General features: G+C 46.6%; 63 protein-coding genes (1 of these 63 only partly in view). 17 read left to right on the forward strand and 46 right to left on the reverse strand.

Annotated features, from left to right (window positions below; all coding sequences use genetic code 11):
* Window positions 1-4: 4 nt before the first annotated feature.
* Window positions 5-109, forward strand: a complete 105-nt coding sequence (locus H8J70_RS12790) for an IS3 family transposase (RefSeq protein ID WP_425489114.1) — start codon at window positions 5-7, stop codon at window positions 107-109.
* Between the two features lie 314 nt (window positions 110-423).
* Here the strand turns inward: H8J70_RS12790 and H8J70_RS00010 are convergent, their stop codons facing one another.
* Complete coding sequence (locus H8J70_RS00010; protein ID WP_186501713.1) at window positions 424-1176, reverse strand: NADPH-dependent oxidoreductase; 753 nt, start codon at window positions 1174-1176, stop codon at window positions 424-426.
* A gap of 252 nt (window positions 1177-1428) precedes the next feature.
* Here H8J70_RS00010 and H8J70_RS00015 point away from each other — a divergent pair, with 252 nt between their 5' ends.
* The 3 genes from H8J70_RS00015 to H8J70_RS00025 all read left to right on the forward strand — a co-directional run bounded on the left by H8J70_RS00015 (window position 1429) and on the right by H8J70_RS00025 (window position 4407).
* Complete coding sequence (locus H8J70_RS00015) at window positions 1429-2163, forward strand: BUD32 family EKC/KEOPS complex subunit (protein WP_186501714.1); 735 nt, start codon at window positions 1429-1431, stop codon at window positions 2161-2163.
* 26 nt (window positions 2164-2189) lie between these two features.
* Complete coding sequence (rarD, locus tag H8J70_RS00020) at window positions 2190-3104, forward strand: EamA family transporter RarD (RefSeq protein ID WP_186501715.1); 915 nt, start codon at window positions 2190-2192, stop codon at window positions 3102-3104.
* Window positions 3105-3240: 136 nt separating this feature from the next.
* Complete coding sequence (locus H8J70_RS00025; protein WP_246415205.1) at window positions 3241-4407, forward strand: iron-containing alcohol dehydrogenase; 1167 nt, start codon at window positions 3241-3243, stop codon at window positions 4405-4407.
* Window positions 4408-4511: 104 nt separating this feature from the next.
* On the opposite strand, the gene H8J70_RS00030 is transcribed toward H8J70_RS00025, so the two are convergent.
* Both H8J70_RS00030 and H8J70_RS00035 read right to left on the reverse strand, forming a co-directional pair.
* Complete coding sequence (locus H8J70_RS00030; protein WP_186501716.1) at window positions 4512-5330, reverse strand: polysaccharide deacetylase family protein; 819 nt, start codon at window positions 5328-5330, stop codon at window positions 4512-4514.
* Between the two features lie 108 nt (window positions 5331-5438).
* Window positions 5439-5852 (reverse strand): hypothetical protein, encoded by a 414-nt coding sequence (locus H8J70_RS00035; RefSeq protein WP_186501717.1) that lies wholly within the window; start codon window positions 5850-5852, stop codon window positions 5439-5441.
* Window positions 5853-6071: 219 nt separating this feature from the next.
* Here H8J70_RS00035 and H8J70_RS00040 point away from each other — a divergent pair, with 219 nt between their 5' ends.
* The gene (locus H8J70_RS00040; RefSeq protein WP_186501718.1) at window positions 6072-7592 is read left to right on the forward strand and encodes a pyruvate kinase; all 1521 of its coding nucleotides are present in this window, start codon (window positions 6072-6074) and stop codon (window positions 7590-7592) included.
* Window positions 7593-7690: 98 nt separating this feature from the next.
* Complete coding sequence (locus tag H8J70_RS00045) at window positions 7691-8083, forward strand: NifB/NifX family molybdenum-iron cluster-binding protein (RefSeq protein ID WP_186501719.1); 393 nt, start codon at window positions 7691-7693, stop codon at window positions 8081-8083.
* 171 nt (window positions 8084-8254) lie between these two features.
* On the opposite strand, the gene H8J70_RS00050 is transcribed toward H8J70_RS00045, so the two are convergent.
* Both H8J70_RS00050 and mutY read right to left on the reverse strand, forming a co-directional pair.
* The gene (locus tag H8J70_RS00050; protein WP_246415206.1) at window positions 8255-9490 is read right to left on the reverse strand and encodes a metallophosphoesterase; all 1236 of its coding nucleotides are present in this window, start codon (window positions 9488-9490) and stop codon (window positions 8255-8257) included.
* An 11-nt stretch (window positions 9491-9501) separates the two neighbouring features.
* Window positions 9502-10572, reverse strand: coding sequence for an A/G-specific adenine glycosylase (mutY, locus tag H8J70_RS00055; RefSeq protein WP_186501721.1), 1071 nt, complete (start codon window positions 10570-10572; stop codon window positions 9502-9504).
* Window positions 10573-10696: 124 nt separating this feature from the next.
* On the opposite strand from mutY, the gene H8J70_RS00060 reads away from it, so the two are divergent.
* The 3 genes from H8J70_RS00060 to H8J70_RS00070 are packed head-to-tail and all read left to right on the forward strand — an operon-like array spanning window position 10697 to window position 12477.
* Window positions 10697-11506, forward strand: coding sequence for a DUF4931 domain-containing protein (locus H8J70_RS00060; RefSeq protein ID WP_186501722.1), 810 nt, complete (start codon window positions 10697-10699; stop codon window positions 11504-11506).
* Between the two features lie 6 nt (window positions 11507-11512).
* Window positions 11513-12250 (forward strand): metallophosphoesterase, encoded by a 738-nt coding sequence (locus H8J70_RS00065; RefSeq protein ID WP_186501723.1) that lies wholly within the window; start codon window positions 11513-11515, stop codon window positions 12248-12250.
* Entirely contained in the window at window positions 12247-12477 is a 231-nt protein-coding gene (locus tag H8J70_RS00070; protein ID WP_186501724.1) for a hypothetical protein, read from the forward strand. The genes H8J70_RS00065 and H8J70_RS00070 overlap by 4 nt, the downstream gene beginning before the upstream one ends.
* A gap of 131 nt (window positions 12478-12608) precedes the next feature.
* On the opposite strand, the gene H8J70_RS00075 is transcribed toward H8J70_RS00070, so the two are convergent.
* Genes H8J70_RS00075 through H8J70_RS00110 form a run of 8 tightly spaced genes read right to left on the reverse strand, consistent with a single transcriptional unit; the run spans window position 12609 to window position 18110 of the window.
* A complete protein-coding gene (locus tag H8J70_RS00075; protein WP_186501725.1) occupies window positions 12609-14156 on the reverse strand; it encodes a HAMP domain-containing sensor histidine kinase in 1548 nt (515 codons plus the stop codon).
* Window positions 14153-14821, reverse strand: coding sequence for a response regulator transcription factor (locus H8J70_RS00080; protein WP_186501726.1), 669 nt, complete (start codon window positions 14819-14821; stop codon window positions 14153-14155). The genes H8J70_RS00075 and H8J70_RS00080 overlap by 4 nt, the downstream gene beginning before the upstream one ends.
* Window positions 14806-15309 carry a 2-amino-4-hydroxy-6-hydroxymethyldihydropteridine diphosphokinase gene (gene folK / locus H8J70_RS00085; protein ID WP_186501727.1) on the reverse strand — a complete coding sequence of 168 codons (504 nt, stop codon included), beginning with the start codon at window positions 15307-15309 and terminating at the stop codon, window positions 14806-14808. Before folK ends, H8J70_RS00080 begins: the two co-directional genes overlap by 16 nt.
* Window positions 15306-15668, reverse strand: coding sequence for a dihydroneopterin aldolase (gene folB, locus H8J70_RS00090; RefSeq protein WP_186501728.1), 363 nt, complete (start codon window positions 15666-15668; stop codon window positions 15306-15308). Before folB ends, folK begins: the two co-directional genes overlap by 4 nt.
* Before the next feature lie 26 nt (window positions 15669-15694).
* Window positions 15695-16534 (reverse strand): dihydropteroate synthase, encoded by an 840-nt coding sequence (folP, locus tag H8J70_RS00095; protein ID WP_186501729.1) that lies wholly within the window; start codon window positions 16532-16534, stop codon window positions 15695-15697.
* Complete coding sequence (folE, locus tag H8J70_RS00100; RefSeq protein ID WP_186501730.1) at window positions 16527-17138, reverse strand: GTP cyclohydrolase I; 612 nt, start codon at window positions 17136-17138, stop codon at window positions 16527-16529. The genes folP and folE overlap by 8 nt, the downstream gene beginning before the upstream one ends.
* A gap of 42 nt (window positions 17139-17180) precedes the next feature.
* Entirely contained in the window at window positions 17181-17579 is a 399-nt protein-coding gene (locus tag H8J70_RS00105) for a DUF3592 domain-containing protein (RefSeq protein WP_186501731.1), read from the reverse strand.
* 12 nt (window positions 17580-17591) lie between these two features.
* Window positions 17592-18110: a hypothetical protein gene (locus H8J70_RS00110; RefSeq protein ID WP_186501732.1), complete on the reverse strand. Its 519-nt coding sequence runs from the start codon at window positions 18108-18110 to the stop codon at window positions 17592-17594.
* Window positions 18111-18199: 89 nt separating this feature from the next.
* Between H8J70_RS00110 and H8J70_RS00115 the strand changes: the two genes are divergently transcribed.
* Entirely contained in the window at window positions 18200-19306 is a 1107-nt protein-coding gene (locus H8J70_RS00115; RefSeq protein ID WP_186501733.1) for an acyltransferase, read from the forward strand.
* 78 nt (window positions 19307-19384) lie between these two features.
* Here H8J70_RS00115 and H8J70_RS00120 read toward each other — a convergent pair whose 3' ends face one another.
* The 13 genes from H8J70_RS00120 to H8J70_RS00180 all read right to left on the reverse strand — a co-directional run bounded on the left by H8J70_RS00120 (window position 19385) and on the right by H8J70_RS00180 (window position 27308).
* Entirely contained in the window at window positions 19385-19723 is a 339-nt protein-coding gene (locus tag H8J70_RS00120; RefSeq protein ID WP_222433515.1) for a helix-turn-helix domain-containing protein, read from the reverse strand.
* Window positions 19689-20228 carry a cyclophilin-like fold protein gene (locus H8J70_RS00125; protein ID WP_186501735.1) on the reverse strand — a complete coding sequence of 180 codons (540 nt, stop codon included), beginning with the start codon at window positions 20226-20228 and terminating at the stop codon, window positions 19689-19691. Before H8J70_RS00125 ends, H8J70_RS00120 begins: the two co-directional genes overlap by 35 nt.
* Before the next feature lie 12 nt (window positions 20229-20240).
* Entirely contained in the window at window positions 20241-20897 is a 657-nt protein-coding gene (locus H8J70_RS00130) for a flavodoxin family protein (protein WP_186501736.1), read from the reverse strand.
* 26 nt (window positions 20898-20923) lie between these two features.
* Complete coding sequence (locus H8J70_RS00135; protein ID WP_186501737.1) at window positions 20924-22150, reverse strand: aldo/keto reductase; 1227 nt, start codon at window positions 22148-22150, stop codon at window positions 20924-20926.
* A complete protein-coding gene (locus tag H8J70_RS00140; protein ID WP_186501738.1) occupies window positions 22143-22358 on the reverse strand; it encodes a hypothetical protein in 216 nt (71 codons plus the stop codon). Before H8J70_RS00140 ends, H8J70_RS00135 begins: the two co-directional genes overlap by 8 nt.
* Window positions 22355-23197 carry a 4Fe-4S binding protein gene (locus tag H8J70_RS00145; protein WP_186501739.1) on the reverse strand — a complete coding sequence of 281 codons (843 nt, stop codon included), beginning with the start codon at window positions 23195-23197 and terminating at the stop codon, window positions 22355-22357. The genes H8J70_RS00140 and H8J70_RS00145 overlap by 4 nt, the downstream gene beginning before the upstream one ends.
* Entirely contained in the window at window positions 23190-23387 is a 198-nt protein-coding gene (locus H8J70_RS00150; protein WP_186501740.1) for a Sec-independent protein translocase subunit TatA/TatB, read from the reverse strand. Before H8J70_RS00150 ends, H8J70_RS00145 begins: the two co-directional genes overlap by 8 nt.
* 368 nt (window positions 23388-23755) lie before the next feature.
* Window positions 23756-24151, reverse strand: a complete 396-nt coding sequence (locus H8J70_RS00155; protein ID WP_288200884.1) for a hypothetical protein — start codon at window positions 24149-24151, stop codon at window positions 23756-23758.
* A gap of 62 nt (window positions 24152-24213) precedes the next feature.
* A complete protein-coding gene (locus tag H8J70_RS00160) occupies window positions 24214-25128 on the reverse strand; it encodes a LysR family transcriptional regulator (protein WP_186501742.1) in 915 nt (304 codons plus the stop codon).
* Window positions 25129-25185: 57 nt separating this feature from the next.
* Window positions 25186-25581, reverse strand: coding sequence for a hypothetical protein (locus H8J70_RS00165; RefSeq protein ID WP_288200883.1), 396 nt, complete (start codon window positions 25579-25581; stop codon window positions 25186-25188).
* Window positions 25582-25658: 77 nt separating this feature from the next.
* Window positions 25659-26156 (reverse strand): preQ(1) synthase, encoded by a 498-nt coding sequence (gene queF, locus H8J70_RS00170; protein WP_186501744.1) that lies wholly within the window; start codon window positions 26154-26156, stop codon window positions 25659-25661.
* 65 nt (window positions 26157-26221) lie between these two features.
* Window positions 26222-26770, reverse strand: a complete 549-nt coding sequence (gene lepB / locus H8J70_RS00175; RefSeq protein WP_186501853.1) for a signal peptidase I — start codon at window positions 26768-26770, stop codon at window positions 26222-26224.
* Window positions 26771-26846: 76 nt separating this feature from the next.
* Window positions 26847-27308: a 2-thiouracil desulfurase family protein gene (locus H8J70_RS00180; RefSeq protein WP_186501745.1), complete on the reverse strand. Its 462-nt coding sequence runs from the start codon at window positions 27306-27308 to the stop codon at window positions 26847-26849.
* Between the two features lie 304 nt (window positions 27309-27612).
* Between H8J70_RS00180 and H8J70_RS00185 the strand changes: the two genes are divergently transcribed.
* Entirely contained in the window at window positions 27613-29271 is a 1659-nt protein-coding gene (locus H8J70_RS00185) for an acetolactate synthase large subunit (RefSeq protein WP_186501746.1), read from the forward strand.
* Between the two features lie 31 nt (window positions 29272-29302).
* On the opposite strand, the gene H8J70_RS00190 is transcribed toward H8J70_RS00185, so the two are convergent.
* Genes H8J70_RS00190 through glf form a run of 3 tightly spaced genes read right to left on the reverse strand, consistent with a single transcriptional unit; the run spans window position 29303 to window position 31650 of the window.
* Complete coding sequence (locus H8J70_RS00190; protein WP_186501747.1) at window positions 29303-29980, reverse strand: hypothetical protein; 678 nt, start codon at window positions 29978-29980, stop codon at window positions 29303-29305.
* 30 nt (window positions 29981-30010) lie between these two features.
* Window positions 30011-30559: a ferredoxin domain-containing protein gene (locus H8J70_RS00195; RefSeq protein ID WP_186501748.1), complete on the reverse strand. Its 549-nt coding sequence runs from the start codon at window positions 30557-30559 to the stop codon at window positions 30011-30013.
* Window positions 30556-31650: a UDP-galactopyranose mutase gene (gene glf, locus H8J70_RS00200; protein WP_186501749.1), complete on the reverse strand. Its 1095-nt coding sequence runs from the start codon at window positions 31648-31650 to the stop codon at window positions 30556-30558. Before glf ends, H8J70_RS00195 begins: the two co-directional genes overlap by 4 nt.
* A 235-nt stretch (window positions 31651-31885) precedes the next feature.
* Here glf and H8J70_RS00205 point away from each other — a divergent pair, with 235 nt between their 5' ends.
* Both H8J70_RS00205 and H8J70_RS00210 read left to right on the forward strand, forming a co-directional pair.
* Window positions 31886-32584, forward strand: a complete 699-nt coding sequence (locus tag H8J70_RS00205) for a DUF542 domain-containing protein (RefSeq protein WP_186501750.1) — start codon at window positions 31886-31888, stop codon at window positions 32582-32584.
* Window positions 32585-32734: 150 nt separating this feature from the next.
* The gene (locus tag H8J70_RS00210; protein WP_186501751.1) at window positions 32735-33742 is read left to right on the forward strand and encodes an alpha/beta hydrolase; all 1008 of its coding nucleotides are present in this window, start codon (window positions 32735-32737) and stop codon (window positions 33740-33742) included.
* Window positions 33743-33847: 105 nt separating this feature from the next.
* Here H8J70_RS00210 and H8J70_RS00215 read toward each other — a convergent pair whose 3' ends face one another.
* Both H8J70_RS00215 and H8J70_RS00220 read right to left on the reverse strand, forming a co-directional pair.
* Window positions 33848-34393, reverse strand: coding sequence for an RNA 2'-phosphotransferase (locus tag H8J70_RS00215; RefSeq protein ID WP_186501854.1), 546 nt, complete (start codon window positions 34391-34393; stop codon window positions 33848-33850).
* 61 nt (window positions 34394-34454) lie between these two features.
* Window positions 34455-35321: an aldo/keto reductase gene (locus tag H8J70_RS00220; protein ID WP_186501752.1), complete on the reverse strand. Its 867-nt coding sequence runs from the start codon at window positions 35319-35321 to the stop codon at window positions 34455-34457.
* A 194-nt stretch (window positions 35322-35515) separates the two neighbouring features.
* Here H8J70_RS00220 and H8J70_RS00225 point away from each other — a divergent pair, with 194 nt between their 5' ends.
* On the forward strand, window positions 35516-36403 hold the full coding sequence (locus H8J70_RS00225) for a LysR family transcriptional regulator (RefSeq protein ID WP_186501753.1): 888 nt from the start codon (window positions 35516-35518) through the stop codon (window positions 36401-36403).
* A 142-nt stretch (window positions 36404-36545) separates the two neighbouring features.
* On the opposite strand, the gene H8J70_RS00230 is transcribed toward H8J70_RS00225, so the two are convergent.
* The 10 genes from H8J70_RS00230 to H8J70_RS00280 form a co-directional block, all read right to left on the reverse strand.
* On the reverse strand, window positions 36546-37721 hold the full coding sequence (locus tag H8J70_RS00230; protein WP_186501754.1) for an iron-containing alcohol dehydrogenase: 1176 nt from the start codon (window positions 37719-37721) through the stop codon (window positions 36546-36548).
* Window positions 37722-37829: 108 nt separating this feature from the next.
* The gene (locus H8J70_RS00235; RefSeq protein WP_186501755.1) at window positions 37830-38735 is read right to left on the reverse strand and encodes a LysR family transcriptional regulator; all 906 of its coding nucleotides are present in this window, start codon (window positions 38733-38735) and stop codon (window positions 37830-37832) included.
* A 304-nt stretch (window positions 38736-39039) separates the two neighbouring features.
* Window positions 39040-39579: a methylated-DNA--[protein]-cysteine S-methyltransferase gene (locus H8J70_RS00240; protein ID WP_186501756.1), complete on the reverse strand. Its 540-nt coding sequence runs from the start codon at window positions 39577-39579 to the stop codon at window positions 39040-39042.
* A 205-nt stretch (window positions 39580-39784) separates the two neighbouring features.
* Entirely contained in the window at window positions 39785-40333 is a 549-nt protein-coding gene (locus tag H8J70_RS00250; protein ID WP_186501758.1) for a bifunctional transcriptional activator/DNA repair enzyme AdaA, read from the reverse strand.
* Entirely contained in the window at window positions 40330-40905 is a 576-nt protein-coding gene (locus H8J70_RS00255) for a DNA-3-methyladenine glycosylase family protein (protein WP_222433516.1), read from the reverse strand. Before H8J70_RS00255 ends, H8J70_RS00250 begins: the two co-directional genes overlap by 4 nt.
* 349 nt (window positions 40906-41254) lie before the next feature.
* Entirely contained in the window at window positions 41255-41584 is a 330-nt protein-coding gene (locus tag H8J70_RS00260) for a cupin domain-containing protein (RefSeq protein ID WP_186501760.1), read from the reverse strand.
* A 373-nt stretch (window positions 41585-41957) separates the two neighbouring features.
* Complete coding sequence (locus H8J70_RS00265) at window positions 41958-42800, reverse strand: DUF4357 domain-containing protein (protein WP_186501761.1); 843 nt, start codon at window positions 42798-42800, stop codon at window positions 41958-41960.
* A gap of 181 nt (window positions 42801-42981) precedes the next feature.
* Window positions 42982-43542: a hypothetical protein gene (locus tag H8J70_RS00270; protein ID WP_186501762.1), complete on the reverse strand. Its 561-nt coding sequence runs from the start codon at window positions 43540-43542 to the stop codon at window positions 42982-42984.
* Between the two features lie 13 nt (window positions 43543-43555).
* Window positions 43556-46633, reverse strand: coding sequence for a type I restriction endonuclease subunit R (locus H8J70_RS00275; RefSeq protein ID WP_186501763.1), 3078 nt, complete (start codon window positions 46631-46633; stop codon window positions 43556-43558).
* Window positions 46634-46707: 74 nt separating this feature from the next.
* Window positions 46708-47379 (reverse strand): restriction endonuclease subunit S, encoded by a 672-nt coding sequence (locus tag H8J70_RS00280; protein ID WP_186501764.1) that lies wholly within the window; start codon window positions 47377-47379, stop codon window positions 46708-46710.
* Window positions 47380-47452: 73 nt separating this feature from the next.
* On the opposite strand from H8J70_RS00280, the gene xerA reads away from it, so the two are divergent.
* Window positions 47453-48433, forward strand: coding sequence for a site-specific tyrosine recombinase/integron integrase (gene xerA / locus H8J70_RS00285; RefSeq protein WP_186501765.1), 981 nt, complete (start codon window positions 47453-47455; stop codon window positions 48431-48433).
* Window positions 48434-48441: 8 nt separating this feature from the next.
* The gene (locus H8J70_RS00290) at window positions 48442-49635 is read left to right on the forward strand and encodes a restriction endonuclease subunit S (protein ID WP_186501766.1); all 1194 of its coding nucleotides are present in this window, start codon (window positions 48442-48444) and stop codon (window positions 49633-49635) included.
* Here H8J70_RS00290 and H8J70_RS00295 read toward each other — a convergent pair.
* Genes H8J70_RS00295 through H8J70_RS00305 form a run of 3 tightly spaced genes read right to left on the reverse strand, consistent with a single transcriptional unit; the run spans window position 49632 to window position 52347 of the window.
* Window positions 49632-50168: a restriction endonuclease subunit S gene (locus H8J70_RS00295; protein ID WP_186501767.1), complete on the reverse strand. Its 537-nt coding sequence runs from the start codon at window positions 50166-50168 to the stop codon at window positions 49632-49634. The genes H8J70_RS00290 and H8J70_RS00295 overlap by 4 nt on opposite strands.
* Entirely contained in the window at window positions 50158-51681 is a 1524-nt protein-coding gene (locus H8J70_RS00300; RefSeq protein ID WP_186501768.1) for a type I restriction-modification system subunit M, read from the reverse strand. Before H8J70_RS00300 ends, H8J70_RS00295 begins: the two co-directional genes overlap by 11 nt.
* Before the next feature lie 12 nt (window positions 51682-51693).
* A complete protein-coding gene (locus H8J70_RS00305; RefSeq protein WP_186501769.1) occupies window positions 51694-52347 on the reverse strand; it encodes a helix-turn-helix domain-containing protein in 654 nt (217 codons plus the stop codon).
* Window positions 52348-52903: 556 nt separating this feature from the next.
* Between H8J70_RS00305 and H8J70_RS00310 the strand changes: the two genes are divergently transcribed.
* On the forward strand, window positions 52904-53422 hold the full coding sequence (locus H8J70_RS00310) for a bacterio-opsin activator (protein ID WP_186501770.1): 519 nt from the start codon (window positions 52904-52906) through the stop codon (window positions 53420-53422).
* A 73-nt stretch (window positions 53423-53495) separates the two neighbouring features.
* Here H8J70_RS00310 and H8J70_RS00315 read toward each other — a convergent pair whose 3' ends face one another.
* Together H8J70_RS00315 and H8J70_RS00320 are read right to left on the reverse strand one after the other, a co-directional pair.
* Window positions 53496-54098: a hypothetical protein gene (locus tag H8J70_RS00315; protein WP_186501771.1), complete on the reverse strand. Its 603-nt coding sequence runs from the start codon at window positions 54096-54098 to the stop codon at window positions 53496-53498.
* A gap of 308 nt (window positions 54099-54406) precedes the next feature.
* On the reverse strand, window positions 54407-54531 hold the end of the coding sequence (locus tag H8J70_RS00320; protein ID WP_246415207.1) for a hypothetical protein. Its footprint extends 145 nt past the window's final position; only the last 125 of its 270 coding nucleotides appear in the window; its start codon lies off the right edge, out of view; the stop codon is at window positions 54407-54409.

Raw genomic sequence — 54531 nt, forward strand, 5'->3', positions numbered from 1 at the left:
TGCAATGATTGAAGATTACATTGGCTATTACAATACTAAGCGTTTACAGAGAAAACTGGGTGTAGTAACCCCGATGGAAAAGCACAATAACTATTACGTGGCAGCATAAAAACTGCCACCGGATATCGGTGGCAGTAATAAGTAGGTGGCAGTAATAAGTACATGTTTTATTTTTTGCTCTGTCTACTTGACGGGGAGCGGTTCACCCTGTATAGCAGGGCTTCTTGTTTTTTCCCGCTGCTGCCCCGGCATAGAAAGTACCGGTGCCTCGTCCACCAGGCCGGCTGCAGAAACGACAGCCCTAGTGCCCAGGCATTAGGAAATAATTCCCTAGTCAGAAAAAGAAGAGCTGCGTAATCGTCAGCTCTTCTTCGTTTTATGGGGCTATATTCCCCGGTTTATTGCCAGCCAAATTTGTATTTCTTACGTTTTAGGATTGAAATGGAAGCCCTGGGCTTCGGCCTGCTGGATCAGGTGCTGCCGGTTCGGCAGGACGCCTTGCAGTTTCTTCACAACCTGGAGGGTGAAGCAATCTACGCGGCGGTTGGCATCACGCAGGTCGTAGTACTGGGCCATTTCGGCGTCATAGTCTTTCATGAGAGCCATGTAATCGTCAAAGACGGTATAGGAATTATCGAAAATATTGGCTTCCTTCGGCATACGCGGTTTGAGCTGCGGTGCCTGGTCGGCAATCCCCAAACCGACGCCGACAACGGGGAAGGTCAGTTCCGGCAGGTGCAGGAGTTCGATCATTTTCGGAGCGTCGTTCCAAATACTGCCCAGGAATACCGTGCCAAAGCCGCTGATTTCTGCAGCATCGACCATATTTTGTGCAGCCAGGCAGGCGTCAGTCCAGCCCTGGAAGAAACGGTCGCTATCGCGGGCTGCTTCATTATCCAGGCCCTGTGCCTGGGCAATGCGGTAATTGCGATACGCATCGGCGATGAAAATGAAGAGCTCCGGCATGCGGGCTACGTATTTCTGCTTACACACTTCAGAAATTTGTTCCTTCAATTCCGGGGACGTAATGTGGATAATGCTAAAGGTCTGCATCCCCGTGCTGGTCGCCGTCCGTTTCGCTACGCTCAGGAGCTTTTCCAGCTGCTGCGGCGGTACCGGCGTCTGTTTAAATTCACGGATTGTACGGTGATTTAATAAGGTATCAATAGGGTCCATATATATTCCTCCCATCTAGTGTGTGTAATTATTATTAAGTAATAATCTTCTTGTGTTTTATTTTACCATACCTATTTCAGATGTGCCAGTCTATTTTGCCTATTTTACGGTCTTTTCACAAACGCTAAAAAAGGTATTTTTTTCTTTACAGGTTTTCTGCGATGGTCTACAATTGAATACATCTATACAGGTGCTATGGCATCTGTAGGAGATACACAGAGAAAGTATATTCAGCTTGAGGTGAGAAGTTTCATGATTAACACACAAATAGAAACGGCAGCGCGCCTGGCCATCCGGGATAATCCGAAAAAGCGGGTCCTGCCTCTTTCTGTAGAGGGGAAAACGTATTACATTAAGCGGCTTATTTCAAACGGCCGCAACAAGCTCGTCAAGCAGGGTGCCCACGCAGCGTACCTGACCGAGGTCTACAAAATTATGGAGGTCAATGAACGCCTGCCTCTGGCGCCGCATATTGTCCTTCTGACAGATGATTTTTTCGTCATGGAAGCCTGCGGCAAGCCTTTGCAGCGCATCGTCAAGGAACACGATTCCACAGCGGAGGAAGCGTATTATCAGGCAGGGGTTGCCTTGTCGTCCCTGCACCAGCTGGGCCTGCATCACGGCCGGCCGGCTTTGCGCGATATTTCCTGGGATGCAGAAAAGCACCGGATTACCTTTTTGGACTGGGAAAGTGAAAAAACATTTTTCCACGTCGATGCGCGCACACTCGACCTCTTCCTCTTTATTCACAGTTATTTCCGCGAAGGGTGGGATACGACAGTCTATCTGGATCAGGCCATGGCCGGCTACCAGACTGTCGCCGGATCGGACGAACGATTGGCCGATGTACTCCATTTCATCGACCAGCATACGCTTATTTTCCATATCTGCCGTTCTGCCTCGTCTTTCGGCTGGATTGACGTGGTTTCCGTAAGCAAGGCAGAAGATTATTTGCGCACACTCATCAAAAATAACAGTGCCTCCTAAGGGGCCGCTAAAAAGGAGTTGGCTGCATGCGTCATATCAATATTTATTATATTTATTTTCTCCTCAGCCAGGTCATCTGGGGGATTTTACCGGCTTTCTGGATTTTATTGCGTGACTTATCTCCGTTTTACACGCTGGCTTCCCGAATTTTCTGGGCTGCCATCTTCTGCTTCCTGCTCATTTTGAAGCAGCATCTCCTGCCCCATCTCCTGGATTTGCGCAACCAACGGGCCCAATGGCCTTACATTGCCGGAGCCTGTATCCTCGTTACCTTAAACTGGGGCGCCTTCATTTACGCTACGACGCGGGGCTACATTCTCCAGGCCAGCCTGGCTTATTTTATCAATCCTATCGTCGTCATTTTCTTCGGTGGCCTGATCTTTCGCGAACGCATTAGCCGCTTACAGAAATTATCCATTACCCTGGCAGCTGCCGGTTTACTCATCGCCTTTGCCCTCTACGGCCAGGTACCGTACCTTTCCTTTATTATCTGCCTGACCTGGGCCTCGTACAGTATCCTCAAAAAGAAGATCGTCATGGACAGCCAGGTTTCCGTCTTCATTGAATCCTTTTCCATGGTGCCCCTGGCCTTGGCATTTATGTTATTCAGTGAATATGAAGGGGTCGGAGCCATCGGTGTCTTCCATGGTCTTCAATGGCTGCTCCTGCCGGCTACAGGCGTCGTCACGGCTATTCCGATGATGCTCTTTACAGCAGGCGTCAAAAGCGTGCCCGTTACCGTTTCTGGGATTCTCATGTATTGCTCGCCCAGCCTGACCTTGGTCATCGGCCTTTTGACAGGTGAAACGATCACCCAGCCCATGCTGATCACCTTCATCTTTGCCTGGATTGCCGTAGCCCTTTATATTACCGGCTTGTACCGCACGATGCGCGAAATAAAAAGCCATACCGGCCTGGTAGAGGTACGAAAGAGACAGTAATTTTACACGCTAAAACCACGCTGGTTTCTATACTGGCGTGGTTTTTATGTTATAATATGTCTGAGAACTTCCTTTTGTAGAATGTCCTTGGAGAGGGACTAAAAAAACTACTACACTATGACACGAAGGTGATATTATGTTTAATCTGCACGTACCAACACGCGTTCTTTTTGGCTGTGGTCAGCTGAACCAGTTGCATGCTCAGGCTATGCCTGGCAAAAAAGCCATGATTATCGTCTCTAACGGTAAATCCGTAAAAGCCAACGGCTATCTGGCCCGCACGGAAGAACAACTGCATCAGGCCGGTGTAGAAACGTTCCTTTTTGATAAAATTGAAGCCAATCCTCTGCGCGCTACAGTCACAGCCGGTGGTCATGCTGCCAGCGAAGGCGGCGCAGACTTCCTCGTTGCCTTAGGCGGCGGTTCTGTCCTCGATGCCTCTAAAGGTATTGCTGTCGTAGCTGCCAATGGTGGTGACGTTTGGGATTACATTACCAACGGTACGGGCAAAGGCCTGCCCATTGCCAAAGAACCGTTGCCGATCATCGCCATTACGACGACTGCCGGCACAGGCTCGGAAACGGATATGGGTGGCGTTATTACCAACCCGGAAACGAAAGAAAAGACACCGATCAAGGCACCGCAGCTCTTCCCGCGCCTGGCAATTGTCGACCCGGAACTGATGGTCAGCGTACCGCCACACTTCACGGCGCTGCAAGGCTTTGATGCTCTCTTCCACAATATTGAAGGCTACATTGCCAACAAGGCCAGCCTCATGAGCGAAATGATTTCCCTCACGGCTATTGAAGCCATTGCCCGTTACCTGCCCATAGCGGTAAAAGATGGCAAGAACCTCAAGGCCCGTGAAAAAGTAGCCTTCGCCAGCTACCTCGGCGGCATTGAAATGGTCGTCTGCTCGACTGTAAGTGAACATTCCATGGAACACTCGCTGAGCTCCTTCCATCAGGAATTGCCTCACGGCGCCGGGCTGATTATGCTCAGTGAAGCATACTTCACCTATTTCATCGAACACCATGTCTGTGACGGCCGCTTCGTCCGCCTGGCCCAGGCTTTGGGCATGACTGACGCCACGGAACCGATGGACTTCATTACAGCCCTCAAACACCTGCAGAACGAATGCGGTGTAGGCGACCTGAAGATGTCCGACTACGGCATTACACCGGATGAATTCCCACAAATGGCTCACATTGCCAAAACGGCTATGGCCTTCCTCTTCACGAGCGACCGCATCGACCTTTCTGAAGAAGACGTCGTAGAAATTTACCAGAAAGCTTATAAATAATACATATTATATTGTTATATAAATAACAGTCTGGAAGCAGCAAAACAGCCTTTCCTATACACCAACAAGGCGTATGGGAAAGGCTGTTTTTCGTGTTCTTGATATTAAGGCTGGGGAATGTGTTTCGCCAGGACTTTTGTCATTTCAATATTTTCCAAATATTTATGTGTCTTCCAAAGGAAGGCGCTGAAGGCGCTGAAGGTCAAGCGGAAACGGAAGTGTTCAAAGCTAATAGGCCCTTCAAACATAGCTACGCGATCGAGGTCGTAATGATCGTCCCAAGGGAAATCACGGCCCGTTTCTACGGTAAAGGCGTATTTATAGCCTGCAGCCTTCGTTTCTTCCATGACCTGATCGTTAAACTTCCCTTCCGGGAAAGCAATAAAGGTACACGGTTTGCCTGTCTTTTTTTCGATGTAGGTCTTAGAATCACGCAATTCATGACGCAGGCCGGCTTCATCAAAGCTGGTAAGCGGCTTGTGGCTCAGCGTATGGGAACCAAATTCCATACCGTCGTCACTCATTTTCTTTACCATGTCCCACGTCAGATAGCCTGGTTTATTCATGAGGTTCATGATCAGGAAAATCGTGCCGCGGTAGCCGTATTTTTTCATTATCGGATAGGCATGTTCATAATTATCGACATAGCCATCGTCAAAGGTAATCATGACCGGCCGGTCCGGTAAATCCCCTTCGCCACTCATATAAGCATTGAATTCAGCCTGTGTAATAGAATGGTAGTCATGGTCATGCAAATATTTCATTTGCGCGTCAAAATTTTTTGGTGTCATCGTGAGTACAGTCTTGAACTTATCATTAACCTGATGATAATTCAAGACGGGCACACCGGTCAGACGATAGTTGGTTGAGCATAAAAACCAGAAGGCAAACATGCCGACAACCAGTACGCACAAGGTAAACATGAATCCTACTAACCATAAACAGATCTTTTTCACTGTAAGACTCCCTTATGTCAGCTCTCTAGTAACATATCTTACATAGAATACCATATTCACAGGTACTTAACAAGACTATTCTTCTGACTTATCGTCCAATTCGCCCTTCAGTGTCTTAACGAAGCCATGCGCCGCAAACCAGTCCCGGTCTTCATCTTTGAGCGCTTTTTCTACTTCTTTCAGGCAGTAATACTCTGTTTCTGCCGTCGAGCGGATATCCGTCAGGTACTGTGCATCTTCAAAAATATAGTCGTCTACCTCTTTTAAGTTTACCTTATCTTTCATGGCATAGCGCATATCTTCCGATGCCTGGATTGTCGCCAAGACATCCTGCCAATAGGCATATTCTTTTTCCGAGAGAATGAACTCGCCTAAAGGACCTGTTTCCAGCCGGTCCTGAGCACAGACAACATTCTTTGCATAATCCTGGCCGGTAAATCTGTCATATACGTGTAGCTCCCGTAATTCATCGTTAATATATACGTCCATGGAAAATCCTCCTCGTAATCATGTACGCCTATTATAGCACAGGTCACCGCCGGCCGTGTAGAGACAAGAGGTAATCCGGCAAATCTCTTCTCCACCATATGTAAAATCTATGTAATATACTCTTTTCAATGCTTCCATTGTGATATACTATAGCTGATTGTCTATGCTTTTTCTCTGTAAACATGTACGTAATTTCATACTACTGGAGGCTTTACTCATATGAAAACAATTTCGCCAGCAGAAATCAACGAATTATACACGACCTTGTACGACCTGCGGCAAGACGTACTAGATAAGGGAAACAAAATGTACGCATCTATCGCCCCGCAAATCGAGCGGCCGTCCTTTCGTTTTAGTGCGTTAAATCTGGCCTACTACTTGGCCATCCGCTGCCACGACTTGCGCCCTCTTCAGGAAAAGCTCTTACCCTTAGGACTTTCCTCCCTGGGCCGTAGCGAAGCCCGCACGATGGCCAATCTCGACGCAGTTATCGCCTCCTTAGGCCGTATTTGCCAGAAGCCCCAGGAAGAGCTCATTGCCTATCCTTCACGGCGCTGGTTTTTCCACGGCAACCGCCTGCTCTCACACAATGCTAACCTGATTTTTGGTAATCATGCTAACATAGATTTTACCAATATCATGGTCACTATGCCTACCGAAGCGGCTACAGATTATAAGCTCGTACGCAGCCTCGTCCGGGCCGGAATGGATATGGCCCGCATCAACTGCGCCCACGACGACCAGGATGTATGGAAAAGCATGCTGAAGAATATTCATAAGGCCGAAAAGGAAACAGGCCGCCGCTGCAAGATTTACATGGACCTGGCCGGCCCGAAGGTACGCATCGAACAGGTTCTTGTCCCTGGTGATACAGACCGTGTCCTGACAGATGAAACCTTCTTTCTGGCACGTAACAAAATCTCCGACTATCCTGAGGATTATACGGGAAATATCGTCATTACCTGCAGCATCCCTCAGGTCTTCAACAACCTTCAAGTAGGTGATCCTGTCGTCATTGACGATGGCAAGCTAAACTGCACGGTTACAGAGATAACGCCGCAAGGCGCGTACTTGCGCGTTATCTCCACAAAGGTCAAGGGCTTCCGCCTGAAAAACAAGAAGAGCCTCAACTTCCCGCAAACACCGCTGGATGTAGCCCCTCTTACAAAAAAAGACCTGAAGGATCTGGACTTCATCATCCCCAATGCCAATGCCATTGGCTACTCCTTCGTCCGCAACAAGGACGACATCATTCTCCTCCAGGAAGAATTGAAAAAACGCCTGGGTGACAAAGCGCGCCGCATGGCCATCATTGCCAAAATCGAAACACGCGACAGTGTCAGCAACCTGCCGGAAATCATCGTCCAGGCAGCGTCACACAACCCCTTTGGCGTCATGATTGCCCGGGGCGATCTGGCCGTCGAAGCGGGCTACCACCGCCTGGCAGAGCTGCAGGAAGAAATCCTTTGGATTTGCGAAGCTGCCCACGTCCCCGTCATTTGGGCCACGCAGGTCTTGGAAAATCTGGTCAAAACCGGCATCCCGTCGCGGGCTGAAATTACAGACGCCGCCATGAGTGAACGGGCTGAATGCGTCATGCTCAATAAAGGGCCTTATATTGTCAAAGCTGTCGTCAGCCTGGCCGACATTGTCCAGCGCATGGAACAGCATCAGCACAAAAAGGCACCGCAGCTGCGTATTTTGCACATTGCTGAAGACACGCTGAAACAGTTTGAATAATTGCCTTCCCATCTTTTTCAACATATGTCTAAAATAGTAATTGACATATGTCGTTTTAAGGCGTATACTAAGGCCATCAGATAAAGGAGGCAACAATCATGAAAATCGCAGTAACCTATGATCAGGAACAGGTTTTCCAGCACTTCGGCCGTTCGGAAAACTTCAAGCTCTATACCATTGCTGATGGCGCCGTCACGGCAAGCGAAGTCGTCAACACCAATGGTGTAGGCCACGAACCGCTGGCCCAGTGGCTCAAAGACCGCGATGTCGACACGGTCATTTGCGGCAACATCGGTCCTGGTGCCCGTCAGGCCTTGATGTCTGCAGGCATCCGTTTCTTTAATGGCGTTCAGGGCAATGTAGATCAGGCTGTACAGGAATTCCTCGCCGGTACGCTGGTTACCAACCCCGACGCAGGCTGTCAGGGCCATCACCACGGTGAAGGCCACGGCCATGGTCACGGCGGCGAAGGCTGTGGCCATCATCACTAATACGCAGCACATCTAAACCAATCTCTTATCCAAACCTCTTCCAAACACCTATCATCTCTGCAACAATTAGGTAACCAAGATAACCACCCTTCCATACACGAGCCCCTGGCGTTGTCCTATATGTCCAATGCCAGGGGCTCCGTTTTGTGTGCATATATTTTTTACTGGCCTTCAGGTCCGGGTCAATTCGTACACCGTCACCTCGCGGGAACAAAGGACACGGAAAGGCAGCCAATGGCCTGTACCTCTGTTGACGTAGCCATAGGAATTGCCCTGCTGATACAGACCGCGCAGGTATTTAAAGCCTACGGCCTGCACGATGGGACCAATCGGTGCAAACTGGGCACCGTGTGTATGGCCGCTCATGGTCAAGGGCAGGTGGCGCGCAAAGGCTTCATCAAAAAAGTCCGGATGATGGGCCAAAAGAATTGTAAAAGCGCCGTCCGGAATTCCTGCCAGCGTCGCTTCCATGTAGCGTTTCCGTTCTGCATCATATAACGGTCCTACAGGGGCGAAGCTAAAATCCGCACCGGCAATATAAAACGGCGTCTGATCATTCCCGCTACAGCCGGCTAAGCCTTTGCCGCCGCCAGGACTGGCACAAAAATGACTGTTCCTGAGAATGCGTACAGGCGTTTCTTCCAGCATAGCTGTAATCGCCGCCAGACCGCGATAATATTCGTGGTTGCCATAACAAAAATCGATGCCGTCCGGAAAAAGGGACGCTGTCCGGTTGAGAACGTCGCGGCACTCGGGCAAACGGCTGATTTCGTCAATGAGGTCCCCCGTAATTTCCAGGCGGTTTACCTTTTCTGCTGCCACGCGGCGAATCGAAGTTTCTAGATCCTCTGTACTGAAGAAGTGGCCAATGTGCGTATCCGAAAGCTGGCCTATGCGATAGCCTTCAAGATAATCAGGTAAATTCGGAAAAGACAGCTTCTCCTTTGTCAAAGAAAGGTATTCTTCGCCTACGACATTGCCCAGAGCACTCGTTGCAATACCGGCAGCAGGGATGACAAACATAGCGTCTTTAAGAAAATCGCGGCGCGACATGCCTGACGCAGCCGGTGCCGGTGCCTGCCCTGTCGGATTGCTCCGTTTCCACCACGTAATCAGACGGTATACCGTAACGGGCAGGGCCACGGCAAGGAGCACGGGAAACACGAGCATAAATAAGAGAAACCAGCTCACTGAACCGAGGGCTCCGGCGTGCAACAACGGAATCAGGGAGCTGCCACCGCTATAGGCCTGGCTGTATGCCGATAAAATAGCAGCACCGGCGGCGGAAAGGACGACCGTGCCTAAAATCCAGCGGCCCATATGCCTCCCCCGGCGCAGGTAGTTCCATAAAATGACGGACAGCACAGACACGACCGTCAGGATGATCATAAAATTGATGAAAAACATTCCCCTCATATTTATACCATGGCAGTGATCTTACCATGCGGCCCGGCCCAGGGCACATCGGTGTAGCAAGACCGGTCCAGCCACTGCCAATCCTCCTTTGTCTCTAATGTACCACCTGTACATTCGGCCGTATAGATGGTCATTTGCCAAATCTTATGAGAAAAGACGTGCCGCAAGGTACCAATAGGCTGGTCGTCTATCGCCACAGAAAGGCCCAGATCCTGTACGAGGCGCTGTACGGCCTCAAGGCCTGCTTCGCCGGCACCTACGGCATTGGGGAATTCCCACATGGACGCCAATAAGCCTTTAGACGGGCGCCGGTGCAAAAGCCAGCGCTGGCCGCCGGCAACGGCGACGACGGTAATCTCTTCTACAGGCACGTGCTTGCGTGTAAGCCGCACAGGCAGTTCCGTTTCCTTGCCCAGTGCCCGGGCACCGCAGCGTTTCTGTAAGGGGCAGGCGTCACAGCGCGGATGCTTGGGAATACAGACGGTTGCACCCAAATCCATGAGAGCTTCATTGAAATCTCCCGGCGCATCGGGCGGCACCTGTTCAGCTGCCAAGGCCGTAACGGATTTTTTCACCTTAGCCGATAAAATATTGTCTTCTATTACGTAAAGGCGGGCAAAAATACGCAAGACATTGCCATCTACAGCCGGTACGGGTTTCTTATAGGCAATGCTCAGGACGGCCCCGGCCGTATAGTCGCCGACGCCCTTTAAGGACCGCATGCCTGCCAGTGTATCGGGCACCTTGCCGCCATATTCGCGCTGCACTTCACACACGGCGTCGTGAAGGTTGCGGGCCCGCGAATAATAGCCCAGTCCCTGCCATTGCCGCAGGACATCGTCTTCTGACGCTGCCGCCAGCGCCTGCACCGTAGGAAAGCGGTCCATCCAGCTTTCATAGTATGGCCGTACGGCTTCTACCTTCGTCTGCTGCAGCATGATTTCCGATACCCACACCTTATAGGGATCGCGCGGCACTGTGCGCCACGGCAAATCCCGCCGGTTGGCATAGAACCAGTGGAGCAACAGCTGCGCCCACTGGCCCGGATCTATCTTTTTTATTTCTTTGGTCATAATTACCTCGTTGAAAAAGAATTTCAATTACTTGTATTCGTTCAATATCAATTATAGCATATTTCAAAAAGCGTATGTCTATGCTACAATAGAATATGAGTATTAGAAAAGGAGCCGGCTAGCCATGGAACAAAATCCCTTTACGCACACGTTAGAATATAATTTGGATTTGGGCAAGACAAAACCTGATACGGTACATCGTCATGAAAAATACTGCCCCTTTTGCGACGTAAAGAACCTGAAGAACGTCCTTGAAACACGGGGTCATATGATTTGGCTGGAAAATGCCTTTCCCGTGCTCAAAGATTGCTGGCAGACACTGATCATCGAAACGGATGACTGCGACGGTGAATTTTCTGAATACGACCCGGCCTACGCTGTCGAAATGATCCGCTTTGGCTTGGAAAAATGGCATCAGGTGCAGGCTATGGACCGCTTCCGGTCCGTTGTCTTCTACCGTAACCACGGCTACATGTCCGGCGGTACAATTCATCATCCCCATTCGCAGATTGTCGGCCTGGAAAAATACGACTACCACGACGACGTCAAGCTTTATCATCTGCAAGGGCATCCGGTACTGCAGAGTCCGGGCATTGAAGTCAACCTTTCCGCCCGGCCCATTATCGGCTTCTACGAAGTCAATCTGATTCTCAGTGACGACGCGCAGCTGCCCCTTTTTGTACACTATATGCAGATCGTTTCCCACTTCATGATTCACGATTTCGTATGGCACAATGAAAGCTATAATATCTTCTTTTATACCTTTCCTGACGATCCTAAATTATACGTCAAGATTGTGCCCCGTTTTCTGACCAACCCTTTATACGTTGGCTATATGATTCCCCAGACGGCCAATGAAGGCCATCGCAACCGTTTTATCGAACGATTACAGAAAGCTCTGGCTGCAGCTTCAAACCAGCCAGAAAGGAAATAACAGGTTATGCGTTTATTTGCAATAGGAGATTTACACTTATCCGGCAATCCGCCACGCAAGCCGATGGATGTGTTCAGTCCCCGCTGGATTAACCATTGGCAGCGCATTAAGGACGATTGGAACGAGCGAGTCAGCGAAGACGATACGGTCCTCATTGCCGGCGATACGTCGTGGGCCATGCATTTGGCAGAAGCCCAGGAGGACCTCGATGAAATCCGGGCCTTGCCGGGACACAAGATCATCATCCGCGGTAATCATGATTTCTGGTGGGAAAGCGCCGGCAAGCTCAACCGTCAGGAAGACCCGGAAAACCACATGTATTACCTGCACGGCAGTGCGCCTATTACCATTGACGACGGCCGCATCGCCATTTGCGGCACCCATGGCTGGATTTGCCCGGGCGATATTCATTACCAGGAAGAAAAGGATGCCAAACCCTACCGGCGCGAGCTCCTGCGTGTAGAACGCTGCCTGGAAGAAGCACAAAAGCTGAATTGTGAACACATCATCGTGCTCCTCCACTACCCGCCCGTGTGCGACCTTACCAAGCCCAGCGGTTTTACAGAGCTCCTGGAAAAATACAAGGTGCCCCTTTGCATTTTCGGCCACCTCCACGGCATGCAGCCAAACACCATGTTCCCGCGCCTTTATAACGGCACACTGCTGCATCTCGTCTCTGCTGATTACCGCGATTGTTCCCTCTTGGAAGTAAAATTTGATGCTGAAGGAGCCGCCTTACGATGAGTCAAATAGCAAAGAAACACCTCCTCGCCGGCATTATCTTCGGTGACCGGGAAAACAACGAATACATTTACCTGCCTGGCGGCGAAGTCGGTACGGATAAGCCCATGTGCATTTACGAGCACGACGGCCAGCGCGACGATATCGACCTCGACGAAGCAGGCTATTTGGTCGAACATCTGATCCTCAAAAAATGCAGTCATCCCTCACTGGGAAACCGCTCGTTTTAGAAATGAAAAAGCTGTGCAAGAAGAATTTTTTACTTCTTGCACAGCTTTTTAGTTTTTCCTAAAACTCCCCATTGGCGAGAACCGGACGGCTGCAAAAGCGGCCAGGTCTCAAAAGATGCAGTTCACTTTTTCTATTTTGCTGCCGCCAGGGTAAACCAGAAGGTTACGCCGTCTGTCTCGTTGCGGACGCCGTATTTCTGGCCGTGCCGTTCGACGAGGGCGGCGACGATGCCCAGACCCAGGCCGTGACCGCCAAAGACACGCTGTGGCTGCCGCGTACGGGCTGCATCGACCTTGTAGAAAGGCTCCCAAATGCGGGACTGATCGGCCGCTGCAATTTGAATGCCCTGATTGTAAATGCTGATCACATAATGATCGCCTTCGCGGACAGCAGAAACGTCGATTTTCTTGCCGATGTCTGTATAATCAATGGCATTGGACAAGAGATTACTCATGACGGTATCGATTCGTTCGGGATCGCCATAGACCTCCATAGCGTCCGGGAAATGGCTGGTAATATTGATTTGCTTATCCTTAATGACGCCGTCAAAACGATAGCGCAATTCTTCTGCTAAGGCCGGGAAATCAAACTCCGTCATTTCAATACGGAAAGAACCCGTTTCCAAGCGCGACAGGTTGAGCAAATCCTTTACCAAATGATCCATCTTTTCCGTTTCACTATGGATAACACGGCAATACCGCTTGCGCGTTTCTTCCGAGATATCCAGGCTGTCCAGTCCTTCGGCGTAGCCCTGAATGAGGGCCAGGGGCGTCTTTAGCTCGTGAGAAACAGCTGAAATAAAGGCCTTGCGCATTTCTTCAATTTCGTTAGCCTTTTGGAGCTGTACTTCCAGCTCGTTATTGGCCTGCTTGAGTTCATTCAAGGCCGTATCAAGCTGCGTTGAGAGCTCATTCAAGCTGCGCCCGAGTTCGCCGATTTCATCGCTTCTGGTATCGGTCCACTTCTTGGAAAAATCCAAATGGGCCATCGCCACGGAGAGCTGCTTCAGCTTGAGGAGCGGCCGCGTCAGGCGGTTGGTACAGAAGATAGCGCCGATGATGGCAATGACCAGCCAAATGAGGCTGCAAATGATGACGAACTGCTGCACCACTGCCACCGTTGCTTCCATAGGTTCCATAGGCTGTGTAACGATGACGTACGCGTCGTTACCACTGGGCCAAAGGATACTCATGAAACGGACATGATCTTCATCGCCATCAAAAAAGACGCGCCGCAGATCTGACTGGGGCAATTTTTCACCATTAAACAGCTTTCGCATGAGTTCCACATGACGGGGCGTCTTGAAATCCTCCGTTTTGGTGTCTTCCGTTCGCTGCGGTGCTTCGGCAGTAACGACATTTTCCGAATCAAAATGAGGCTTGCCGACGACAGCCTTGCGGTCCGGCCGGGACGAATAGACGAGAGTCCCCTTATCGACGATGAAGACAGCCGCACCGCCTTGCTGGCTGATCTGGTCGAATTCATCGACATAATTGGCTTCTCCCTTCTCGTAAAGGCTGGCTATGACCTGGGACATAGACACGAGGGTATCCTTTTTATAGTGGAAATAAAAAGGCGTAAAGCCCATGCCCACGGCAATCATGAGCAGCAGGGAAAAGACGATGGTAAAGGCCGAGAGGATCAGGCAAATTTTCTTACGCAGAGAAAGTCGTATCATTTTTCTTCATAGCGATAGCCGTAGCCGCGCACGGTTTTGATGAGGCTGCCCTTGTCACCGAGCTTGATACGCAGGCGGTTAATATGCGTATCGACTGTACGCAGGTCCCCATAGTAGTCGTAATTCCATACCTTGTTCAAGATCTGACGGCGGCTGAGGGCCTTGCCGGCATTGATCATTAAGTAATTGAGCAGCTTGTATTCTGTCGGGCTGAGATCGACGTTGTTACCGTCAATGACTACCTGATGGGCATCGCGGTCAATGGCTACGCCTTCTGAAGCCGTATGCTGCTGCTCTTCTTCCTGCTGGACGCGCCGCAAGAGAGCCTTAATCTTGGCGACGAGAATCTTCGGGCTAAAGGGTTTCGTAATATATTCGTCTACCCCCAGGTCATAGGCAAAGAGCTGGTCGATTTCTTCGCCCTTAGCCGTGAGCATCATGATCGGCACTGTCGATTCACGGCGGATTTCACGACATACGGTCCAGCCGTCATAAATAGGCATCATGACATCCAGGAGAATCAAGTCGGGATGTTCTGAATGATATTTTTCCAGAGCCACCTTGCCATCAGCTGCTTCGATAATTTCGTAGCCCTCGGGCTTGAGAAAATCGATGACCAATTGCCGCATGAGCTCTTCATCATCGGCGATTAAAATTTTTTCCATAAATAACCTCCTTCTGCTTTGACCACCGCATTCCGTTCAGGCAATTCTTGTAGCCACGCGTTAAGCGGGCGGTTTTGGATCACGAGGTCAGGTGCTATGTCTTGCAGCGGCACGAGAACAAAGGCGCGCTGCGTCAGATACGGATGTGGTAATTGCAAATCAGGGCTGGCACAGGTCACATCCGGACTGTACACCAGGTCTATATCGATCGTACGGGCGCCCCATTTTTCGTGGCGCTCGCGGCCGCCGTGGGCTTCGATGGCCTGGCACAGGCGCAGCAGTGCTTCTGCGGTCAGCGACGTACGAACAGCCGCACAGGTATTGAGAAAGGGTGGCTGGTCCGTCTTTCCCCACGGCGGTGTTTCATAATACGGTGAAACGGCCGTAAGTGTCACCTCCGGTGCTTGCCGCAACTCATCTAAGGCCCGTGTCAAAGCCTGCACCTTATCACCGAGGTTCGTGCCCAAGCTGAGATATACAGTGATCATGACCGTTCCCGGCGAATGACGAAGAGCACATCGTCAAAATGACCATCAATAGGCGCCTGTGGCTTGTGGAGCGTTACTTCTACGGCCTGGACGAGGCTGTATTCAGCAAGAATCGCCCGGGCAATGACGGCGGCAACTTTTTCAATAAGCTTATACGGATCGCCTTCGACGATTTTCTGGATCGTGCCGTATACAGCGCTGTAATCGACTGTTTCATTGATCGAATCCGTTTCTTCTGCACGGGACGCGTCAAATTCCAGTGTTACGTCTACAGAAAAAGGCTGTCCTTTCCGCGTTTCTTCCGGAAATACACCGTGATAGCCATAGAAATGTAAGCCTTTTAATACGATTTTATCCATAATTGTACCATCCTTATAGGGAAAATTTATCTGCCTGCCAGGACATCTGCCATGGCGCACATACGGGCAATGGGACGGACGTCGTGAACGCGCACGATGGCGCAGCCGTCGAGGACACCGGCGACGCACGTAGCACCGGTACCTTCCATCCGTTCTGTTACGGGTAAATCAAGGACCTTGCCGATAAAGCCTTTGCGGCTCGTACCGAGGAGCAGGGGATACGGCAAAGCCGTCAATTCCTTCAAGTGCTGCAAGACATATATATTTTGCTCGCACGTTTTGCCAAAGCCAATACCCGGATCGGTAATAATCTGTTCCGGCAGCACACCGGCAGCAGCTGCAATGGCTGCCGAACGGGCAAAAAAGGCTTTCATATCTTCCATTATATCATCATAGTCCGTGCCAGACTGATTGTGCATGACTACTACGGGCACACCGTGCTTGGCTGCTACGGCTGCCATCTGCCCCGGTTCCTGCGCATATTGGAGACCCCAAATATCGTTCATCATATGAGCACCGGCTGTCATGGCATAATCTGCCGTTTCAGCCTTATACGTGTCGACGGAAATAGGCACCGGGCAATGTTCCACTAATTTAGGCAAAATGACCTGAAGCCGTTCTATTTCTTCAGCTGCCGAAAGGGGCGTAAAGCCTGGCCGCGACGATTCGGCACCAATATCGATAATATCGGCCCCGTCCTGTACCATTTCTTCCATATGGCGCAAAGCCGCATCAATGGAATTCCATTTGCCGCCATCCGAAAAGGAATCGGGCGTAATATTGAGGATGCCCATGATGAGCGTTTTCTTACCAACTATCAAACGTTTTCCGTCAGACCAATGGTACTCGCGCATAAGATTAGTCATGATTTGCCCCCTTCATCAACAGCTTCCACGCTTCCCGTCCGGCTTCTGTACCTTCAGCCAGGCAGCCATAGGACGCCTGCGTGACAATATCCGAATCGCTCCCCTGCCGGTTGCGCATGGACAAACACAAATGTGTGCCCTGAACGATGACCAAGGCACCGTCTGCCTGCAGGCCTTCGGTTACAGCCTGGCAAATGTCAGCTGTAAAACGTTCCTGCAGCTGCGGCCGCCGGGCCAGGACATCAACAACTTCAGCAAAGTGACTGAAACCGGCAATTTTTCCCTCGTGCGGGCAATAGGCAATGGAAACGGTTCCGAAGAAAGGCAGGAGGTGATGCTCACAGATGGAATAAAACCGGATCTGACGCACGGCGACCAGGCCATTCGACTCCGTTTCGATGAGACTGCCCCAGCGCGCCTTAGGATCCTCACGGAGGCCTGAAAAAAACTGACCAAAAGCTTCAGCCACACGGTACGGTGTTTTTTCCATACCGAGAGCCGTCAGGTCCAGTCCCAAGGCTTCGAGAAAATCCTGCATGGCCTGTACGGCCTTTTGATTGACACCGGACGCGTGGTCCGGCGTATACTTTGTACTATCTGTCATGTCATACTTCCTTTTTGATCCGGCCTAAAAGCCGGTACTTTTTTAGAGCTCAATATAATACGTAGCGATAAAAATCAGACCGCCGACGATAATCATGACCGGGCTGGCATATTGCTGCAGCGTCGATTGTTCATGATACAAATATATTTCTTCCGGCCGTGACGGATTATAGCGCAAATCCACCGTGTCGCCGGCTTCAAAACTCCATTCGCTGTTGCCAAAGGTATAGCGTGCCGTGTACTGCTCATCATGGACAGAAAAGCGCACGACCGGATAATACATATCGCCGCTCTTATTCTTTTCTACGTCAAATTGCATAACTGTACCCGTAGCCGGCGCCGTGCAGTGACGTGTCAGGGCCCGCAGGCGCCAGCCGTGCCAAATGCCGACAGCAATAAAGAACACTCCGAGTACAGCAGGAACATAATAAAAGATAGACATGGAAAAACTCCTTTAGATAATATGGGAACGGGCAAGGCTGCGGCAGACAAAAAAGCCGACAGCAGCGCCTCCTAAACCTGTCACTACCTGGGGCCAGCTCATGATAAAGAGCAGCGTGTGCCGCATAGCCGGCGGAAAGGCTACGGCGGCAAAAAGTATATAAAAGCCCAGGAAAAGAGTGGCCGCCTTCCCCAGTGCTGCCACGCTGAAGCCCAGCAGACAGTGCTTGCGGCCCAGCCAGGCCAGGAGCACGTAAACGCAGTTACCCAGGGCTACAGGGACGACAAAGGGCAGGAAGGGCAGCATGCCTTCGATATAGGCAAAAAAAGGCGTCACACAAGCCGTGACAATACCGGCCCGCAAATCTACAGCCAGGACAGCTGTAATCAGGCAGGCATTGACGAGGACGCCGATAAAGGCAAAGCTGAACTGCGGTGGCATGGGAATCCACAGGCGCAGGCTCTGCAAGATCAAGGTCAGGGCCACGATAATCCCTGTCCGCGTCAGGATACGCAGATTCGCTCCTTCCATAACAACCTCTCTACTCTACAGAAAATATGACAAATGTGTTACAATTAAAAACTGAAGTATCTATTATATTGTATCTATTGAGGTGCCAGATGTCAAAACGATTTATACATTCTATCAATTATATGCGCGGAATCTGCATGCTTGGCGTCATTGCCATTCACGTTGGTTCTGTGGCACTCCTCAACCCGACGCCCAATCTCGAGCTCGTGGCTGTTCTGGAAATCCTTTCCCGTTTTTCCGTGCCGACGTTCTTCTTTCTCTCGGCCTTTGGCATGTTCATGAGCCAGCCTGTTGAAGGCCCCTTTGTCTACAAGGACTATTTGAAGCGCCGCCTGCGTACCGTCCTCGTACCGTACGTGGCCTGGTCTCTGTTTTACATGACCTATAGCTCTATTCTCAGCCATAACGCCAGTATTTTCCAGCCTCTTGCCTTTATACGTACCCTCTGGTATGGCCTGGCCATGTATCACATCTATTTTCTCGTTATTCTCCTTTGGTTCTATTTTCTCATGCCTTTGTGGCGCGTCATGCTGCGCGGCATGAATCACCACCCCTGGTTTTGGTTTACCCTGCTCTTTGCCGGTAACGTAGTCTTCAACTTCTACTCGAGCTACGTCTGGGATTTCCATTCGGCCAATCCGTTCCTGCAGGATGCCTTTACGTACCGCCTGAACTACGTCGTCCTGCACTATCTCTTCATCTTCCTCTTCGGCGCCTTTACAGCTGAACACTTCCAGGCAACGTGCAACTGGCTGTCCCGGCACGGTCTTTTGGTCAATAGCTTTCAGGCTCTGACGACAGCAGGCATGCTCATGGCCTATTACGGCATCATGGCAACGCTTCACTACGACGCCCTATCTGCCGTCTTTACGATCCATCAGCTGAGCCCTATCGGCATGGCCTACACCCTGTCGACGATACTCTACCTTCTCTATTGGCTCGAATGTCACCGCGTACCGCCGTTCCTGCATAGGTTCTTCTCCCTTCTGGGCGACTACTCGTATCCCATTTATCTCGTACATCCCCTCTTTTTGAGCTTCCTCACGTGGTCTGCAGCTCACTTCCATATTTACCTGAGAAGCCTTTACATCATTGCCATTTACCTGGCAGTCACCTGTCTGGCTACAGCATTCTCGGCTATCATTACGTGGCTGCCCCTGCCAAAGTGGCTGAGCATCTGCCTCAAAGGGAAATAATAAACTCTCCAATGTAAAAGTACCGTCCTGTACAGGATTACCAATACCTGCATAGGACGGTACTTTTTTATTACTTTTTTACTGTTTTTTCATTTCGTAGCGCAGACAATCAAGACAATCGAGCTTGCGCTGTTCTGTATGGATTCGCTGTACCAGCTGCCGGCGTTGTGTGTCAATGAGCTGCAACAGCTCTGCCTGATGTTCACCGGGGGCATGGCTAAGATGCAAATACGTACAAATATCCCTGTCAGAAAAGCCCAGGTCTACGAGAGTTGCCACGAGGCTCAGTTCTTCAATTTCAGAATCCGTATAAGGGCCTGTCTGGCCTTTACGGCAACAGGCCTCGTATTTCCGTACGATATCCGGAGAAATATTGTAGTTTTTACTTAGCTTTGCTTGGTTCAAATTGTGTGACATAGGTTTGGAATACCTCCCCTGCGTGTTTCATGTTGTCGAGACCTTGAGACACATGACCTAAAGGAATAAGATCGTCTGACGCTGCTTCGTCGGCCAAAAATACGACCAGTTCGTTTTTAGCCGTATCGAAGGCTACGTCACCGGCGACAGGATTCATGCCCTTATTGCTTTCGCGCTGAAATACCGTAGCCGGCAGGCCTGGCAGGACCAAACGATTGCCCTGATGCTGCAGCTGGACGACAAAAGGCCGCCGTTCCGCTACTTCAAGGGCGGCTTCTGTATCGTACAATTCCAGTTTTGCCTGACCGCCGGGAAACGAAAGGCCTGCCTGTAACGGCGTTTCTTCCATGCTATACTGGTTCATACTGTATGACGAAGCTGCAGAGCTGCACACGGTCCACGGATTCAGGAGACAATGAACGTATGATGAAACGACGACTGCCAGGATAGCTGCTATGGCTACGTAGAGCCAGCGTATGGGATGGTGCTGAAATAAGAAGCCCATGGGATCTCCTCCTTAAAGACTGGCGCCCAGCTTATAGGCCTGGTCGGGAAATTCAGATTTTTCAATCAGTGAACGGGCACCGCAGCCAATGGCCAGGACCTTGCCCATATCGGTCCAGCCCATGTAGCGGACGAGTGTATCGTAGTGATCAACCAGGGCATTCATGGTCCAGTCGGCACTATTATAGGCCGTAGCCATGAGGACTGATTTCTTGCCCGTGAGATGTCCCGTGCGGGAATAAAAACGATCGACAATGGTCTTTAGCTGTGCCGACATACCGTAATAATATAATGGTGTAATAAGGGCAATCATGTCCATATCGAGCAGATGGGGCATGAGTTTTTGCTGGATTGCATCATTATAAATGCAATCACCATCCATGCCGCAATGATCGCAGCCAATACAGGGATGAATATCTTCAAAAGCCGCATTAAAGCGGAATACGTCGTGACCGGCTGACTTAGCCCCTTCAATAAACTTATCGGCCAGCAAAAACGACGTGCCATGATCATGAGGGCTCCCCGTTACTACGACAATTTTCATTTTCTTTCCTCCTCCAATCGCAGCTGCCGCCGACGTACCACCCTGAGAAAGGATCGTACCGCAACCGCTTAAAAACAAAGTCATCATACCGAGTCCGGATAGCTTTAAAAACTCGCGTCTGTCCATCTAAATCGCCTCTTTCTCCGTCACCTTTACGCGCCAAAATATTCTTTCGTCTGCCGCATGCGCGCCCGGATTTGTACGTGGAAGGGACAGCGCGGTTCGCACTGGCCGCATTGGATACAATCACCGGCCTTACGGGACTGGCGCATATAATGATCCTTCGCCAGGGCATCGCCGGCCTGGGCCAGATCGTAAAACTTATTCGTTGCCGCAATATCGATGGCCCGCACACAGGGCTGGCAGTGGCCGCAATAAATGCAAACGCCGTCCATGTCCTTGACCTGTGATTTAAGGATATCCGAATAGCTTCGTTCTTCCGGTGTAGCTGCATAATAGAGGGCCGCACTTTTGAGGTCCATGAGGTTGCGCACGCCGGGGATGACGGAAATAACCGCCGGCCTGTCGAGACAGTACTGGATACACTGGACAGGCGTCATCGCTTTGCCAAAGGGCGACGAACCGGCAGAAAGGAGACGGCCGCCGCCGTAGGCCTTCATGACCGTAATGCCGACACCCATTTGCTGGGTCCGTTCGTAGAGCTTCTTGCGGTCTGCGTCGAGGGTCATGCCGCCGCCGGAGGAAACGAAATCGTACGACGGGTTGATGCTGAACATGTAGACGTCCATGAGGCCCGTATCGAGAAAGCGGTTAGCCATTTCTACAGAATGAGAGGAAAACCCGATATTGCGGATAATGCCTTCCTGTTTCAGCTTCTGGGCGTAATCGAGAAGGCCATTATTGAGCATGTCATCGTAATCCTTGCCTTCGTCGACATAGTGAATGAAACCGATGTCGCTGTAATCGGTCTGGAAGGTTTTCAGCTGTGTTTCAAAGCCTTCCTTGACCTTGGCAAAATCACGGGTCCGCGTATAGGTACCACCGGGATAGGTCGCACCGATATGCATCTGCGTGATAAAAGACTGTCGCCGCCCCTTCATGGCCTTGCCCATGAGCTCTGCCGAGGCAAAGTTCGACATGACCGTATCGACGAGATTAATGCCCTTATCTGCAGCATAATCAAATATGCGCTGGATTTCGTCGCCATCCGCTTCGTGAATGGCGCTGGCACCGATGCCAATGGTACTGACCTTCGTGTTGCTGTGAGGAATAATCCTGTATTGTACGTCCCCCGTGTCGGCAATACTGGTTATTCTCTGTTCGTTAAAGGCTTCACGCCGCGACTTGAGACCACACCCGGAAAGGGCCAGTCCGGCCGCGCCTAACCCGGCAATTTTCAGAAAGTTTCTTCTATTCATGGTCTGCATCCCCCTCTTTGTGCTTCTTCTTATAAAATGCCGTGGCTCCCATCCAGGCCACAGCCGCTATGGCAATGACACAGCCACCGCCGCAGGTACCACAAATACCGTTACACAGTGGTGCTGCGCCGGATGCTGTCTCTGCAGCACTGCTCAAAAAAGCCGTTCCTGCCGCGCCAGAACTGGCGAGCATGGTAAACTTTTTCATTTTACTTCACCTCTCCCGTAGGAAATGGCCTTGGCCGGACATGTATGCTGGCATTCCTGACAGAGGATGCAGCGATGCCGGTCGAGCTTCAGGGCATGATCCGTCAGAGTCAGGCAGCTCATGGGACAGACCTTGGTACAGCGGCCGCAGTGAACGCACGACGGCTGGCCCACGCGCAAACGCCACGTCCACGGTATATGCACGCCTAAAACATGGACCAAATTACTGCAGGCACCAACGGGACAGAGGAAATTACAGAAGCCCCGGCCGCCTTGCGTGAAGATGCCCATGATGAAGAACCAAACCAAAAAGGTCAGAATAAGGGAAATAGAATAAACCGGCAAATGACCCGTCGTTACTGTCTGGACGAAGAGATCGAAGACGTAGAAATTGCAATATGAGCAATGTTCGCTAATACCGACGACACCGGCCAGGAGAAAGCCTGCAAAGAAACCGTACCGGATAGGTGTGGCTGGAATGTGTTTAGGCCAGTCAATCTTGAAGCGGTCCGGCACGAGACGGGACAAATATTCCGGCAGTGCTCCGGCCGGACAGAGTTTGCCACAAAAGAGCGGCCCAAAGAAAAGCGACACGACGAGTAAAAGGCCGAAGGCGATGAGTGACACCGGACCGGCTTCGCCCATATTGCCCAGGAGCAAATCATGGAGCGGAATGCGGAAGCATGGTTCATGAATGCTGTAAAGCTGCGTCGGCGTAATGAAAAGGTCGATAAAACGGGCAAAACCGTCAAAAGGTGCATAAAAAAGCATAAAGCCAATGACGTAGCCTGCAAGCCGCAACGAACGATAGCGGACAATATCCTTTGAGATCTTAGCCATGGTGGCTCACGGCCCCCTTCTGTTCCTGAGCTTCCGGTTCCTGCGGTGCTTCTACCCCATTGAGAGCGCTGCGAAAATCGTGGACACTCTTCCCCAGGGCCTTGCCCAGACCGGCGATCTTGCCGGGTCCAAAAACGACGAGGGCGATCAAAAGGACCAAGCCCCATTCTTCCATACCAAAACGTCCCATACTGTATTCCCCCTCTTACTTTGTAAAACTAATACCCGCATGGAAATAGACAGAAAATTTAGTTTTTTCTCAGCCTATTATTTTCCATAGTTATAGTATAGGAGAAATATATCCTTAAATCTAATGCTTATATTTTATCTTTATGTATGCCTCGGGCGTATTTCTTTATTATGCAGGTGTGGAAGTAAGCATGATAGGCATAGGTTCACCCCTATCCCCGGTTTGCAGTACTTTTGCAGGCATCACGTTTACGAGACGTTTCGTTCCGCCTCTATCCCTCGTTGTTCAAGCAGCGAGTACGTTCTCCCCAGAGAAAGAAAAACACTTCTCCCAAGGTCCTCAGGAGAAGTGTTTTTCATCATGCCTTCTTATTTCTTGTTTTTTTCGGCCATTACTTTCTGGAGTACTGCGTCAGCCATACGGGCCCGGGCCTTGATGACGTTGTTGCCATTTTTGACCGATTCGGGATAGAAGTTGCTCTTGTATTTGCTCTTCTTGGTCTTCGTGATCATTTCCTTGAGCTGAATGGTCTGTTCATCCACGTTGTAGACGTACGTGCAATAGTCCGTCGTGTCACCGGCCTGTTCTACCGTTTCAAAGGTCAGGGTTTCCATGCCTGCCGGATAGGACAGCTTTGCCGTACTCATGTCAATGGTCGTGAACTGGTTGTACTGCCAGACTTCTTCTTTTGCAAAGGCCGTCACAGAAACAGCCAGAGTTAAGGCCAATACGGCCAGAATTTTTTTTGCCTTCAAAAAGTACACCGCCTTTTCAAATATAGTAAACCTAGATGTCCCCTATTATACCATAATTCGGCCGCTTGCGGTTAGTCCTTTTTCTCTGTCTCACCATTCGTATCTGCAGAAAGACCGGCTATATAGTCTTTGAAAAAATCCTGGAAGAGGTGTACGGGCTTAGCTACAAACTGGTTCTTGCGCCAAACAAAAAAGCCACTGTCTTTCATATCCGGTTCAAGGGGACAGAGATGAAATTCGTCCGGCACCGTTTCCAGCATGAACGTAAGCACCTTGCCGACGCCTGCCCGGACGAGATAGCCCATATTGTGGACGGAGAGGTTCACATGGCCTCGGATGCGAATCGTTCCTGCATACGGACCGAGCCAGTTTTCTACGTCATTACGTACAGAAGGCCGCATGGGAATAATAATATCCTGGCCAGACAGGTCTTTCGGATGGATGCAGGGCAGTTTGGCTAAGGGATCATCTCTGCGCATGAACAGGCACCAGCCGTCCCGTTTAGGCAGCTGCACAATATGGTATGTGCTAATATCGACCGGGTCAGCGACGAGACCGAAGTCGAGAAAACCCTGTTCCAGTTTTTCCTTTACGTCATCGGCAATGGCCGTGTAAACAGAAAAGGTGACGTCCGGATAGCGTTTTTGGAAGGCTGCTATGCCTTGGGCCAGATATTCCATATTGGCCGTTTCGCCTGCGCCGATAGAAATATTTCCTGCCACATCCATATCAGCATGAGCCATTTCTTCTACGGTCTTACACGTAAGCTCTACGATTTCCTGGGCCCGGCGGCGTAAAAGCATGCCTGAGTCAGTCAGTGTAATGTGATGACTGCCGCGTTCGAAGAGGGTCACGCCCAGTTTTTCCTCAAGGGCTGCCATTTGCCTGGATAGCGTCGGCTGTGTAATGTGCAGGACATCGGCAGCGTGCGTAATGTTTTCTTCCCTGGCGACGGTGAGAAAATACTTCAGCGTCCGTAATTCCATAGTTTCCCCTCCAAAAAGGGCACTCCTCCCAGATTCTGGAAGAAGTGCCGTTACTTCTTAATGTTTTTCTTTTTTGGCCAGTACCTTTTGCAGGACATCGTCTGCCATGCGCGCCCGGGCCTTGATGACGTTATTGCCGTTCTTGACCGATTCCGGATAGAAGCTGCTCTTGTACTTGCTCTTTTTTGTACGCGTTACCATTTCCTTGAGCTGAATGGTCTGTTCATCCACGTTATAGACGTACGTGCAGTAATCCGTCGTTTCGCCGGCTTTTTCTATCGTTTCAAAGGTAAGGGTCTGCATACCTGCCGGATAGGAAATCTTAGCCGAATTCATATCGATCGTCGTAAACTGATTATATTGCCACAGGTCGTCCTTGGCAAAGGCCGTTACAGAAACGGCCAGGGACAGCAAGAGTGCTGCCAGTATCTTTTTTGTTTTCAAAAGAAACACCGCCTTTTCTCTTCCTATGTACTATATGATAAGCCTATAAGAGTTATTATACCATATTTTTAGAAAACAGGAGACACTTAGCCGCGATTGTTGATTTTTTCCGGATAGAGATCGTGCTGGGACAGGCGCTGCCAGGCCACTTCCTGCCACGGTGTGCCGGGTTTGCCGTAGTTGCAGTACGGATCGATACTGATGCCGCCGCGGGGCAGGAATTTCCCCCACACTTCAATGTACTTCGGTTCCATCAGCTTTACCAGGTCGTCCATAATGACGTTGACACAGTCTTCATGGAAATCGCCGTGGTTGCGGAAGCTAAAGAGATAAAGCTTGAGGGACTTGCTTTCTACCATGCGTTCACCCGGTACATAGGAAATGTAGATAGTGGCATAATCCGGCTGGCCCGTCATCGGGCACAGGCTGGTAAATTCCGGGCAGTTGAATTTGACGAAATAGTCCCGGTCAGGATGCTTATTGACGAAGGTTTCCAAAAGGCCCGGGTCGTAATCCTGCCCATATACCGTATGCTGGCTGCCCAGTTCTGTAATTCCATGTAATTCTTCTTTTGTTCTGCTCATATTTGCCTCCTATAAAAAAAGTTTGATGCACCGTGTGGCACATCAAACTCTGCATACAACCTAACTTACCAAACAACCTTGCCCAGGACGTGATCGATGGGAACAGGACCGATGAACCGGCTGTCACTGCTGTGGTTACGATTATCGCCCATGCAATAGACATAGCCTTCCGGTACTTTGACTTCACCGGCACGGCTGTAGTCCATAGGACCGTTGATGTACGGTTCATCCAGGGCTTTGCCATTACGCCAAACCTTGCCGTCGTGGAAGGCCAGCGTATCACCAGGCAGGCCGATGACGCGTTTGACCCAGACATTCTTCGTCTGGAAACGGGAGCTAAAGATGGCCAGGTAATTGTCCATCGGTTCCGACAGGTCATCCAGCCACGTACGAGGATAGTTGACACGGCTGTCAATAATGACGATATCGCCATAATTCGGCGTTTCTCCGAGGACATGACCAATCTTGGAGACGACGAGGTATTCCCCATTATGCAGCGTCGGTACCATAGATTCACCGGAAACCCGGGTCGGCTGAACGACAAATATATGGATCAGCGTGGTGATAGCCAAGGCAATGACGATGGCATACACCCATTCAAGTGCTTCATGCATTACGGTTTTCACAGTTAATTTCCTCCTTGCGTACTCATTTATTGTAACAAAGTGAACCCCATAAAGCAAGAAATATTTATACGCCTACGTGACGCAAAGCCGCTAAAAGGGGCTGCAAATGTTTCTCCCCTACGACGCGGATACCGGCAGCCTTGAGCCGTGCCGCCGTAACACCATCGCCAGCCGTAAGGGTGCGGCTAAAGGTACCATCATAGATTTCGCCACTGCCACAGGACGGGCTCTTTTCCTTGAGGACCGCCCATGTACAGCTGTAGAGACGGGCCAGGCGCAACGCCTGGTCAGCACCGCGTTCATACTCTTCCGTTACATCTGCTCCCGTTTCCGTAACGACGCGGTCGCCCTGCTGTTCCGATGCCGGCCGCGGCGTAGGCAGACCGCCGCCTTGTTCCGGACAAAAGGGAATAAGCGTGACGTCCGGCATATGCCACAAATTCTCAATGGCTGCATAGGTTTTACTCTGGCCGTCGTAGCGGCACGCCTGCCCTAAGAGACAGGCACTGATCAAGATGTGCTTCATTAAAAAATCTCCTTTTGTTATATATTTCACTTTATGAAATAAAAAACCGCATATCAAATTTCATAAATCAGAATTCAATTCATTTATATGAAATTATTTTACGTGCTTTTTACGTCAAATAAAAGAGATAAAACATGTAATAATCGGCAATCATACGTATTTTTGAGAAACTATTTCTCATCTCGATAATTATTAAAATAAGATTAATTACCACATTGTGAAATTGCAAATTCAATTGCCACATACTATAATTGGAAACGCAAAAGATACTACATAGTAATCTTATTGGAAGGGGTTCTTACTCATGGTAGAAAAGAAACAACGCAACACAGCAGAATTACTCGTCGAATGTTTAGAAGAAGAAGGCGTTCATTATATTTTTGGTATTCCCGGTGAAGAAAACCTCGCCATTATGGAAGCCCTGAAACAATCTAAAATCGAATTCATCACAGTCCGTCACGAACAAGGTGCTGCCTTCATGGCTGACGTCTACGGCCGTTTGACAGGTCACGCCGGCGTCTGCATGGCTACCCTCGGACCTGGGGCTACAAACCTCATTACAGGCGTTGCCGATGCAGACTGCGACGGCGCACCGCTGGTCGCCATTTCCGGTCAGGTAGGTACGGACAAGATGCACATTACAGCCCATCAGTATTTGGACCTGCGCGCTATGTTTGAACCGATTACGCGCCGGGCCTATACCGTCGTCCGTCCGGACACGATGGCCGAAATTACGCGTCTGGCCTTCAAATACGCCGAACGGGAAAAACCGGGCGCAACCTTCATCGATTTGCCCGTCAACATTAGCCATATGCCTGTTGGCGACGATGAAAAGCCCTTGCGTCACAAGACCATCCGCTGCGAAACAGCGCTGGAAGACCAGATTGAAGCAGCCGCAGCCATGATCTCCTACGCCAAGAATCCAATCATCCTGGCCGGCAGCAGCGTCATCCGCAGCCATGCGTCGAAGCAGCTCACAGCCTTTGCCAAAAAGCTCAAGCTCCCGGTCGTCAACACGATGATGGCCAAGGGCGCTATTCCTTACGACGATCCGTATTCCATGTGGACGGTCGGTATTCCGATGGATGACTACCAGACGAAAATGCTCGAAAAAGCCAGCCTGGTCATTACCATCGGTTACGATATTATCGAATACGCACCGGCCAAATGGCATCTGAACAACGCCGATATTATTCATATTGATTCCATGCCTGCCGATATCAACAAAAACTACCAGCCGCAGGTCGAAGTCGTAGGCTCCATTCCGAACTCCCTCGAACGGATTATGGAAAAGGCAGCCCGCCTGCAGGAACCAAAGTACTATTTGGAAATGCGCAAAAATATGGTTGCTGAACACGAAAGCTACGCCAACGACATGCCCTTCCCGGTAAAACCGCAGAAGGCCCTCATCGATTGCCGCAGCGTCATGGGCCCGGACGACATCGTCATTTCCGACGTCGGTGCCAATAAAGTTTGGGTTGCCCGCCATTACAACTGCTACAAGCCGAACACGTGCATCATTTCCAACGGCTTTGCCACTATGGGTATTGCCGTCCCCGGAGCGATTTCAGCCAAGCTCATCCATCCGGACCGCAAGGTGCTCGCCATTACCGGTGACGCAGGCTTCCTCATGAACTGCCAGGAAATGGAAACAGCCCACCGCCTGGGCACGAATTTCGTAACCCTTATCTTCAACGACTGCAGCTATGGCCTCATCAAATGGAAGCAGGATATGCAGTACGGCCACCACGAATACGTTGATTTCACCAATCCGGACTTCGTCAAGCTCGCCGAAAGCATGGGCGCTATTGGCTACCGCATCAAGAAGACAGAAGACCTCCTGCCGACACTGGAAAAAGCCTTTAAGCAGGACAAGCCGGTCATCATCGACTGCCCCATCGACTACGCCGAAAACATGAAGCTCGTCGCCCACTTAGAAAACATCATGAAAGAAGAAAACTAAGTACAAATCTGATCTGATAAAAAAGATGCCGTCAGCGCGGCATCTTTTTTGCATGTTCAAGCATATCTGTGACGGTATCCAAGAGATTTTCACCATCGCCATTGTGGGCAAAGACAACGGCTATTTCTACAGCATTGCCATGGACCCAGCTGATGACGCGGACCGTTTCTGTAAAATAAGCCTGATTGACGATGAACTGATCAGCCAACGTGGCTTCGTAAAACTTCGTTCCCTTAACCGTCTTGGCGGTAAAGGGTTTTACAACGGACCAGCCTGCAGGCAGCATCGTGATGAGGCGGTTATTGGCGTGGCTCATGAGCGTTGCCGCGTCAGGCTTATCGCCAATATCCCGGAGGTACGCATTTTCCGTGGACCGTCCCTGAAGCGCCGATTCAACCTGCCACAGGTTGACGCTGTAGCGCAGGACATAGCCGTACTGGAACATGCCCTGGTCGATTTGCACGACTTGCCAGCTTACAGGCTCTACGGGATAAATCTGTTCCAGCATACGCGTTACGTCATTGCCGTAGCGCTGGGCCGTAAGCATTTCCTGTGTGCCCTGGTTCATTTGGAGATCCGTCGGCACCGTAATTATGCCCCAATTGGCAAAGGGCGTTTCTACGCCCTTATCTTTATCCTTAGCCAAAACGGGCAGGCTGAGTGCCGCCACGAGAGCCAAGGTTACCATACAAACTACCTTCTTCTTCAAGGAAAAAGTCTCCCTTCCTATACCTGTAATTTATTGCATAATCTTGCGCGGCCCCCGGTCGAAAAAGATATTCTTCGACGATACAGAAAGGGCTATGCCGAAAATATTCGTCACCTTGTCGCCCAGGCTGTGCAGGCGCATGGCTGCCTTGCCAATAGAATAAAAAATACGCGAATCAATATCCTGGGATGAAGCCAGCGATACAGCAGAGCCCAAGGCAATGCCCAAGTCGGCAATGGTAAAGATGCAGCGGCCGCCAGCCACGCGGTTGGCAGCACAGTCGGTAAAGCCGCAAATCCCGCAGTGAGGCATGCCAAGCGGGCTGTCCGGTACACCTACGAGGATGACCAGGGCGCTGTTGCGGACATTTTCCGAATCGCGTTTGAAAAATTCCAGGCCTGTTTCGGCGTTGATTTTCATCATTTCATCAGCCAGACAGTCCTTATCGCTCCCGGTAAGGGCAATGGTTTTTACCTTGTCCATGCCGCAGCCCTTCGGTGCCGTATGAATGGCTGCCATCATCTGTTTGGCCGTACTCAGTATGGCTTGTTCTTCTGCTTCTTCTGCTGTAATAATCATAGTATGCCTCCTACTGCACTAAGGGCGCTGGCAATGACATCGTCCATATCATAATACTTATATTCTGCCAACCGGCCGCCAAAGAGGACGCCCGTTTCCCCGGCGGCCAGCTTTTGATACTGGGCATAGAGGGCCTGGTTCTGTTCGTTGTTGACGGGATAATACGCTTCCTCACCGGGCTGCCAGTCTGCCGGGTATTCCTTCGTCACATAGGTTACAGGCTGCGTGCCAAATTCGAAGTGCTTGTGTTCGATGATCCGCGTATACGGCGTTTCCCGGTCCGTGTAGTTCATGACGGCTACGCCTTGGTGATTTTCTTCTTCCAGGCGCTTTGTTTCAAAGCGCAGGCCCCGGTATTCCAGGCGGCCCAGCTGATAACCAAAGTATTCATCAATAGGGCCGGTATAGACGATGGTTTTAGCCATGGCGGCATATGCATTCCGGTCTTTTAAGAAATCGACACCGGTCCGTACTTCGATACCATCTAAAAGGCCCTCGATGAGAACGTTGTAGCCGCCCATAGGAATGCCCTGATAGCGGTCGTTAAAGTAGTTGTTGTCGAAGGTATAGCGCACGGGCAGCCGCTTGATGATAAAAGGCGGCAGGTCTGTACAGCTGCGGCCCCACTGTTTTTCCGTATAGCCCTTGATGAGCTTCGTGTAAATATCCGTCCCAATGAGGGAAATGGCCTGTTCTTCCAGGTTTTTCGGCTCTGTAATGCCGGCAGCTTCACGTTGGGCAGCAATTTTGGCAGCTGCTTCAGCCGGCGTGACGATGCCCCACATCTTGGCAAAGGTATTCATATTAAAGGGCAGATTGTAGAGTTCGCCCTTGTAGTTGGCTACAGGCGAATTGACGTAATTATTGAATTCTACAAACTGGTTGACGTAATTCCAGACTTTCTTGTCCGACGTATGGAAAATATGGGCACCGTATGTGTGAATATGGATGCCTTCCTTTTCTTCACAATAGACGTTGCCGCCTACATGGGGCCGCCGTTCGAGAACCAGGCAGGATTTGCCGGCTTGTTTCATTTCATGGGCAAAAACAGCGCCAAAAAGGCCGCTGCCAACGATGAGATAATCATACATAGTAGTAACACTCCTCTATTCGTTCGCTCGGGCATGTTTCATTGCCCGTTATACGCTTTATTATACACCATATTCTATATACTAGCCCACCTGGAAAGAGCGGTCAATTTTTTTTGCTAATCTTTATCCCTCGTTGTTCTTGCAACAGATTATTTTTCTTTCTTATCGTAGAATATAGTCATGAACAGAGATACCCACTGCAAAGATGCAGGTTGTATAGAAGGAGGCATGCCTCATGATTACCAAAGAAAATACCTTTGCTGACGTTGTTAAACAGTATCCCCAGACGATTCGTCTGCTCAACGATTTACACCTCGATTATTGCTGCGGTGGCGATCATACCCTGTCCCAGGGCGTCGTCGGTAAGGACGTCAATCTCGATGAGCTCCTGACACAGCTCAATGCTATTGCTGAAAAAGCACAGAACCAAGACGGTTCCACTGTTGCCTCTATCGACGATTTCAAAAACCTCTCCATTTTGGACATGCTCGATAGTCTCGAACAGACCCATCACGTAACAGAACGGGAACAGATGGCATCAGTAGAACAGCTCCTCAACAAGATCCTCATCGTCCATTATCCTCATCACGGTGAACTCCTGACAAAGCTGCACAGTCTCTACGCCCACCTCAAGGCCGAACTAGAAGAACACTTTGCCAAGGAAGAACGCCTTGTCTTCCCCCTCATGCGGGCTAATATGCCACCGGACCAGGCAACCATTGCGTACGTAAAAACCCTGGAAAACGAACACTCCGCTGCAGGCGACATCATCAAGGAAATCCAGGCCCTGACCGATAATTTCACTTTGCCGGAAGACGCATGTCTTACGTACACACAGACATACAAAGAAATGGAAGCCCTCTTTGACGATATCTTCATTCACATCTTCAAAGAAAATTCCATTCTCTTCCCGGAATACGAAGAATTAACGTGATACCACTCTACCCCTCTACTACTATATAGGTCATCCGGAAAAGAGGCTGCTATCTTCCCCTATTTGGCAGCCTCTTTTTCGTGCGCCTTGACAAATAGTACTGGATGGTACTATTGTTGAAAGTATAATAAAACCCGAAGGAGGAGTATAATGAATAAGAAATGGATTACCAGCCTCATCTTGTCAGGCTGCTTACTCGCAGGAGGGAGTGCCTTTGCCATGGAACCTATACATGTCGATTCTGCAACGGCCAATATGCCGGATAAAGTGCAGAGCCAGCGGCTGAAAGTAAACGTCGTCACGCCGGAAATCAAGGAAATTTCCAATGTCGTCTACGAACAGGTCCCGGCCCGGGGCTTTGAAAACGTAGCCATGAAAATGGATATCCTGAAACCACAGTCTAAGACACCCTTGCCAGCTATCGTTTACGTCACAGGTGGCGGTTTCATCAATGCCAACAAAGACAACGGCTTACAGCTGCGTATGCACCTGGCTGAAGCAGGCTACGTCGTAGCCTCTATCGAATACCGCGTAGCACCGACGGCTACATTCCCGCAGCCGCTTGAAGATGTGAAAGCCTCGATCCGCTACCTGCGGGCTAATGCCAAGAAATTCAATATCGACCCGGACCGCATCGGTATCATCGGCGGCAGTGCCGGCGGCTACCTCAGCGCCATGGCCGGTACGACAAGCGGCACGACAACCTTCGATACAGGCGACAACCTCGACCAGCCGAGCAGCGTCAAAGCAGCCGTTGACCTCTATGGCCTTTCGGACCTGACCCGCATCGGTGACGACTACTCACCAGAAGTCCAAAAATCCCATGAATCAGCAGGCGCCACAGAAGCCCTCTGGGTCAACGGCTCCCCCGTCTTCGGTGGCCGTGACGGCGGCATCAATGCCGACGCGGCAGCAGCCAAGGCAGCTAACCCAATCACGTACATCGGCAAGAACAGTGCGCCAATGCTCCTCATGCACGGCACAAGCGACTACATCGTCTCACCCAGCCAGACAGACCTCCTCTTCCAAGCCCTGCAAAAAGCAGACATCCCGTCGGACCGGTACCTCGTTGAAGGCGCAGCCCACGGCGGCATCTATTGGAACCAGGCAGAAGTACTAAACGTCATTACCAATTTCTTCAATAAATATCTTAAGTGATACGAAATACGACAGAATAGCAAAACGGAGCTATCCCCTGCGTTAGGAGATAGCTCCGTTTTACATTTGCAATCCACGTAAGGTAGCTGCCCTGCAGAATCACAACTATTTCGTCTGCTCTATTTTTTTCAAAAACTCGGCGGGTACGCGTTTGGTCAGCCACACGCCGTTGACGGACTGGTAGAACTGATAGCCGGCTTTTTGCATGTCTCCGGTGGCGACGGTGTAAACAACGGGTTTACCGTGGCGGGAGCCAACTTTTACGGCCGTATCATAGTCTGCGGACAAATGGACATACAGCCTCGATTTCGGGATCAGGCCCTGCGCATTGATGGAGGATACATACTTTTCGCCAGTGCCGTGCCACAGGATATCCGGTGGTGTCTTCTCCTCCAGCTCCACATCCACGGGGATGGAATGTCCTTGATTGGCCCGGATGAGCGTGTGGTCCTCGTTGAAGGAATAGCGCATCTTACTGTCTGTGCGCACGATTTCTTCCAGCATATCCCGGTCAAAGGCCTGCTGCTTGGCAATGCCTGCAACCAGCTCCTCCACATTAGCCCAGCCATGCTCATCCAGCGTAATGCCGATGGTCTCTGGCTTATGGCGAAGAATCAATGCGATAAACTTACTGGTTTCGTTTTTTGTCATTTCTCTCACTTCATTTCCAAAAGAATCGGACAAAGACATATCACTAATTCTTCTCCAACGGTCATAACGACGTGATTACCGGATTATTCAGGAAATCATATACCCGTTTGACTTCACTGGGTTTTCTCGTGTCCAGCATTTGCGGGTGTCCCAGGTCAAGTGTTGCAATTTTCTGCATGTCTTCTTCACTCAGTGAAAAGTCCCAGATGGCAAGGTTTTGTTCCATGCGGTTCTTGTGGACTGATTTAGGAATGACGGAGACGTTTCTTTCGATGTTCCACCTAAGGACAACTTGCGCTGCTGTTTTATTGTATTTCTTGCCTATTTCTACTAACACTGGGTTCGTGAACATGCCGTTCATGCCTTCTGCAAAGGGCGCCCAGGCCTGCGCGGCGATGCCGTATTCCTTGAGTATTTCCAGTTCTTCTTCCCGTTGAAAAAAGGGATGCAATTCAATCTGGTTCACTGCAGGGATGACATCTACATTGTTGCAAAGATCGATAATCCTGTCGCTCGTAAAATTGCTGACGCCGATGGCACGGATGCGTCCGTCTTGATACAGTTCTTCCATAGCTCTCCAGGCACCATAATAGTCGCCAAAGGGCTGATGAATCAAATACAAGTCGAGATATTCTACGTCCAGTTTTTCGAGGGACTGGGCAAAGGCCTGCTTCGTCTTTTTGTATCCCATTTCCTGGATATAGGCTTTTGACGTCAGGAAGATGTCCTGGCGCGCTACGCCGCTTGCTTTGAGTGCCCGGCCGACTGATTCTTCGTTCATGTATACGCTGGCTGTGTCGATGAGCCGGTAGCCTGTCTGGATGGCCTCCAAAACGGCTTGTTCACATACCTGCAGATCATCCACCTGAAAGACACCAAAGCCTTCCAGCGGCATTTCGACTCCATTATTCAGCTTGATTGTTTCCATCTGAGACGTGCTCCTTTCCTGGTTTGCTCTATACAAGGTTACATTAGGATAACTACATTATATCTGATATTTTTATCAATAACAATTTTCTATATTTTATGGTAAAGTATAAATTTTATTCATGGATTAGCGTGATATAATGGATTTATCTCAGGAGCATCATCTTATCCCCTTTTCGAGGAGGTTTTCGCTATATGGATATTCGTGTGTTACGCTATTTTTTGACACTGGCAGCTGAAGGAAGTATTTCTGCCGCCGCGAAGGCCTTATATACGACACAGCCCAATCTTTCCAAGCAATTGTCAGAATTAGAAAAGGAAGTAGGCCAGACCTTGTTCACCCGTGGCAGCAGAAAAATTGTGTTGACCGACGCAGGTGTCCTGTTGCGAAAGCGGGCCCAGGAAGTCGTCCGTCTTTTAGAAAAAACAGAGCAGGATTTAGCAAACTTCGATGACCTGGTCAGCGGTGATGTATACATAGGAAATGGAGAAACGCCGGCTATGAAGATTATTGCAAGGGCGGTCCATCAGTTACAGCACGCGTATCCGCAAATCCGCTACCATCTCCAGAGTGGCTACGCCTACGACGTGATGGAAGATCTTGACAAAGGTCTGCTAGACTTTGGCGTGTTAATTGAGCCCATTGATCTGACACAATATGACCACATCCGCTTGCCCATTACCAACACGTTAGGCCTGCTTATGCGCAAGGATAATCCTCTTGCATCATTACCGGCTATCCGGCCGGAAGATATGCGGGAAGCACCACTCCTTTGCTCTAAGCAGATTCTTGATGAAAATGGTCTTTCCGGCTGGCTTGGCTATGACTGTCATGAGCTCAATATTGTATCGACGTTCAATCTCATCGGTACGCCGGCTCTGCTCGTAAAGGAAGGCGTCGGGTCTGCTATCAGCTTTGAGAATTTGCTCAACCTATCTGGTGATTGTCAGCTCTGCTTTCGGCCATTAGAACCTAGTTTGAAACTTGACGTCTATTTGGTCTGGAAAAAGCATCAGACCTTTTCCAAGGCAGCACAGAAATTCTTGGAATGTCTCCATCACGTCATTGGGGAATACGCATGAGTAGTAAAAAGGACCAAGGCCATATAATGGTGTAGAAACAAAAAAAGGTTCTTCACGGATTTCTGTGGGATGTGAAAATTGCTGAGAATAGACAACAAAAAACGAAGGCTTTCCTTTTGTGGAGAGTCTTCGCTTCTCTGCTTTATAGGCACATTTCAAAAATCTTTTCAATATCGCTTTGCTTTAGGGGCTTGAAGCCTGGGAGTGTTCCGTTGTTGCAGGCTCTTTTTGCCATGGTTTGGAAATGGGTCCGATCGATGCCGATTTCTGTGAAGGTACGTTTTAGTCCTAATGTGTCATAGAGGAAGTTGGAAACGGCTTTTATGCTCTGACGGGCGATTTCCATCGGGTCCAGGGACGAATCGATGCCGAATACGTTTACGCCGAATTGTACATACTTGGAAACGGTCGTTTCGTCGAGACAGTATTCCATCCAACGTGGCGTGAGGATTGCCAGTCCCAGGCCGTGGGTAATATCGTAGAACGCAGAGAGTTCGTGTTCCATGGGATGACAGCTCCAGGCCTGTTGCTTGCCGCCGGTGATGAATCCGTTTATGGCCCAGGAGGAGGCCCACATCAGATTGGCTCTGGCTTCGTAGTTATCCGGCTGCGCCAGCGCCATGGGCGCATACTTGATGACGGTTTTCATCAGGCCTTCCATGAAGCAGTCCAGCATGTAAAGGTCCGGTTCCAGGTTGAAATACTGTTCCATGACATGGCTCAGGATATCTGCTGAGCCACAGGCGGTCTGGTATTTGCTGACAGTATAGGTCACGCTGGGATCCAGGAAGGATACCTTTGGCAACAGTGTCGGCGATACGATGCGCCCCAGTTTTTCGTGTGTTTCCGGATTGGTAATCACACCGCCGCCATCCATTTCCGATCCGGTGGCAGCCAGCGTCAGAACGTCCAGCACGGGGAGGGCTTTTTCTACCGGAGCCAGCTTGCTGCGGTCAAGGAAATCCCACGGGTCATGGTCTACGCAGGCGCCTGCGGCTATCCACTTGGTAGCATCCAGGGTAGAACCGCCGCCTACAGCCAAGAGTACATCAATTTTCTTTTCCTTGCAGATTTTGGCACCTTCTCTTACGGTATCGATGCGGGGATTCGGTTCGATGCCGGATAGTTCAAACAGCTCTAGTCCTGCCTGCTTGATTTCCGCCACGATCGTATCGTAAAGTCCGCTCCGTTTGATGGACCCGCCGCCATACGTCATGAGGACACGCGTTCCGTACCTCTTCAATTCTTCCCCTAAATGGCCAAGCTGATTCTGACCAAAATATACCTTGACCGGGACATTATAAACAAAACTATGCATCACATTCAGCCTCCGTTTTTCTTTTAGCAGCTATTTGTTCTGCCAATATTATAAAAGAAGCGATACTCCCGCAGAAGTATCGCTTCTTTTTGCAATAGTAACTTTTAGTTAGCACTTCTCAGTTTCTTTGACGAGGTGGCTGACGGCGTCTAAAAACCGGCTGACTATTTTTGACGGTGTTGGCGAATGGAGAATCCCAAAGGGTATGGTATAGTCCCATTCTACAGGCAAGACCCGCATCAGGGGGTGGATGTCTTGCCAGGGATCGATGGTCAGCATCAGGCAGTTTTCGTTTTCACACTGATTATAGGCATCCACGCCGTAGAAATGAAATGTTTCAAGCTGAATTTGTGGATACCTGTCTTGTATGTCGTGGCGCAGCAAATCGAAGCTGCTATTCCAGCCGTTGTGAATCACCATCAGTTTTTCCCCATACAAATCGTGTATTTTGAGGGATTCCTTCTCAGCCGGCCTATGACGCATGGGTACGGTGATTCTAATCGGTTTCTTTGCCAGAAGCGTTGCCGCACAGGCACGTTCGTCCAGGTAGGCTTGGTCAAATACACCTACGACAAGGTCTATGTCGTGGCCGAAGTTTTTCTGAATTTCTTTTGCGTTTTCCGGCGTATTTTCAAAGGATACCAGTTTGAACTTTGCCTCTGGCAGATACGCGTGTATCCGGGGCCATAAATCTACCAGAAAGGTTCCCGGCGTCATGAGCGAGGTACCAATGCGAATCAGGTTTTCTCCGCTTTGTGCCGCCTCTTTTGCACGGGCTACGGAGCCTTTGAAGTATTGCAACAGATATTTTGCGTCTTTATAAAAGGACTCTCCGGCTTCCGTAAGCACCAGGCCTCTATGGGTCCGGATGAACAGGGTGAGGTCCAGTTCGGATTCCAACGCATTGATCTGCTTGATGACGGCAGGCGCAGAGATATACAATTCCTCGGCAGCCTTGTTGAAGCTGCCTGCCTCTGCTACGCAGATAAAGGTTTCCAGCTGCAGATGATACATGGCAATCACATCCTCGCTTTACTAATAATATTTATGATTGGCTTCCTGTCCCACTTTTGGACTGCCTGGGTCCTGTCTCCAAGGGAATAATCATGCGCTTTTATCTATATGTTTCTGAAACAGTTTGCGCGTCCCGACGGTTGTCCGGATACACAGATGTGAACTATTCGCCACCTAACACTGCAGTCGTTTGAGATGGTGAGTAGTTCACTCAGGTAATCAGTATACTCAGCTTTAGACATATGGCAGGGAGTTAATTTCTTCGCCTGCGTTCCAAACAACGTTTTTACATCTTTTTAGTTATTCATAAAGCGGTGCCTTTCTTTGGAATAGTAAACCTGCTCATATCATTCCGTTCAAGATTAAGGAGTGCTATTTTATTAGAAAGGCCTCCGCCGTAGCCGGTCAGGGAATGATTACTGCCGACTACCCTGTGACAAGGAATAATAATGCAAATTGGATTCCAGCCCACTGCACCGCCTACAGCTCTTGATGACATCTGCGCAATTCCATGCTTTTTGGCAATAGTGGCTGCAATCTCTCCGTATGTCGTTGTTTCCCCATAGGGTATTGCCAGCATACATTGTATAACTTCTCTGCGGAAATCCGTCAAATTATTAAGCTTGTACTTTGGTGTAAAGTCAGGAATTTTTCCAGCAAAATAAAGGTCTAACCATTTTATGGTATCCTCAAAAACATAAAGGCGCCGTTCTTCGCAATCTGTCACGTGTTTGGCGGCATCTTTTGATCCTTCGAACCACAAGCCGGTGAGATATTCACCATCACTGTTCATAAGCATATCGGAAAATCCATCTGGGGTTTTATATATCCATTTATAGGTCATTGTCTGCCTCTTTTCGTCCGAACTACACACCCATGTAGTCATATAATCTCATACTTTCAAAACGTTCTCCTAAGTAGATTTTTAAGCCGGACATCATGGGTTTTAGCATAGAAGCTAAAGCAAAATATCCTTGCATTTCTTCTTTTGCCGGCTTCACTTCATCCAATGCTACTATTTGCTTACATTTGATTTTCCTGTTCTAATTCTAAATAGGATGGCTTTTTCGAAACTCAGACGGTGTAATTCCCATTTCTTTTTCAAAGAACCGATAAAATGCTGACAGGCTTCCAAAACCAACTGAATAAGCAATATCAATTATCTTCATATCCGTCTTTATCAAAAATTGTTTCGCTTTATCTAAGCGTAGCTTATCCGCATAAGTCTTTGGTGTCATGCCGTATTCATCCTTAAAAATATCCGCAATTCTGCGCTCTGTTACACCAAAACCATTCACTTCTTCACTCAGCTTTGCTTGTTCACGGTATAGCGTTTCTATTTTTCGTTTTACATGCTCCGCTATTTGCTTCATTGGCTGATAGTCAATCAGATCACTACGACATCTCTTACATGGGCGAAAACCCGCTTGTCTTGCCTGCTCAGAGTTTTCAAAGAAACAAATATTTTCTCTTTTAGGAGGTCTTGATTTGCAAGAAGGTCTGCAGTAAATGCCCGTCGTTTTTACAGCATAAAAGAAAATTCCATCATATTCTGCATCGTTACGCAAAACCGCCTGCCACATTTCTTCTTCCGTCATGATTTTTTCCTCTTTGGTGCCGGATCAGTCAATTCTGGGATTGCACCACCAGCGATGGCCCACAAATACAGACTTGCAACCGTTCCATACGGTGAATATCTTTTGCGGTATCGAATAAATTTTTCTTTATCGATTTCTCTGTGCCGATACAACATTCTCATCCCACGTATAATCGCCAGATCACCGTAGCTGACCACATCTGGTCGTTGCATACAAAATGTCATAATCATTTCTGCTGTCCAGACACCGATTCCCTTTAGAGAAGACAGTTCCCTGATAACCTGTTCATCCGTCATTTCCTCTAATGCTTCAATATTAAAGGAGCCATTCTGAACTTTACCAGCAAAATCCAAAATATAATCTGCTTTTTTATATGTCATTCCAACCGACTGCAATTCATCCCTGTTAAGAGACAAAATACCGGCTGCATCCACTTTGTTCAGTTTTGCGGAAAGTCGTTCCCATATCGTTTTCTGGGCCGCAGTCGAAATCTGCTGTCCGATGATATGGTGCACAACAGAGGAAAATAAATCAACGTCTGTCTCACGATACACATGGCCGATTCTATCCATGGCCGATGCCAGCTTCTTATCTCGGGATTTCAAGTATTCTATTTCTTTTTCACCATACCTAAAATACAAATTTATCACCCCCATCTAAAAATTATAGCAAAAGTATGCGACGGATTCTTTTCACATTTGGAAATTCAATTCCTGTAGTACAAAAAGTTACAGTGAGTTCGATAACGATACTGTAGAATCATTCGAGCTGCGCATTGTCGCTTCCTCTGTTGCCGCATCGTATGTATGGTAACTGATACAACACCAAGATAGGGATTGGCAAACACATTGCAGATAATATGCTGATTGTGGACATCCTTAACCGTGGATAGCAACTATTCCCGGCTTCCTTGTATATTCTCTATTTCTTCACGACAAGTGTCAACAATAAGAGATCTTCGTCGCCTGTGTTTTCAATAGTGTGTTCCGAGCCTTGCGGGCAGATGTGCATAACGCCGGGCTGCAACAGTTCTTCCTGGCCATCACAAATAGCTCTGCCTGTGCCGGACAGGACGTAATTCAGGTCGTCGCCCGAGTCCTGCCTGTGCGTGCCTATACAGCCACCCGGGTGGATTCGCGTGGGAATGATGCGATAGGCATCGTCGTTGAACATGCGGACAGTCATGGTTCCTGTACCGTCATTCATGCAGGGCATGGTCATTTCTTTTATCGTACTAAAATCAATCAACATTGTACAGGTCTCCTCTCATGTGTATCCAAAAAACCGGGCAGTCCAGGAAATTTCCCCAGCTGTCCGGTTTTGTATGTGCGTTTACTTTTTCCGTGTCAAGAGACAGACCGATTCTACGTGGCTCGATGGCTTGAAATCGATGTCAACTCCCCGGCTCAATTACTAAAATGGCTCTTTGCCGACCGCGTATGTTCTCGGGAACAGCTCAACGCAGAAACTGCAGCTCATTTACGCCATTACCCGTTCGCGGTAACATATCAAAAGCCATAGCTCTTTATATTATAGAGCAACATGAAGTGATTATCATCATCTCGACTTGGTAAATTTATGATTTCAAAGATAAATTCATCACCTCGACATTACGAAGAAATGGTTATCTTCCAAACTCTTCTTTTTCCTTAATACTTTTTCCATCTGGATACAACCACATCTGCCGACCATTGGCAGAACCTCCAGTTACACATGCAGCTGCTGTTGAAGGACTGCCAAAAGATACATCTTCTATGAATCGCCCATCGTTCACCTTACCCTCAGCAATTAATTCTTGCCGACGCTCATGGACATACTTAGGGCATGATGGGGTTTCGGTAGTGCTGAATTCAGAATTTTTGCATACGATAAACTGATTATCAGAGACATAAGCAGTAGCTTTTACTTTTCTCCCAGCGAGATGCAGCATCTTTTTATCTTTTTCTTCATTGTCAGCAGAGGTAAAAATCCCATCTGGAAAGACATTGATATAAAAATTGATGTCCTGAATATAATTTTCGCAGGTATGTACCTGTACCCCGCTAAGATGATAGTGACGCTTCCGGAATGTTTTCGTACAATTCGCTTTTTGGGGACTCGTCGTCAGGCACTTGTTAAAATGCGCATGGACATATTCACACATAGCATTTTCAATGAACTGTAACTCATTACTGCTAATAGTCGAATCTGTAAATTTAAATCCCAAGGCCGTGTGCCATGAGGCATCAATGTCACCGGAATGAGTATTCATAATTCGTCTCTGGATGGTATCCAAACCAGTCTGACCAACATAGACTGCATCAGAACCAACAAGGAGCAGGTAAATGCCCGGCCCATCTAATTCATTTTCATAATCTTGTATGTTTTCTTTCGCTACGCGAATGGCAGAGATTTTTGATGAGTCACTGCTCATTGTAACCGTACCATTATAGGTACCGTCCGCTAAATAGATTTTTAGGCCGCGCATGGACCAATCACTCCTTAAGATATAGTTTAATCCGACTTCGCCATCTTCTGAACGTTGCAGTTAGCCGCCAGCGTCCTGAAGCACTTCAAGAATCGGCTTAATGAGCTACGAAATTCTATCTTCGTAGCTCATTGTATCATAATACATTTCTGCTTTTCCCTTTTACTCTACCACTTTGTATTTACTTTTGATTGTTATTAATTTCTAAAACAAGATTTGGCAATTTTACATTAAAAAAGTATGCGAGTTCTTTCTTCAGCTCTTTTTTTGCCTTTTTCTCTGGCATATTAAAATAAGCCATAGTCTTTTTTATATCTGCAGTTTCGACAATCTCTTCTAAATCTGTAGAATTTGCTTGATTACAAGTTCTGTCCAAATAATCAAATAAATCTACCATCGTTAGTCGATCGACTCCAAATTTTTCAATTTCTTCTTGTAACGCCTTTTCCAACGGCCTATATACCCATTGTCCTATATATCCAGCGGCATCTATTGCACTTGTTAGTGCATGTAATATATTTATATAGCCATCAGGGACATAAAGAGGTGGATAATCAATACCGTAATGATCTTTTTCATAAGATAGTACTTGCAGATCTGTACTTATTCCCCATGATATGCCATCTGGAGTGCAACACTCGGCTGCATAGTATGTATTCCCCTTATATGAATCTTTTTCTACTCTGATAACCATAGCAACGTCATCAGAATAATTTTGACCATTACTTTTTTTATCATCCATTGTGCGCTCTCCTTTACGCCTCCATCTGATCCGTCCACATTTCACATTGCTGAAGGACTGTCTTCATGGCATCTGCCATCCCTTCTGGTGGATAATGATATTTATGGAGCAAACGCTTAACCATCCGTCTCATACCGGCTCTTGCAGATTCTTTCAAGTTCCAATCTACGGTCCTGGATTTACGTAACTGGTCTGTCAGTTCTCTCGTCATTGCTACCAATTGATCATTCGTATATACATCTTTCACTGCTTCGGGACGTGTCAATGCATCATAGAAGGCCATTTCTTCGTCGGATAACCCTAACGCGTTACCGGCCTTACTAGCGTTAGCCATATCCTGCGCCATTTTCATAAGTTCTTCAATAACTTCTTCATTAGTAAGCATTCCGTTAAGGTAAGAATTCATCGAGCGGTTAAGCATATCAGAAAACTTTTGAGCTTTGACAAGATTCGTTCTCCGATATAAATGTACTTGTTCTGCAATTAACTTTTTGAGAATTTCAATAGATAAATTTTTTTGCGGCATTCTTGAGATTTCTTGTAAATATTTTTCATTAAAAAGGTTGAATTCTTTGTCCGCGTCTGTAAAGAGATTTATGATGCCATCACTTTTAACTGCTTGACGCAGCAATTCATTGATTTGCTGATTTATTTCATTTAATTTTAATGGCTCCTTTCCTTCTAATTTATTAAGCAGTGATCGTACCGTTTCAAAATAAGCTTCTTCCCGGAGTTCTTCTGCTGTAGCCAAGCTTTTGCTAAGAGAAAAAGCTTGTTTCATAAGTAATGATTCTTTTAAGAAATTTTTCTTTTTTTCTTCACAAGTAGGTTGGACCATAAAATCTACGCCATCACGAATAAGTTCTGCACGTCTCAAATCACTTTCTGTCACCAAAAAATCGTGATAATCAAATCCATAAAATTGTTCACGACAGACTTGCAATTTTTCCTGAAACTTTTTATAAGCCGTATCAGAAATATCCATATCCCCATAATTTTTCTTATCACGATCCGTATATTGATTCATTGCCGCCTTAAGAGCCGAAGCAATACCAATATAATCAACAATAAGACCGCCGGCTTTATCTTTATATACACGATTAACCCGCGCAATCGCCTGCATGAGATTATGCCCTTTCATTGGCTTAAAAATATACATTGTTGACATGGACGGCACATCAAAACCAGTCAACCACATATCAACCACAATAACAATCTTCAATTCACTAGAGTTATCTTTAAATTTATTAGCTAATTCTTCTTTATGCAGTTTATTGCCTATAATAGGCTTCCAATCAGCCGGGTCTTGATTATTTCCCGTCATAACTACGGCAATTTTTTCTTCCCAATCAGGTCGAAGTTCTAACATTTTATAATAAATGTCCATAGCGATAGGTCTGGAATAACCTACCACCATCGCTTTACCCGATTGTTCATATTGACGATACGTTTCATAATGATTAATGATGTCCGTGCACAATGAAGTAATAACCTCATCTCTATCAAGAAGACTTTCTAATTTACTCAGGTTTTGCTTACTTTTTTTAATAGCCCCTGGTTCTGCTTCATCAGCTAGTTCATCATACTTCCTATCAATTTGATCTAGTATCTTCTGATCAAGTTTTAATTTGATGACACGACTTTCATAATAGATAGGAACAGTTGCTCCATCTTCCACGGCCTGTGTCATATCATAAATATCAATATAATTACCAAAAACTTCAATCGTATTCCTGTCTTCCAATGCAATAGGTGTCCCGGTAAAGCCAATGTAAGTCGCCTTCGGAAGTGCATCCCGTACTCTTCTTGCATTACCAATTGAAATTTTACCCGTTTTAGGATTCACTTTTTCTTCAAATCCATACTGGCTCCTATGTGCTTCGTCGGCCATTACTATAATATTTTTTCTTGAAGAGAGCGGTTCATCAGTTTCTTCAAATTTTTGCATAGTAGTAAATATAATACCATTAGCTTCTCTACCATTCAGCCAATCCATCAAACCAATCAATTTTGAGGACGTACTTTTTTCACTAACAGACAAACTTCTCTTATCTGCCTGAACAGGAGTTTGACGTAAAAAATCTTTACACTTACTAAACTGCGTAAAAAGCTGATCATCCAAATCATTACGGTCCGTAATGACAACAATGGTCGGGCTATTCATTACTTGCTGTAATAGATGGGCATAAAAAACCATAGAAAGAGACTTACCGCTTCCCTGCGTGTGCCAGAATACGCCACCTCTTCCATCTCCATTTTTGCCACTAGCCTTTATAGTAGATTCAATCGCTTTATGCACTGCAAAATATTGATGATAGGCAGCTAAAATTTTTGCATCTCCACCACTTTCTTTAGAAAAGCAAATAAAATTATGAATAATATCCAAAAACCTATTTTTTTCAAACATTCCTCGAAATAACGTCGTAAAATCAGCTAGTCGAGTATTTTTATAATTTCCATCAACTGTCTTCCATTCCATAAATCGATCAAGGCTTGCCGTAATGGAACCAACCCGGGTTTGTGATTGATCACTGATCACACAGAAGGCATTAAAAATAAATACACTTTCTATTGACTTCATATAATTTTGGAGCTGAAGATAAGCGTCTTTTATTGTAACCTCTTCATTTTTAGGGGATTTCAGTTCCACCAAAACAACCGGCAGACCATTCAAAAAAACGACAATGTCGGCTCTTTTCGTTTCATATTCTTTAAATGTCCATTGATTAGCCACAATAAAACTGTTATTGGAAACATTATCATAATCTACTAACTTTACTAAAGTAGATTTTTCCTGCCCATTATCTTGATAAGAAACCGATACACCATTTTGGAGGTAGTCCATGAACACTTCATTTTTAGAAACTAGTGCCCCCGCTTCATAATTTTTTATCTTGTAGATGGCTTCATTAATCGCCTGGGACGGCAATTTAGGATTTACAGTTTCTAATGAATTCTTGAGCTGATCTTCCATAATTGGATCTGTAAGATCCCGTGAAAAATCAGGTCCGTAACAATATGTATATCCCATCTTCTCAAGCAGTTCCACAATAGAATTTTCATAATTTGCTTCTGTATAAGAAGATTCCATGGTACATACCTCCATTCTGCAAAATTTACAATTTATAATTCGTCATTGGGATGGATAAACAAGAATTTAGTAGCTTAGATGTCGAGTCCAGAGACATCCAGTTCACCAGACATAAGTTTCGGAAGTAGCGTGTCACGTAGATCTGACAATCGTCTGTTCTCTTGCACAAGTAATGCTATTTCAGAAACTATTGGTCGAACTACCAAGTTGTAAGCAGCCAATTCATCAGGAGATGGAACAACTATTGGTAATTTCCGTAATTCACCTAAGCTCATATACTTTTGTGTGCTACCTGCGAGACAATTTTCTATATGTTGTGTTGTCGATTTGTTTTTTAAGTAGTACAAAATATATAAGTCAAGAGAAGGATGTTGTGATGTTTTGAAAAGACCCACATTTTTTATTGCAAATTCTACGGGTGAATCAATAACATAAGAAATTAATCCTACAGTTCCAATCATACTTATCAAAATATCGCCAGTATTGACTTTGCTTCTTTCGTTAACTTTGTCATAGTCGGCTTTTGAAATAATATTTGCTGACGATGTATCTACCCCGAATGGAAGCAAGTGCTTAGAGGTGACTAATGGATATCCATGCTCCGTTGCTTTAGGTGAATCATGTGTTCCATCTCTTATGTCAATTATCTCAGATAAAATGCATGATTGGCCAGAAAGAGAATCATAAAAATTGTCAAAAAGCGTTTGAGCTTGCTGCTCTAAATTCTTGTTTATAACTCCTATCAACGGCGGGAGAAAAACCAACGGAACTGCCGTTGATGTCGTTCTCTTGGAAATTACTAAAAGGAGAACTGACAATATGAAAGAATTCATCAAACAAGAAGTATTGCAGCGTATGCTGCCACTTCTGGACAATTTTCAGATCAAAGAGCTACAGCATACATTGGAATACGCCTTATGTAAGTATTTGGATGGAAGTCCAGATAAAAGCGAAATAAGCAGCCAGGAACTGTTGCAGAAGTTTCTTGAAGCGAAACGAATTGAGGGATGTTCGGAAAAAACATTAACCTATTATCAGAATACCATTGAACGCATGTTGGAGAATACGGGAAAGGAAGTGATGCACATTTTGACAGAGGATTTGCGGTCGTATTTGACTGATTATCAGAAACAGAACAATCTCAGTCGGGTTACGATTGATAATGTGCGTCGGATCCTTTCAAGTTTTTTTTCTTGGCTTGAAGATGAGGAGTATCTTATCAAAAGTCCAATCCGCCGAATCCACAAGGTAAAAACCATGAGCAGTGTAAAGGATACCTATTCTGATGAAGAGCTGGAAAAAATGCGTGATAGCTGCAAGGAAAAACGTGATCTTTCTCTAATCGATATACTTGCCTCTACTGGCATGCGTGTGGGTGAACTGGTGCGTCTGAACCGAGCGGACCTTGATTTCAATGAGCGTGAGTGCAAGGTACTTGGTAAAGGTAACAAGGAGAGAATTGTTTATTTTGATGCTCGTACGAAGATTCACCTACAGGATTACCTCGATAGTCGGAATGATGACTGCGAAGCATTATTTGTCACGTTAAAGTCCCCATATTTGAGATTGACAATCAGCGGTGTAGAATCAAGGATACGAAAAATTGGGAAGCAATTGAATATTGATAAAGTGTATCCGCATAAGTTCCGCAGGACACTTGCTACAAGAGCAATTGATAAAGGAATGCCGATTGAACAGCTGCAACAGCTTCTTGGACATAAACGGATAGATACGACACTTCAATATGCGATGGTTAAGCAGAGTAATGTAAAGCTTGCACATAAGAAATATATTGGATAGGATGTGTAATGATGGAAGATTGGAAAACAAAAACACTTGGAGAGGTTACCTCTTTTATGGCTAAAGGCATACCACCAAAATATGTTGATCATGAGGGTGAAAACATTATACGTGTATTAAATCAAAAATGTAATCGTAATTACCGGATATCGTATAATGATTCTCGATTACATGATAATTCTGTGAAAAAAGTTCCTGACTCTAAAATACTTAGACCTGGAGATGTGTTAATTAATTCAACAGGAACTGGCACTGCAGGCCGTATAGCTCAGATATGGCATATACCAGTTCCAACAACTATAGACGGTCATATGATTTTACTTCGGCCGACTGATGAAATTGATCCTCTCTATTATGGATATGTATTAAAAAGAAATCTGACACTGATTGAGTCTTATGCAGAAGGATCAACTGGGCAAACTGAAATAAACAAAAACAGGCTTAAAGAGGAAACGATTATTTCCTTTCCATCAGATATAAATGAACAAAGAAAAATTGCACGTATTCTGGCGGTTTTAGATGAAAAAATTGAAGAAAATGAGAAAATAAACAAGAATTTAGAGGAACAAATGGAAGCGCTCTATAAATCTTGGTTTATCGATTTTGAGCCCTTTGGCAGAATAAAGCCTTCTGATTGGCAAACCCAAAAAATTTATTCAATTGCAAATATTATTTATGGCGCTCCGTTTTCTTCAAAACTGTTTAATACTGCCGGCATTGGGAAACCCATTATCCGTATTCGTGATTTGAAAAGTCAAGAATTTGTTACTTATACAACAGAAAAACACTCAAAAGGACACTTGATTAAGCCTGGCGATATCGTTGTAGGCATGGATGGTGAATTTAGGCCTTATATTTGGGGCAACGAAGAAGCATGGCTAAATCAACGAGTATGTATTTTTGAAAATAAGCGTCCGAAAGGAAAAGCGTTTCTACTGTTTAGTATACAGCCTTTACTTAAAATGGTTGAGCAAACGCAGATTGGAACGACTGTAATTCACATTGGCAAAAAAGACTTTGATACTTTTGAAATAGTATTGCCAGATGCTAAAACACTTAATCTATTTGACGAGATTACTACTCCTATGATTGAGCAAATTGTCAATAATAGTTTAGAAGATAAACGTTTAAAAGTATTACGAGATACACTTTTGCCCAAACTTATGTCCGGCGAGATTGACGTCACAACCCTTGACATCTAAGCTACTAAATTCTTGTTTATTTGTGTATTTAATTGGATTTTATCGTCTAAGTTCTTTAAAATAAAGCCAATTCTTTTCTGATCCTCAAATTCAGGAACTGGAACCTTTAAATTTGCAACAACATCAGTTTGTACTCTTTGTCTGCCCGAGGATCCTACCATTGATTTTATAGCTGGATCACGTACAAATGGACTGCAAATTAAATAGTATAAATAGTTAGGATCCACCTTTTCTTTTGCTCTAAATACGATATATTCAGTGGAACCAAAGCCAATTTCATATTTATTCAGGCAAAGTACTTGCGCAGTTTTACCATTTTCAAGGCACGGAGTAATTCTTGCCATAAGAGTATCTTTATTTCTAAACTTTGAACCACCCTTGAATTCTTCCAATTGATAAAAAATAGGATCTCTTGTAAAGGGTACAAGTGCATCCATCGGAATTTTCTTGGCTTTACTACCCTTTTTTAATGATTCCCGAGGATTGATTTCAGCGATATCTGAAATGCTTTTCATGCTCCATTCAGATTTCATATCCAATCGCCCCCAGCTTTTTCTTGATTTCATCTTCCAATTCATGAGATTTTTTGAACATCTCAGATAGCTCAGAAGTCAGCCGTTTCATTTTGTCATCAAAAGGCTCTCCATCATCTTCCTGTTCTTCAATGCCAACATACCGCCCTGGCGTCAAAATATAGTCTTGTTTTGATATATCTTCTGTAGAAATGACAGCGCAATATCCCTTTACTGGTTCCAGCGATCCATCTACAAATGCCTTATAGGTATGAGCAAGTTTCTGAATGTCTCCTGGGTTCTTAGGATCATCACTATCGGTCAGTTCCCGTAATGTTCGACTAACCATTGCACCCATTTTTCTCGCATCAACAAATAACGTTTCACCTCTTCGTTTCTTATTTTTATTAAGAAACCAAAGACAAACTGGAATCTGCGTAGTATAGAACAGTTGACTTGGCATGGCAACAATGCATTCCACCAAGTCTGCATTTATGATGTTTTTTCTGATATCACCTTCACCACCAGTATTGGAAGAAAGAGAACCATTAGCGAGCACCATACCAATTTTTCCTTCCGGAGCAAGATGCCAAATCATATGCTCCATCCAGGCAAAGTTTGCATTGCCTGCTGGTGGCATACCATACATCCAACGCTGATCTTCTTTCAACTTATCGGCTCCCCATTGACTGAGATTGAATGGTGGATTGGCCATAATGAAATCAGCTTTCATTGTCGGATGTTGGTCACTTAAGAATGTATCCTCTGGAATATTACCTAAATTTGCATCTATGCCACGAATCGCCAAATTCATTTTAGCCATTTTCCAAGTAGTTGGATTACTTTCTTGTCCAAATACAGAAATATCATTAATCTTTCCTTGGTGGGCTTCAATAAACTTTGCAGATTGTACAAACATCCCCCCTGCTCCACAACATGGATCATAAACTCTGCCTTTATACGGTTGCAGTATTTCTACAATAGTGCGAACTACACAAGATGGAGTATAGAATTGGCCAGCATTCTTCCCTTCCTGCTCAGCAAAGTTTCTAAGACAATATTCATATGTGCGGCCAAGAACATCTTTTTCGTCTGCATCATCCATTTTTACTTTATTCGTAAAAATATCCACTACTTCGCCTAAACGTCTCTTGTCAAGTTCTGGGCGTGCAAAATTCTTAGGTAGGATTCCTTTTAAGGATTTATTTTCCTTTTCTATAGCCACCATTGCATCATCAATGACTTTTCCAATTTGTGGGGTATGTGCAGCATTCGAAATATCTTCCCATCTAGCCCCTTTAGGAACATAAAAGATATTTTCTGCTTCATATTCATCTCGATCTTCTTCAAAGCCTTCGCCTTCTTCGACGAGGGCTTTATATTTTTTTTCAAAACTATCCGATATATATTTGAGGAAGATGAGTCCTAAAATAACATTTTTATATTCGGAAGCATCCATATTTCCACGCAGGACACATGCAGCGCCCCACAGCTCTTTTTCAAATCCTATATCAGCTGTATTCATGTTACTCATTTATTTTCTCCCTTATTTTTTTGAAAGCAAATTTATATAATTCTTTAACGTTTCAATCAAATCGCCTTCTGTTTTTCCAGAGCAATGATTGAGTAAATAATCGCGCATTTCTTCATCACAAAGCAATAAAGGAATACCTTTATAGTCCTTCAAATGTTTTTCCTTCCAATCATTAAATATATCTAAATCTACTGCAATTAATTTTACTCTTCGTCTCAGCATGAATGATAAAGCTGGATCATTAATTCGTATAAGGTCATAGTCAATACCTACAGTAGAAATTTGTTGGCTATCATCCAGCGCTTCTTCCGAATCCACTTCATCATATGAATCAGATGTTTTGATAGTTTCAGTTAAACTAGCTGGTTCAATTGTTTTGTTTTCATACAATTTATCGATGAGTACAAACACTTGGCTATAATCTAGCCTGTCTAAATCAATATCATTAATGGCTCTACCTTCTTTTAAACCTAAAATCCAATCAGCAGATACATGATATGTTTCACTAATTAATCGAAGATTGTCTACAGTTAAAGCTTGTCTACCATTTTTTATTTTATTTAGATTCCCCTGAGTCATATGAAGCTTACCTGCCGTAATAGCATCAGTTTCATCTGCAAAAAGCTCTTTTAATCTGTCACTGACAGAACGTGAATTATCGCACATAATCCACCTCCGGACTACAGCCATCAATTCCAACTATCAGTTCACGATTCCGGAAAGAACTATAATCAATTATTTTCTTAATCCTTCTTTTTATTATCTCAATTACGGTGTTCATTTTCTACCCCATATTCAAAAGTCGAATTAAATAATTCGTGCCACGAATATTTATATTATATCACAAATACTCATCATCTATTGGTGAATCGATAAATTTCTTAAGAAAATATTTTATTTATTTAATGAATTTTTACATGCTAACTGCTCGATTTCTTATTCGTAGCTTTTTTAGTATGCTTTTTATAGCAAAAAAAGTTCAATGCTTTTGAGTATTGGTGAAGTGTCCTGAGCAAGACGTTAAAAGGCCTACCGCTATAGACGTTCACCTAAAGTACACAGGTGGCTCGAACGGCCATAGTGGTTAAAACTAAATAACTACCCCTGTCTACGAGCATGGCAGGTTCAAACGAAGCGAGATTTTTACTCCCGTTCCGGTTGCGACCTGTCATGCTCTTTTGTTTTGCCATCTCCTCCGGCGCGGGGAACGAACGGAGGACAAATGATGACAAACAAAGAAAATCAAGGCAAAAAAATTTATGACAAAGCCAGTAAAAAATGGTATGCCGTCTCTGATGAAATTTATAAAGCACATGACCGCTACTGCAATACAATTCGGAAGCGTATGCAGTACCGAAAGCAGTGTTGCTGCCCGAAAGGTAAATGGTGGCTTTGTGATGCCCAATGCCTGGATTGTGAATTCTACATCGCACCATCTGTATCGCTTGATGAACCCGTTATTTTAGACGACGGATCTAGCGACAGCACTCTCGGAGATTATGTTACGGATCCGAATGCCCTCACTGAAAAGATAGTAGCTGACCGTGATTTGCTCCTGTTTCTTTTTGCTCGGTTAAAGGAAATTGATCCAGATGCAGAGAAAATCATGCAAATCTGGAAAAATCATCCAGCAGGAATCTCAAATCGAAAAATTGCCAAGATGCTTGGACGCTCTCAGCGTACTTTTGCAGATGAAATGAAGCGCTTCCGTGAAAAGTATCGTCATTATCTTGATAATTGATTTACACTACAAGATACAAAAATCCGGTACAGAGCTATCGACTTTCGATGTTCTGTACCGGTTAGTTTATTAATTAGTGTTCATTTTTATAAAGTGAAATTGTATATAAAGCTCTTTTGATATCGATATTTTTTGCATCTGTATCAATACAAGGATAGCCAATCATTTTTTCCGTTTGAGCCATTAACACATCTTTAAAATTAATGGGGAAATTTGAAGAAAAACTATTTATCCCTCTAATGGTAGTAACCTCATCTTGTAATATATATCCTTTCGGTACTAGCCGTGATTTATGCAAGTAATACATATCAAGGTACAAAACGTCATAATAATTTCCACTTATCGATATCATTTCGTAAACATCTATGTGGTCATTACAACTCCCCAGGCGGTGAAAAAATAGTTTCTCTCCCGTTTCTTGTATCAGTAGCCTAGAAAGATAAGTAATTTCTCCTAACGGGCCATTAACTGGTATCGGATTTGTTATTGTACGGCCAAAATCACCAATAGCTCCAGGTATTGTATTTGTAGGGCTAGAATCGCAAATCTTTTCCAGTGCTTTAGGAAGAAGCTTATTTTGCTCTTCATCACTATTTAAAATCAAATTTATTTTATTAAATATAGCTTCCAATTCTTTTTCTTTCTTCGATTTAAATAAATTGCCGAAAAATCCCATAATTCACCTCCATAAAAGAACACTGCATTAACAAAATTTAAAATCTTACTTCTATAATTATTTTATTATATCACATATCCTACGCTTTTCATTTAAATAATTGCTAAAAAATAGATAAGTAGAATTTATCATCAATTACTTTTTGATTTTATGCAATATAATTTATTTTATACAATAAGAAGATTAATGAATTAAAGATATTTCGTCTAATATAAGAACGTCGCGTTGATTACATTATTCCTAATTACTTGTCAATCAAAAAAATCCTCTATAGGACACTTTCCATAGTGTCCCATAGAGGATTTAGCTTATCTTTCCATCTTCTGTTTTACATCAGCTACAATAGTTTTAACCACCTGTTGCATTAAGGTAATATACAGCCTGTTACGAATCTTCACCCACCAGCTGGTCGTGATCTGGATTTCGGCTTCCA

Origin of the sequence: Megasphaera hominis (genome assembly GCF_014269395.1) — a bacterium.
GTDB lineage: Bacteria > Bacillota > Negativicutes > Veillonellales > Megasphaeraceae > Megasphaera > Megasphaera hominis.

What these genes read in the sequence shown, in the direction of transcription:
- H8J70_RS12790 (WP_425489114.1), top strand. Translation starts at nt 5, where the DNA reads ATGATTGAAGATTACATTGGCTATTACAATACTAAGCGTTTACAGAGA.
- H8J70_RS00010 (WP_186501713.1), bottom strand. Translation starts at nt 1,176, where the DNA reads ATGGACCCTATTGATACCTTATTAAATCACCGTACAATCCGTGAATTT.
- H8J70_RS00015 (WP_186501714.1), top strand. Translation starts at nt 1,429, where the DNA reads ATGATTAACACACAAATAGAAACGGCAGCGCGCCTGGCCATCCGGGAT.
- rarD (WP_186501715.1), top strand. Translation starts at nt 2,190, where the DNA reads ATGCGTCATATCAATATTTATTATATTTATTTTCTCCTCAGCCAGGTC.
- H8J70_RS00025 (WP_246415205.1), top strand. Translation starts at nt 3,241, where the DNA reads ATGTTTAATCTGCACGTACCAACACGCGTTCTTTTTGGCTGTGGTCAG.
- H8J70_RS00030 (WP_186501716.1), bottom strand. Translation starts at nt 5,330, where the DNA reads ATGTTTACCTTGTGCGTACTGGTTGTCGGCATGTTTGCCTTCTGGTTT.
- H8J70_RS00035 (WP_186501717.1), bottom strand. Translation starts at nt 5,852, where the DNA reads ATGGACGTATATATTAACGATGAATTACGGGAGCTACACGTATATGAC.
- H8J70_RS00040 (WP_186501718.1), top strand. Translation starts at nt 6,072, where the DNA reads ATGAAAACAATTTCGCCAGCAGAAATCAACGAATTATACACGACCTTG.
- H8J70_RS00045 (WP_186501719.1), top strand. Translation starts at nt 7,691, where the DNA reads ATGAAAATCGCAGTAACCTATGATCAGGAACAGGTTTTCCAGCACTTC.
- H8J70_RS00050 (WP_246415206.1), bottom strand. Translation starts at nt 9,490, where the DNA reads ATGTTTTTCATCAATTTTATGATCATCCTGACGGTCGTGTCTGTGCTG.
- mutY (WP_186501721.1), bottom strand. Translation starts at nt 10,572, where the DNA reads ATGACCAAAGAAATAAAAAAGATAGATCCGGGCCAGTGGGCGCAGCTG.
- H8J70_RS00060 (WP_186501722.1), top strand. Translation starts at nt 10,697, where the DNA reads ATGGAACAAAATCCCTTTACGCACACGTTAGAATATAATTTGGATTTG.
- H8J70_RS00065 (WP_186501723.1), top strand. Translation starts at nt 11,513, where the DNA reads ATGCGTTTATTTGCAATAGGAGATTTACACTTATCCGGCAATCCGCCA.
- H8J70_RS00070 (WP_186501724.1), top strand. Translation starts at nt 12,247, where the DNA reads ATGAGTCAAATAGCAAAGAAACACCTCCTCGCCGGCATTATCTTCGGT.
- H8J70_RS00075 (WP_186501725.1), bottom strand. Translation starts at nt 14,156, where the DNA reads ATGATACGACTTTCTCTGCGTAAGAAAATTTGCCTGATCCTCTCGGCC.
- H8J70_RS00080 (WP_186501726.1), bottom strand. Translation starts at nt 14,821, where the DNA reads ATGGAAAAAATTTTAATCGCCGATGATGAAGAGCTCATGCGGCAATTG.
- folK (WP_186501727.1), bottom strand. Translation starts at nt 15,309, where the DNA reads ATGATCACTGTATATCTCAGCTTGGGCACGAACCTCGGTGATAAGGTG.
- folB (WP_186501728.1), bottom strand. Translation starts at nt 15,668, where the DNA reads ATGGATAAAATCGTATTAAAAGGCTTACATTTCTATGGCTATCACGGT.
- folP (WP_186501729.1), bottom strand. Translation starts at nt 16,534, where the DNA reads ATGACTAATCTTATGCGCGAGTACCATTGGTCTGACGGAAAACGTTTG.
- folE (WP_186501730.1), bottom strand. Translation starts at nt 17,138, where the DNA reads ATGACAGATAGTACAAAGTATACGCCGGACCACGCGTCCGGTGTCAAT.
- H8J70_RS00105 (WP_186501731.1), bottom strand. Translation starts at nt 17,579, where the DNA reads ATGTCTATCTTTTATTATGTTCCTGCTGTACTCGGAGTGTTCTTTATT.
- H8J70_RS00110 (WP_186501732.1), bottom strand. Translation starts at nt 18,110, where the DNA reads ATGGAAGGAGCGAATCTGCGTATCCTGACGCGGACAGGGATTATCGTG.
- H8J70_RS00115 (WP_186501733.1), top strand. Translation starts at nt 18,200, where the DNA reads ATGTCAAAACGATTTATACATTCTATCAATTATATGCGCGGAATCTGC.
- H8J70_RS00120 (WP_222433515.1), bottom strand. Translation starts at nt 19,723, where the DNA reads ATGTCACACAATTTGAACCAAGCAAAGCTAAGTAAAAACTACAATATT.
- H8J70_RS00125 (WP_186501735.1), bottom strand. Translation starts at nt 20,228, where the DNA reads ATGGGCTTCTTATTTCAGCACCATCCCATACGCTGGCTCTACGTAGCC.
- H8J70_RS00130 (WP_186501736.1), bottom strand. Translation starts at nt 20,897, where the DNA reads ATGGACAGACGCGAGTTTTTAAAGCTATCCGGACTCGGTATGATGACT.
- H8J70_RS00135 (WP_186501737.1), bottom strand. Translation starts at nt 22,150, where the DNA reads ATGAATAGAAGAAACTTTCTGAAAATTGCCGGGTTAGGCGCGGCCGGA.
- H8J70_RS00140 (WP_186501738.1), bottom strand. Translation starts at nt 22,358, where the DNA reads ATGAAAAAGTTTACCATGCTCGCCAGTTCTGGCGCGGCAGGAACGGCT.
- H8J70_RS00145 (WP_186501739.1), bottom strand. Translation starts at nt 23,197, where the DNA reads ATGGCTAAGATCTCAAAGGATATTGTCCGCTATCGTTCGTTGCGGCTT.
- H8J70_RS00150 (WP_186501740.1), bottom strand. Translation starts at nt 23,387, where the DNA reads ATGGGACGTTTTGGTATGGAAGAATGGGGCTTGGTCCTTTTGATCGCC.
- H8J70_RS00160 (WP_186501742.1), bottom strand. Translation starts at nt 25,128, where the DNA reads ATGGAATTACGGACGCTGAAGTATTTTCTCACCGTCGCCAGGGAAGAA.
- queF (WP_186501744.1), bottom strand. Translation starts at nt 26,156, where the DNA reads ATGAGCAGAACAAAAGAAGAATTACATGGAATTACAGAACTGGGCAGC.
- lepB (WP_186501853.1), bottom strand. Translation starts at nt 26,770, where the DNA reads ATGCATGAAGCACTTGAATGGGTGTATGCCATCGTCATTGCCTTGGCT.
- H8J70_RS00180 (WP_186501745.1), bottom strand. Translation starts at nt 27,308, where the DNA reads ATGAAGCACATCTTGATCAGTGCCTGTCTCTTAGGGCAGGCGTGCCGC.
- H8J70_RS00185 (WP_186501746.1), top strand. Translation starts at nt 27,613, where the DNA reads ATGGTAGAAAAGAAACAACGCAACACAGCAGAATTACTCGTCGAATGT.
- H8J70_RS00195 (WP_186501748.1), bottom strand. Translation starts at nt 30,559, where the DNA reads ATGATTATTACAGCAGAAGAAGCAGAAGAACAAGCCATACTGAGTACG.
- glf (WP_186501749.1), bottom strand. Translation starts at nt 31,650, where the DNA reads ATGTATGATTATCTCATCGTTGGCAGCGGCCTTTTTGGCGCTGTTTTT.
- H8J70_RS00205 (WP_186501750.1), top strand. Translation starts at nt 31,886, where the DNA reads ATGATTACCAAAGAAAATACCTTTGCTGACGTTGTTAAACAGTATCCC.
- H8J70_RS00210 (WP_186501751.1), top strand. Translation starts at nt 32,735, where the DNA reads ATGAATAAGAAATGGATTACCAGCCTCATCTTGTCAGGCTGCTTACTC.
- H8J70_RS00215 (WP_186501854.1), bottom strand. Translation starts at nt 34,393, where the DNA reads ATGACAAAAAACGAAACCAGTAAGTTTATCGCATTGATTCTTCGCCAT.
- H8J70_RS00220 (WP_186501752.1), bottom strand. Translation starts at nt 35,321, where the DNA reads ATGGAAACAATCAAGCTGAATAATGGAGTCGAAATGCCGCTGGAAGGC.
- H8J70_RS00225 (WP_186501753.1), top strand. Translation starts at nt 35,516, where the DNA reads ATGGATATTCGTGTGTTACGCTATTTTTTGACACTGGCAGCTGAAGGA.
- H8J70_RS00230 (WP_186501754.1), bottom strand. Translation starts at nt 37,721, where the DNA reads ATGCATAGTTTTGTTTATAATGTCCCGGTCAAGGTATATTTTGGTCAG.
- H8J70_RS00235 (WP_186501755.1), bottom strand. Translation starts at nt 38,735, where the DNA reads ATGTATCATCTGCAGCTGGAAACCTTTATCTGCGTAGCAGAGGCAGGC.
- H8J70_RS00240 (WP_186501756.1), bottom strand. Translation starts at nt 39,579, where the DNA reads ATGACCTATAAATGGATATATAAAACCCCAGATGGATTTTCCGATATG.
- H8J70_RS00250 (WP_186501758.1), bottom strand. Translation starts at nt 40,333, where the DNA reads ATGACGGAAGAAGAAATGTGGCAGGCGGTTTTGCGTAACGATGCAGAA.
- H8J70_RS00255 (WP_222433516.1), bottom strand. Translation starts at nt 40,905, where the DNA reads ATGGATAGAATCGGCCATGTGTATCGTGAGACAGACGTTGATTTATTT.
- H8J70_RS00260 (WP_186501760.1), bottom strand. Translation starts at nt 41,584, where the DNA reads ATGTTGATTGATTTTAGTACGATAAAAGAAATGACCATGCCCTGCATG.
- H8J70_RS00265 (WP_186501761.1), bottom strand. Translation starts at nt 42,800, where the DNA reads ATGCGCGGCCTAAAAATCTATTTAGCGGACGGTACCTATAATGGTACG.
- H8J70_RS00270 (WP_186501762.1), bottom strand. Translation starts at nt 43,542, where the DNA reads ATGGATGATAAAAAAAGTAATGGTCAAAATTATTCTGATGACGTTGCT.
- H8J70_RS00275 (WP_186501763.1), bottom strand. Translation starts at nt 46,633, where the DNA reads ATGGAATCTTCTTATACAGAAGCAAATTATGAAAATTCTATTGTGGAA.
- xerA (WP_186501765.1), top strand. Translation starts at nt 47,453, where the DNA reads ATGAAAGAATTCATCAAACAAGAAGTATTGCAGCGTATGCTGCCACTT.
- H8J70_RS00290 (WP_186501766.1), top strand. Translation starts at nt 48,442, where the DNA reads ATGATGGAAGATTGGAAAACAAAAACACTTGGAGAGGTTACCTCTTTT.
- H8J70_RS00295 (WP_186501767.1), bottom strand. Translation starts at nt 50,168, where the DNA reads ATGAAATCTGAATGGAGCATGAAAAGCATTTCAGATATCGCTGAAATC.
- H8J70_RS00300 (WP_186501768.1), bottom strand. Translation starts at nt 51,681, where the DNA reads ATGAGTAACATGAATACAGCTGATATAGGATTTGAAAAAGAGCTGTGG.
- H8J70_RS00305 (WP_186501769.1), bottom strand. Translation starts at nt 52,347, where the DNA reads ATGTGCGATAATTCACGTTCTGTCAGTGACAGATTAAAAGAGCTTTTT.
- H8J70_RS00310 (WP_186501770.1), top strand. Translation starts at nt 52,904, where the DNA reads ATGATGACAAACAAAGAAAATCAAGGCAAAAAAATTTATGACAAAGCC.
- H8J70_RS00315 (WP_186501771.1), bottom strand. Translation starts at nt 54,098, where the DNA reads ATGGGATTTTTCGGCAATTTATTTAAATCGAAGAAAGAAAAAGAATTG.